Consider the following 57,671-nt stretch of genomic DNA (forward strand, 5'->3'; position numbering starts at 1 on the left):
TGTGAATTTATTGACACTCAATTTCACTTTTTATTGTTTGTAATTATATATTCTGTTTTTCAGGTATTCATTACTTTACTTACTTTGTCATATCCAATTTGTTCTATATAAGTTTCCCTTATCACGTTGGCCGATATTCGTTTCTCTTTGCTCGTTGCTCGTTGCTCTAGCAGCTTTTTATTTATTCGGGTATCATTTGCGCAACTTTGATTATCAGTTGCTATTTATGACCACGTTAAGTGCTAAGGAAAATATTCAAGCCATTGTTAAGGCTATTAAAGCTGAAGAAGCTAAGCTTCGTCAAAAGCACCCGTTATTAGCCCATCAAAATACTATCGGGATGGCTATTTTATTATTATCACTCAGTGCGTTAATTGGGGTTGGTGCGCTTTATTACTTTGCTATTATCCCCGCGTGGTTATGTATTATTTTAGCTGCTATTGCTGCGTCAATTTCCCACGAGCTTGAACACGACCTGATCCATAAACAGTATTTTAGTAACCAGCCTTTTCTACATAACTTTATGATGCTAACAGTGTGGCTAATGCGCCCAAATACTATTAGCCCATGGTATCGCCGTAAAATGCATTTACATCATCATAAAGTGTCGGGTACTGAGCAAGACTTAGAAGAGCGCTTAGTGGGTAATGGCATTAAAAAGCCATTGTTACGGGCGTTGGTAATTGTTGATGGCTTACTCGGCTTGTTGATTAACGCTAAACGTTTTAGTAAGGAAATCAAAGGGTTTAGCTTTTTTAAGGTATTTAACGCAGGGTTTCCGGTTACCACAGCGTACTTTGCTATTTTATATAGCGTAATTGTGTTCCATTTAGTTGATTTATTTACCCCACTTGCGGCTAATTCGCCGGCGTTGTTGCTGGACATTATGGCGGTGTTTGAGTTTTTAATGGTGGTGTTGATTGTGCCTAATATTGTGCGTTCAAGTTCATTAAATTTTGTGACTTCATCAATGCATTACTATGGCGGCGTTAATAACATGCTGGAGCAAACGCATGTTTTAACGAGTCGCTTGTTCGCACCGTTTAACTTGTTTTGTTTTAACTTTGGCCATACCCATACGATCCACCATTTTGTGCCGAATCAACCGTTTTATTTACGCCAAATGATCAGCAAGAAAGTACTTGAGGTAATGAAAAAACACGGTGTTCGCTTTAACGATTTTGCTAGCATCAAACAAGCAAATCGCTATCAAGCTTCTTAATATCAAGATACAAATTACTAATTGACCTCAAGTTAAGTTAAGGTTTTAAAGTCGTTATCTAACTCAATATTTAGGTAACGACTATGAACCTTAATCAAATCACTTTACCTGTCTGTGACATCGAAAAAGCAAATCAATTTTACCTGGCCATGGGCTTTACACAAATTGTAAAAACGGATCATTACTCACGCTTTGAGTGCCCTAATAAAGCTACATTTTCTTTATTATTAACTGATGATGTGTTTAGTAATGGTGCGGTTATATATTTTGAAAGCGCAGAACTAGAAAAGTGGGTCGCCTCCTTAAAAGCTAAGGGCTTTGAGTTTGAATCAGTGATCACCGTGCAGCGTTATTTATGGCGAGAAGCGGTGTTAAAAGACCCATCAGGCAATAAAATTAAACTTTATTGGGCGGGGTGTAATCGGCTGAATCCATCATGGCGAGTTGAAGTTACAGATTGATCGTATTCTTGCTATGTCGGGTATAAAGATATTTTGTAGAAGAGTCTGTTATGTTTGATAGTAGCCAAGTGTCTAGAATTATCGAGATGGCATGGGAAGATCGCACGCCATTTGAAGCCATTGAAAACCTTTATGGTTTAAATCATTCCCAGTTAGTTAGTTTTATGCGCGACAATATCTCATCGGGTTCGTTTAAAGTCTGGCGCAAGCGCCATGCTGGCCGTACAACAAAACATTTAAAATTACGCAATCCCGCTATTATGCGCAGCCACTGTAAAACCCAGTATAAAAACCGTTAATGACCTAAACGTTTGTTGAAAATACAAGGGAAGTTGGCGTAAAGTGATACCACTTTAGTTAGTTAAAATTCTATGTAGGGATCTTAAATGCAAATTACCGGACGTTGTCATTGTGGTGAGGTTACTTACCATGCTGAAGTTGATGAAAATAAAGTAATAAATTGTCATTGTACTGATTGCCAAATTATCGCAAGTTCCCCATTTCGCACTGTGGTTATATCACATCCTAACGCGGTTACGTTTACTGCAGCTGCGCCGAAAGAATATATAAAAACAGCCGAAAGTGGTAATAAGCGTGCACAGGGATTTTGTGGTAATTGCGGCACCTCTTTGTATGCAACGTCAGTCGGTGATGGCGATAAAATTTATGGCCTACGTATTGGGGCTATTGAGCAGCGTGAGCAACTTATTCCTAAAGCACAAATTTGGTGTCGTTCAAGCCCATCTTGGTTAAAAGAGCTAAACACTATAACTGGCTTTGATACTGTGCCTTAAGCGTCTAATTTCGTAATGTATATTACTACTATGCGCGCTCTAACAATTTTGCAAAAGATAAATTAGCGCGCATTGCTACGTTTATATCTGCTTTAATAGCCAGTGAATTGATCACGGCATTTATGTGTGCTGCTTCAAATTGCGAATCAAGACATGTAACTAAATGGGCTTGAAGCAGAGCTTGAAAATTATCTTCCACTGCCAATGCCCCCAGCTTTATTGCCAAGTAACAGTGATGAGAAAGCCTGCTTTGGGCGCTGTTTATTTTAGTCGTGGATAGGTGTTCAATTTCTTGCTCAACCAATGCTGTACGATTTGGCTGTCTTTGCAAACATATTTGTTTTAGCACGTTTAGGCTATTTAACGACCGAGGGACACCAATGTAGGTAACCATATAAGAAAATGCACTATTAAGCTCATCAATGGTATGTCCTTTATCTAAGGCTTCGTTCAACAAGTTTTTTAGACGATATAACTCCCCCATTGCTGCAAGTGCGGCAATAGCTGCAACAAACGGGTATTTTGTGTGGTTATTTACTTTAAGCATAATGTCTCTTTAAAAATTAAATTGTTAAAAAGCAAAAATATCGCAGTAGGTAAGCTTTACCTTAGGCTGCTTAATTTGCTGTTTAAAATAGTGCGTAGAGAAGTGAATTATTTGGGTTTTTATAGTGATAACCTGTCAGCGCATTAATATGCCTGAGCGAATATTTATTATTACTGATAATGGCTAAATGTGTTTGTTAAAACCAATGTGTTTTTTGCCTAAAACAACAGATCGTGATTGTTTTTAATATTTATGAGTGTGCTTAGTGCTAAGCTTTGATTAAAGTATGATGAGATCAAATTAAAACGCGATGACTAGTAAACAGACCTTAACCGAATCCGTGTTAGCAATTGCTACACACGATGGTATTTTTAACACTCAGATAGATGCGCTTAAATTAGTACGTCGCAGCAATGTGTCTGAGCCTATGCCATGTGTTTATGGGCTTGGTTTAGGCATAACTGTGCAAGGTGGCAAGCGTGTTACCTTGGGCGAAGATATTTATGATTATGCAGAAGGACAAACATTAGTTGCCTCTGTTGATGTGCCAGTTGTAAGCCATATTACTTCAGCGTCTATACAACGCCCTTTTTTAGGGTTGCACTTATGTATCGACAGTAAAGTTTTAGGTCAAGCAGTTGCTAATATGGATTTTTCATCTCAAGATTGTGTAGCTCGTCAATGCGCTATGTCGGTAGTCGATGCTGATGAGGGTCTTTTAGATGCTATAAATAGGCTGATTAAATTATTAAACGAGCCTAAGCTGCTTTTGCAACTAGCCCCTTTAATCCAAGAGGAGATTGTTTTTCGGTTATTACAAAGCCCACATAGTTATCAATTAAGGCAAATAGTAACCGCAGGATCCGCTAGTCAAAAAATAGCTAAAATTTTATATTGGTTAAAACAAAATTATAAAGATGATTTTTCGATAGTTGACTTAGCTGCTGAGGCGCATATGAGTGAATCAACGTTTCGCCAGCACTTTCGAGAAGTGACTAAACTCAGCCCTTTGCAATATATCAAGAATTTACGTTTACAAGAGGCGAGGCAATTAATGCTGAATCAGCGCCTTGATGCGAATACGGCTGCTTTGCAAGTGGGCTATGAAAGCGCCTCACAATTTAGCCGAGAGTACACCCGATTTTTTGGTCGTCCTCCTCTTAAAGATATAAATGCATTGCGTTTAAGCAATGCATTTATTTAGGCATGTAGTTAGGTATTGCTGTCACTTCTCATGGTGATATTACGTCCACCTAAATAACCAAATACGGCGCACAATGCACTCGCAAAAGCACATAACCATAAGGTGGTTGTCCAATTGCCAAAGTAGCTATGTAATGAGCCTGCGATAATCGGCCCAGAGGCGGCAAGTAAATAGCCCAAGCACTGTGCCATGCCTGAAAGTGATGTAGCCTGACGGGTGTCATGAGTACGTAAGCTAATAAACGATAAACCTAAAATAAAGCAGGCGCCTGAGCAAAATCCTAAGGTGACTGCCCACAAAGAGGCAAACTCAGGTAAATAGAGCAGCCCAAGTGAGCATGTTGCGGCTATTAGTGCTAACAAGCTGGTTAAAATACGTTGATCTTTAAGCTTTGCCAGCAGTGGTATTAAGATAATGCCAGGCACTGCAGACGCTACTTGAAAGGCACCTTGTAGCGCACCCGCATGCTGAGCTGTATGGCCACCTTCAAGCAAAATGCTCGGCAACCAACTAATCATAATATAGGTAAAAAATGAATTTAATCCCAGCAGTAAGGTAATCTGCCACGCAAGCGCCTCGTGCCATACTTTGTTGGTGTTGACACTCGCCAGTAGATCTTTTGTTGGCTTAGTATGAAGTTTTAACTGTGGTAGCCAAATAACAATACTCACTAGGGTAAGTAAGCCATAACAAGCAAGGGCTAATTGCCAGCCGATACTTTTATATTCAGCCAGCGGAATAATAAGCGCGGCATAACTACCACCAAAAATTCCCATCGCTAGTACGTAAGTAGAGGTCATCACTGCCACTTTATGCGGGAAGTCGCGTTTAATTAAGCTCGGTAACAGTACGTTACCAATTGCGATACCGATGCCAATGACTGCTGTACCTAAGTAAAGCATTGGCATAGAGTCAATTAGCCGCGAAGCCAAGCCCAAACCAATCAGAATAAGCGCAATAAACAGTGATATTTCTAAGCCTTGTTTTTTAGCAAGACTTGCCGCCATCGGGCTGGCTAAAGCAAAGGCAATTAACGGCAGTGTTGTGAGCATACCGGCTTGCGAAGGGCTTAAGTTAAAGGTCAAAATTATTTGCTCAAGCACAGGAGCAATCCCTGTAACCGGTGCGCGTAAGTTAGCGGCAATAAAGATAATGCCTAAAATTAAAATAGCAGAAGAAAAAGCAGTTCTTTTAATGGCAGTCGAGTTCAAAACTAAAATCATCAATAAGAAAGAGGGAGCGCAATTATAACTCAGCACTCGTAACGTAGATATTAAATGGGACGAATAGATGCTCATTAAAAAATAATTAACCCCACTTTTTAAAGTCATCCGTTAATAGCCTTAGTGAACCTCATTTGATAGACAACAAGGTGATTTTATGAATAACAAAATTAGTAACACCCAATCAATTAATTTGCGTTTAACTGTGCTGAGCCTTGCGGTTATAGTTGGTTTAACTGGCTGTGAGCAAAGTGCGCCACGTGAGATTGATGAACAACAAAGCCAAGCAAACAACGCGGCGCAAAGCAAACAAAACGATGAACAGCAATTAGAGTTACAAGTGCAAAAAAGGCAGAGTAAAAATGCCATAAGTTTTGCAGCAATGCCGCAAGGAATGGTACATGAAAGTGTTGCTATGCATCGCCCAGGATTACAGCTACAGCTAATGCCGCCAGCCCCTATTGATGACATGGCATTTGAGTCAGAGCAAGATCGTGAAAATTATTTAAAATCCCAGCAAAACCCAGTAAAACAAGTTGGTACTGAACCGGTTTCAACCTTTTCAATTGATGTTGATACGGGCAGTTACAGCAATACTCGGCGTATGCTCAATATGGGGAAATTACCACCTAATGACGCAGTACGTGAAGAAGCTTTTATTAATTATTTTGACTACGGTTACAGTGCACCCAATAGCATAGCTACACCTTTTAATGTTCATACCGAGATGGCAACAGCTCCTTGGAATGAGCATCGGCAACTATTAAAAATTGGCATTAAAGGTTTTGAGATTGAAAAAGCCGATTTAAAAGCGGCGAATTTAGTGTTTTTACTGGATGTATCTGGCTCTATGAATGCACCAAATAAGTTACCCTTATTAAAAACCAGTTTAACCATGTTAACTAAACAGTTAGATGAAAATGATTCAGTTGCAATTGTCGTGTATGCCGGTGCCGCAGGCATGGTTTTGCCAGCAACGAAAGGCAATGAGCAACAAACTATCAGCGCCGCGTTAGATAAACTGGCAGCAGGCGGCTCAACTAATGGCGAGCAAGGTATTGAACTGGCTTATCAAATTGCGGCCGAAAATTTTAAAAAAGGAGGTATTAATCGGGTGATTTTAGCCACTGATGGCGACTTTAATGTGGGCACCCAATCAATCGATAAACTCAAAGAGCTGGTGGCATCTAAGCGCAAGACGGGGATTGCCTTAACTACTTTGGGATTTGGCCAAGGTAATTATAATGATGGCCTAATGGAGCAACTGGCAAATATAGGTAACGGCCAGCATGCTTACATAGATAACATAAACGAAGCACGCAAAGTACTGGTCGATGAACTCAGCAGTACCATGCAAATTATTGCCAAAGACGTAAAAATTCAAGTGGAATTCAATCCACAGCAGGTGGCTGAATATCGTTTAATTGGTTATCAAAATCGCGTACTCGCTAATGAAGATTTTAATAACGATAAGGTCGATGCCGCAGAGTTAGGGGCAGGGCATAGCGTGACTGCGCTGTATGAAATAACCTTAGCCAACGCAGCTCATAAACAAATTTATGAGCTGCGTTACCAATCTAAAGAAGACAAAAAACTGGCTACCAGCAATGAACTCGCCTTTGTAAAAGTGCGTTATAAACAGCCTGACGCTGAGCAAAGTAAGTTGATCACTCAAGCTGTTGCAACACCTAAAGGTGAACTGCCTTTATCGCAAGCCAGCCAAGACTTTAAATTTGCCGCCGCAGTGGCTGGTTTTGCGCAGTTATTAAAAGGTGCAAAATATATCGGAGACTGGCAGTATGAAGATTGCGCTAAATTGGCAACCGCTAACAAAGGCATAGACACATTTGGCTATCGTAGTGAGTTTGTGCAACTCGTTAATAATGCTGCGGCACTGTGATACCAATCAACTTAAATATTTAGTCATTCTAGCGCGCTAAATAAAGCGCTAACTGTGTTATAAATTTCTCAAATAGAACAACTATATGTCAAAGTTTATGCCTTGTTATCACTCTATTTATATGTCGCTATAAATGACTAATAACTTAACACGATTGGTATGATTTAAGTAAAGGATGTTATGACAGAACTAGCTGATGAGCAATTAATGTTGAGTTATGGACAAGGTGATGTACAGGCTTTTACCCAGCTGTACCTACGCCATAAAAATAGCTTATATCGTTATTTTTTACGCCAGTGCGCAAACCCGCAAGTGGCTGAAGAGCTTTATCAAGAAGTCTGGAATAAGCTGATAAAAGCGCGCTCACAGTATCAAGTGAGCGCTAAGTTTACCACTTGGTTGTATCGTATTGCGCACAATGAATTGATTGATCATTACCGCCGCACTGGTACGCAAAACAAATGGCTAGACGGTGATAATCAAGACATTGAAATTGCCGAATTTGCTGATCATAACAGTCGACCAGATGCTGAAAAGCTCGAGCAGGCTCAGCAAGCAGCGCAGTTAAAAGTGTGCCTAGCACAATTGCCACGTGAGCAAAAAGAGGCGTTTTTACTTAAACACGAAGCTGATTTTACCCTCAAAGAAATTGCCGAACTAGCGGTAGAAACAACTGAAAATATCAAAAGCCGCATCCGTTACGCGCTAGCCAAGCTAAAGCAATGTATCAAGTATAAAATGGAGACTAACAATGAGCGATAAGTTAACCGATCATGATATTGCTTCACTTTATAAACGAGGTGCAACGGAGCAACCAAGCTTACAACTTGATGAGCAAATATTACAACATGCAGCTGAAGCCGCTAATGCTAACAAAGTAACCAATATTAATAAGCGCAAACGCTTTTACCAAACTTGGTATGGGCAATTATCTACTGCGGCATCACTGGTGTTAGTCGCGGTTTTATATATGCAAAATACTACTCAGTATCTTAAGCCGTCAGAGGCAATGAATGATCTACAAATTTTAGCCGATGAACAGACTGCTTTAGCACCTGCAGCCTTGTCTGAAATGATGCAAAGCGAAGTGCTAGAACAAAAGCAGCTAGAGCAATTAAAGCAAACTCAAAGGCTTCAACGCAGTACACAATCTTACATGGCAGGACGGCAATTTGAGTCGCAAAGCATGACCGCTAAAAGCGAAGTATTATTAGAGCTTGAAATTATCACCGCAGAGGTAGCAAATAAATTTAAACGTATAGATACACTTATTGCTGATGGTGAAACAACCGCCGCTAAAGCTCAGCTTGCTGAGTTATTAGTAGCGCACCCAGAACTCAAGGTGCACTTAACTGAGCAGTATAAACAGCTATTACAGTAAAAGGTAATCTAGTTATGTTCGCTATATAGCTATATTTTTTGTTTTATACTACCATGTTCGCTATATGGCGAGTTTCTGGTGGCTGCGATGAATAGAATAGAAATAGGAAAAGCGCTTGCTCAGGCGCGAAAAGAAAAACAACTAACACAACGAGAAGTGCAAAAATTGACGAACATTAATAAAAGCACACTATCTGAAATTGAAAACGGTAAATTTACAGGATCATTGGATATCCTTGAGCGTTATACTCATTATTTAGATTATGAGCTAGCTGTAGTACCAAGAACTTTGTCTAAATCACGGTTACCTCGTTGGGATGAATTAAACGATCTTTTTAGTGAGGATAGCTAGTGATGGCTTTTAACCTACCTGAAAAAGTACAAAAGTTGACAGTGTGTATAGATGACAAAGAGCTGGGTGTGCTAACTCATGATGCAATACACGATTATAAGCAAACGCAAAATGAGTTTAATCTATCATTAACTATGACTGAAAAAGGCATGGATGATAGTTATCGATCTGGTGCATTGCATCCTATTTTTGCGCAAAATTTGCCTGAAGGGCATAACCGTAGATACATTGCACAAAGGCTTGCTCGTTACGCCAAAGTTAACGACATGTACTTATTAGCTTTGCAAGGAAGTGATGGTATTGGCATGTTATCTTACCAAGGTGACTTTAAATTACCGCAAGTTGATAGCGTGTCACTTAACGATATTCTTACGTATTCGCATGCACAGCCTTTATTTCCGCAGTTATTAGAAAAATACTATCTCAGGAATACCTTGTCAGGAATGCAACCCAAAGTAAGTATTCCAAGTGTTGAGCGAACAGTTCATCAAAAAGATCTGATCGTAAAATCATTTGATGAAGAGTTTGAGCTGCTTACTGTTAATGAATATGTGTGCATGCAAGCAGCTAAATATTGCGGTCTAGCACCGCCAAATACGTATTTATCTGATAACCTTGAAACATTTGTGATTGAACGCTTTGATCGTGGTGAAAGTGGCACTCAGTTGCTAGGTTATGAAGACTTTACAACTTTGATGAAGCGCTCTTCAGATCCCGATGAAAAATATCGGGGAAGTTACGAAACCCTACTGAAAGCAACCTATTTGTACACGAATAATATGCTCGAAGTTGAAAAAATGTATAAGTACATCGTTTTCAGTTGTTTAATTGGTAACGGTGACGCCCATCTTAAAAATTTTGCGCTGCAGTACACGCCAGATATGAGCAATATTTTTGTTTCTCCACCTTTTGATATTACTCATACATTAATTTATCCAACCATCAATAATAAAATGGCACTTAATATTTGTAAGAGCAAAGAGTTTCCAGACTGTGATCACTTAATTAAGCTGGCTAATCAAGGTCATATCGTAATTAGGAATGCGCAAGAGATTGTTGAATCGTTAGCTCAAGGGGTTATAGAGTATGTTTCAAGGTCACAAGAAGTCTTGCTCTTAAGTGGTTTAAAAGAGTCGATTTTAGCTGGAGTTGATAAAGTGATGACTGCAACTTACAATTCAAAATCATATCGACATGATAAAAAGAAAAAGTTTGAGTAATAGCAGAAATCACTTAATTCAATATTTACCAAGCGTAACTTGCTGAGAACATTATATTACGTGGTCGCCCAGGAAAATAACGGTCGCCAGTAAAGCTGGTGTAATCGGCACGCTCTGCATAGGCGGTATCAAATAGATTGTTAATGCGCGCGGTTAGTTTCAATTGTTCAGTCAGTTGCCATGCTGCGCGTAAATTTAGTAAGTCATGGCCTGCGTAACTGTGTTGGTTTTCAGGATCGGTGAAATAGTCACTGACATGATGCCACTCAATAGCAATTAAGGTGTTATTGGTGACTTGCCAGTTAGCTTGTAGGTTGGCGATATTACGCGGTGCTGTGTCTATGTCGTTACCGTTAATGTTTACTTCAGATAAAACTTGGTCATAGTCGTATGTGTGTATTGCATGGCTTGCTGCTAGGGCAAGTTGAATCGACTGAGTAAGTTGATAATCCAGCTCCAGTTCAATACCACGGTGCTGAGTTTGCCCATCATTAATGGTAAAAAAGTCGCTGTCGCGAAAAATCACGTTTTGTTTATTCATCGCATACGCTGAGAATACATAATGCAGTTGTTGATATTGCCCTTTGAGGCCCACTTCTAGATTGTCTGCTGTTTCAGATTCGAGATCAGCCACTTGTTGTTCGCGCTGTAGCTGATAAAGTTCAGCCGCTTGCGGCGCACGGTAACCGCGAGATAGGTTTGCATATAAATAATTATCAGCACTTAATTGATAACTCAAGCCAAGTTTAGGCGATGTATTTGTAAAGGTATTCTTACTACTTGGCGGGCGCGAGTAACGACAACCGCCAAATCCACATTCGCTGCCATTCTCGTCAGTGCGACCAGCCAGCATATTATTGGTGTAGTCGTAATCAAGCTGCTCAAAGCGTGCGCCTAAACTGATAGCGAGTTGTTGCCATTGCCAATCAAGGCTAATAAAAGGGGCGAGTAGGGTGCTGGTTACATCGTAATCGTAATGCTTACCTTGTGGCACAGTTGCTACTAAAAATGCTGAACCTTGAGTTGGCTCGTCTTGATATTGCAAAAAATCTGCACGGGTGTATTCGCTGTCTAGCCCTAAATTAACAGTTAATTCGTTTGAATACGCATGCTGCCAAAGTGATTGCACGCCAACGCCATTTTGGCTGTTTTCTTCAAGCGGTGTGCCCGGTAAAAAATGCTTAAAGAAGGTCATACTTTGATTGCGCACATACGGGGTAATGGTTAGCGTATCTTTTGCTGTTTGCCATTGTGTTTTTGACCAAAGCCGAAATGAGCGGGCTTTTCTAAATGCATCAGGATCAAAGTTTTGCTGGGCTATTTCATCGTTTTTATAGCTTTCAAAGCCTTCAATAAATCCGGCAGTTTTTTGATCTAAGTGGGTATAGCTCAATCCTGTAGTGACGGATAGATCATCACTTGTATAGCGATGGCGCAGATTGAGCTTTTCTTGGTCTACGCTTTCGTCATCACGGTATCCGGTATCGCGAGTGATACTGGCATTAATACCAAATCCTTGATTGCCTAAATCTTTTCCGCTGCGCAGTTTGAACCGGTTGTAACCGTAAGAGCCTAAATCAACGCCGAGCAAATGTTCATCATAAGTGGTATCAGGGGTGATCACATTAATTACGCCATGCACAGCATTTGAGCCGTAAAGGGCAGAGCCTGGGCCTTTTAAAACTTCAATACGTTGCGCCATTTCGGTGTGCGCTTCAAACAATTCGTTAATATTGCAAAAGCCTGCCGCACGCAGGGGGATGCCATCTTCGGCTGTTAAAATACCGCCACAGGCGCCAGCGCCAGAAAGCACCGGAGAGCGCAGTGCGGGCAAATATTCTTGACCGTTACCATGTTGTACATTGGCACCTGCAACTTGCTTTAATACTTGCTCGATATGGGTCGGTGCGATTAAATCTAACTGCGCTTTAGTGATACTGCTTATTACTAAAGGTAGAGGAGCGGCGCGTACCTCAGCACGAGATGCTGTAGTGGTAATGCGTTCAATGTCGTTTTGCGCGGCGAAAGAATTAAAGGCTGTAGGTGTGATCAGCGCCAGACATAATAATCGAGAAAGCATGAAAGCCCTTTATCTAAAATATTTCAAAAGGGCAGGATATAACCTTTTTTAGGAATTCTAAAGCTTTAGCGATAAACGCTTGTTAGTTTAATGTAGAGCTGTTTAGTTATTTGATCGTGTTGTTTTAAAATTAACATAGCAGTGAGTAACATTAATAAGAAATATAAACTGCCACCACTGCTGCCGTCTTTATAATTAACATTGGCTATTTTGTCTTCTTTGACACGGGTTTTAAATGAACCAAGTTCAGCATCTAAGTTTGTGATCATGTCATCAACAGCTAAGTTAAAACTGCCTTGCGACTGCTCGTTTAAGGTTTCATCAATACCGACGGCTGTACTGCGTTGCTCTACTTTGTTAACTCCCGGAGCTCGAAACAGCATTTTTCTACTTTTCACATCGAAAACAGCTGTATCAACAAAAGTTTGTACGGTGTTTTCGTTGCCAGGAATAACGTATAACCCCACAATTGTTAAATATAAGAATGCAGCATTATTTTCGAGAGTTTGTGATACTTGGTCATATGATACCAGCGCAATAATATCAACGTCATATAATCTAGATACTTGCTCAAGAGTGGTAAATCCTTGACCTCCTTTTAAATAACTACTAGGAATAACTTCAATACGATCAATGTAGTCATATTGCATAAACTGTTTTTTTACTTTCTCAAGCAAGGCAATTTCGTCGTTACTGCGAATGCCAGAGTCATATTGGTTAGGAATAAATGCGATACCTACAGTTGCGGGTAAGTTAAGCGTTGGTATGCTTGGTTGATGAGCCTGACGGCTTTGTTCATCAGGGTATAGAAAATCCACGAGACTACTTGAGCGAGTTTTTTGATTCGTATTTTGGCTGAGCATACTACTGCAGCCAGCTAACGAAGTAATTACAATCACCAAAACCAATTGTAGAGTTTTCATATTATTCCTTTTTATAATTAAGTGATCCGATGAGTTTGAACCTGAAACGATGAAAAAGTTCTCGCTGTGCTATTTTAAGATAATGTTAGTTAGTACATTAGATTGCTTAATAAACTCCTCATCGTGGCTCACCAATATAAAGCTGCCAGTAAAATCAGCCAGATTTTGCGCAAGATGTTGCTTGTTAGCCAAGTCCAAGTGGTTATCGGGTTCATCGAGTAACAATAAAGAGTGCTGCGCATTTTGCGCCGCTATAAGCATGGCTAATTGCATTTTCTCGCCGCCGCTTAATTGGCTAATTGGCCGATAAATATTCTCTCCCTTAAAGCCAATATTCGCAAGCAAATGGCGTACTGTTTGTTGTTTTAGCTGACAGTGTTTTTCTAATGCATTGCATAAAGTGTCTGTTGCTCCTAAAAAAGAGCTGTGTTGATCTATATAAAGCACTTTACTATTTAATTGAAGCGCTGTTGATACTGGTGAATTTGCCGAGTCATTAATCATCCGGAGTAATGTTGACTTACCGCTGCCATTGGATCCTTTTAGGTGTAACTTATCACCACTAAAAATTTGCAGGGTGATTGCTTTATTAGCGCTTGAAAATGGCAAAGTAAGTTTTTCAATAAATAGTAGGCGTTTATTGCTAGTCGGTTGCGTAAACTTTACTGTTTTAGCTTTACTATTTGGTAACTGCTGTTGAAGTGTTTGGCGTTTTTCGGTTAGGGCTTCGCGTTTGACAGAGGCTAGCCGTTCAGAAGCGCCTTTACTTGCTTGGGCACTGTTTTTCTTAAAGTCTAACATCACTTTTGGTTGGCTGGTGGTGTTACGTTTTTTATTACCTTGTGCTGCTCTTTGTTGGGCTTTTTCACGATTAAGCTGGGTTTGCTGAAGGTGTTTTTGTCGCTCCTTGTCAAGATTATTAATTTGCTTTGTAAGCGAAGTTTGTTGTCGTGTTTTTTGCTCATTGAAATGCTCATAATTCCCCGTTTCATAATGAACACCTTGACTGCTAAGCTCAATAATAGCATCGCATTGATTAAGTAATTGGCGGTCATGACTTACTACAATTACTTGCCCTTTAAACGCATGTAATTGGTCAATTAGCCATTGCTTTGCTGATTGGTCTAAATGGTTACTTGGCTCATCTAAAATCAGTAAATCAGGCTTTGTTTGCAACGCGCAAAATAGCATCAAACGCCGCTGTTGACCGCCGCTTAAATGCTTAATTGGCTGGTTTAATGAGGTATCAATAGCAAGGGCTAAAAGTTGTTGTTTGTAATATTGCTCGCATAACCAATCATCATCGATTAGGTTAAAGTCAGCCTCATGGCAGCTTCCTTGTTCAATACGATTAAGGGCGGCTAACTTTTTATCAACTCCTAATAGTTGTGCAATCGTGGATGACGATGTTTGAAGGTGCTGCTCACTTAATTGTTGCTGTGAAATAAGCACGCGAGTACCACTAAATTCAACATGTCCCGAACTAGGTTGTTGTTGGTTTGCCAATATACTCAACAATATTGATTTACCGCTGCCATTAGCACCAATGATCGCGGTGAGCTTTTCATTTATTGAAAAACTAAGTTGTTTAAATTGAGTTTGGCCATCTGGGTGTTGATAGCTTAAATTGTGGATGTGTAATGTATGCATAATGCCTCTGGAGTGTTCAGGGCATGGCGCGCAAAGCAATTAAAATTAACTAGGTATCGTTAAGTCGATAGCAAGATATATGACGAATTTTGCGCCCACTAACCCTGTAAATTCAAAAAATAAAACGAATTTCAACAGGTGTTAGTTATTCATTAATGCGCAAACTCCAGTAAGGTCAGTGAGTTAATAATATACGAATATGTTGTGAGCTGTCAGCCAGTTTTTATTATTTATTGTTTTACAGCATTTTATTTTCTTTAATATAGCTAACTAATTGTTTGTTAAAACACAAAACTGTAAGCACTCACTATCTTTACAAAGTTTACAATTCATTTCATCTTTCATTCAGGCTGACTTGTTAGGCTTTAGTTATTCACACAGATTATGCTAGGAAGTAGCTATGAATAAATTAATCCCCCTGTCTTTGGCTGTACTTGGTTTGAGCCTATTACCGTTTGCAGCAAATGCTAAGCACGAGCGCGAACATGATCGTTATGAACATCGCCATGAGCATCATCATGAGCATAAAAAGCACAGTAAAAAGTACCATAAAAAATATTATAAAAAACACCATAAGTCAGCAGATTATAAAAAGTTGCCGCCGGGTTTATACAAGAAAGTAGGCTACGGGCATGGCTTACCGCCGGGTTGGTATAAAAAATATCATCGTGGCGATCGCCTTGATAGAGATATTTACCGCCGTGGTCGAGTTGTTGAGCGTCATGACCGAAAGGGGATAATTTTACTGGAAGTTGATGATCAGCTAATTCATTTAGTGCATGACACTCGAGAGATTCTCTCTATTGTTACTCGTCACTAAATTTTTACCAAGTCACAACTTGATGTCGGTTATTTAATTTACTTCATAACGAGTTCATGAATTATTGCTATTCTTTAAATGAACTAAATAGGGAGTAAAATATGAAAGCACTTCTATCTACTGCTTTGCTTGGCTTAGTACTTTGCAGCGGCGCAGCTTTTGCAAAAAATGATAACCATGACAAAGACAAAAATAAAGGTAAAGGGAGTTTACCGCCAGGATTACAAAAAAAAGTTGATAATGGTGGTCAATTGCCTCCTGGTTGGCAAAAAAAGTACCACAAAGGTGACAGATTAGATTACGATATCCATCGCCATGGTCGAGTAGTAAAACCGATAGACCGTGATGGTCGTATTACGATTGAAATAGACGATACCATCATTCATATGGTGCATGATACTCGCGAAATTTTGTCAATTTTAAGTCGTTATTAATAAAGGGTTATTGAATGCTAATTGTGCTGGTAAGTATATTAAGTGTGTTATTAGTTGTGACACTTTTACCTATGTCTTTCAGCCAGCATTATTTAATTCGTAGTTGCGACTTTGTTCGTTTACAGGTTTTTTATCTTGCATTGGCTGGGTTGCTTTTAGGTGTTTATTTTGCATTAAGTGGACTATCGCCTTTGGTTGTATCGTCGCTAATCATGGCAACTGTAATTTTGCTTATTCAAGGTAAATGGATATATCCTTATACTTGGCTTGCTAAAAAAGAAGTGGCGCAAAGTCCCGCAGGCAGTGGGCATAGTATTCGTATTATGTCGGCTAATGTGTTGATGTCGAACACTCGCTACCAAGACTTAATAGATTTAGTCCATGAACACCAGCCAGATTTACTTATTACGCTTGAGTCAGATACTAAATGGCAACAGCAACTTGCAGCCATTGAAGAAGATTATCCATACAAAATATTTTGCCCGAAAGATAATCGCTACGGCATGCATTTATACAGTAAATATAAGATAAAAAAACAACAAGTATGTGAGCTTGTAGAAAACGATATTCCCTCAATTCACGTTCTATTTGAGACTGCAGAAGGTCTTGAAGTACAAGGTCATTTTATTCATCCTGCTCCTCCAAGTCCTACTGAAGAAGATACCTCTAGGCCACGAGATACCGAACTTATTTTGCTTGCTAAGGCTTTAAAGAACAACAAACGTCCAACAATTGTTGCCGGCGATTTAAATGACGTTGCTTGGTCAAGAAGTACCCGTTTATTTATGGAAATCAGTGACTTTTTAGATCCACGCAAAGGCCGAGGTTTTTTTAATACCTTTCATGCTGGGTATTTCTTTATGCGCTGGCCGCTTGACCACTTATTCCATAGCCATGGCTTTACTGTTAAACGTATAAAACGGCTAGAAAAATATGGCTCGGACCATTTTGCTCTTTTAACTGAGTTAGTGCACAAACCTGGTAATAGTAACCAGCAACTAGATGACGACATGGACATTCAAAAGGCGGTTAATGAATTGCAAATGGAGAATACTTCTAGCCGAGAAGTGCCTACCTTTAATGATGAAGTAAGTAAAATATAGCGAATAACAGTTATTGTACACTTAACTTATTTAGTCATAAAAAAAAGGGCCAATTAAGGCCCTTTAGAGTATTTTTTATTAGGAGTAGTTAGCTATTAATCATAATCGCTTTAATATTAACAAACTCTCTCATACCAAAACCGCCGTGCTCACGACCATAACCACTGTCTTTAACACCACCAAATGGTAAGTTTGGCTGGGCCAGCCCATAACCATTTATGTTAACCATACCGGTATCAAAATGCTTTTTAGCAAGCTCAATGGCTTTCTTTTCATCTTTACAAAGTATGCCGCCACCTAGACCATAGCGAGAGTCGTTGGCAATGCGCATCGCATCTTCGTTATCTTTGGCTTTGATTAGTGAAGCGACCGGGCCAAATAATTCATCGTCATAGGCCTGCATGCCGGGAGAGAGATTCTCAAGTAATGTGGCTGGATAGAAATAACCCGTTCGCTTAGGTATTTCGCCACCAGTCACAATAGACGCACCAGCCTCAACTGATTGCATTACTTGTTTATGAATTTTGTCTCTTAAATCCTCGCGTGCCATTGGGCCAAGATCGGTGTTTTCATCCATAGGATCGCCAACTATTAAGGCGTTAAATTGCTCTGTTATGCCTTTTTTAAACTCATCGTATAAGGCTTCAACAACCACAAAACGTTTTGCAGATACACAAGTCTGACCATTATTGATCATCCGTCCTTGCAGGCAGGTTTTAATTGCCAGCTCTAAATCTGCATCATCAAGTACTAAGTAAGCGTCGTTACTACCAAGCTCTAGGACAGTCTTCTTCACGTGTTTACCTGCTTGCTCAGCCACTTTTTTACCAGTGCCATCACTGCCAGTAAAGGTAACACCACGGATTGCTTTATGGCTAATAAGCTCGCTGGCTGTTTTACCGTCAATCAGTAAATTTTTAAATACATGACTAGGGAAACCTGCATCGGAGAACATTTCTTCAATTTTTTCAGCCATACCAAACACGTTACTAGCATGTTTAAGTACTGCCGTATTACCAGCCATAATGTTAGTCACGGCATAACGAATTACTTGGTAGAGAGGAAAGTTCCAAGGTTGTATGCCTAGTAACACACCTGTCGGTTGATATGTAATTATAGCGCGACCGTTTTCCATAGGGCGTTCTTCATCCGCTAATATCGTTTGGCCATGTTCGGCGCTGTAACGACATATAGCTGCACAAAGCTCTACTTCTTGTAGACCTTGATTGTATAATTTGCCCATTTCTTGAGTCATCAATGTTGCTAGTGACTCTTTTTGTTGCTCGAATACATGTGCAAGTTTGTTTAAATACTTAGCACGATCGGTCAATGAAATATGGCGCCACTCTAAGAAAGCCTCATGACTTTTATCTATCTCATTTTTTGCTTGCTCTAGGTTAAGCAATGTATAGTCTGCAATAGTTTGTTCAGTGGCAGGATTAATTGTCGTTACTGTGTTAGTCATTTTCATCTCCTTACAAATAATATTGAGTAAAGGAGTGCAAAGCTAACGCCAACTCTGCGCTAAACTATTTAATTATTTTAAGTTGTTGCTATAAAACAGCTTTTAATTTTTTCATTATTATTTTTACTCAGCTATTATTTTTGTATCGGTAAAAAGTTCTGGTGGCTGAAAAAGTTACAAGGAGTATGTTGTGGCGTTATCTTTTTTTAATACGCATTTAGCGCTTATTCAAGCGCCGATGGCGGGTGTGCAAGATTTTCGTTTAGCTGCTGCGGTGAGTAACGCAGGTGGTTTAGGATCATTACCCTGTGCAATGCTCTCAAAACAACAGTTAGTGAGCGAGCTTGATAAACTGACTCAAGCGACCAGTAATCCCTATAACCTTAACTTTTTTTGTCATACGGTCGGTGATTACACCAGCCAACAAAAGCAGCAATGGCATAATTTGCTAGCGCCTTATTTTGATGAGTATGGTATTGATGCTGAAAGCTTAACTGCAGGGGCTTCTCGTCAACCTATTAGTCAATCGGTTGTTGATATTATTGCCCCTTATAAACCCGCGGTGGTAAGTTTTCACTTTGGTTTACCTGAGCAAACGATTATGGCGCAAATCAAAAGCTGGGGCACTAAAGTGATTTCAACCGCTACCACTTTAGATGAAGCTATTTGGCTGAGTGAAAATGGCGCTGATGCTATTATTGCGCAGGGTTTAGAAGCAGGTGGCCATCGAGGACATTTTTTATCAATGGATTTGGCTTTGCAGAAATCTACCGCAGTATTAGTCGAGCAATGCGTGGCTGAACTAAATGTACCCATCATTGCGGCAGGTGGTATTGCAACCACTGAAGATGTACAGCAGATGTATGCGCTAGGCGCCGAGTTGGTGCAAGTAGGAAGTGCCTACTTATTGGCTCAAGAGGCAACTACTTCAGCGCTGCACCGCGACGCTATTTTACAGCAGTCAGCGAATAGCACGGCGCTGACAACGGTGTTTTCTGGGCGCGCTGCCCGAGGGATTGAAAACCGCATTATGCGTGAACTTGGCGCCATGCCGCAGCAAGCTCCTGCATTCCCATTTGCCAGTATTGCGCTAAGTGCATTGCGATCTAAATCAGAAGCACAAGGCAAAAGTGATTTTTCGCCGTTATGGTGCGGGCAAAAATACATTGCAAGAGAGGGGATTAGTGCTGCTGAAATCACTGAACTGTTAGCACCAGCCAATGCATAATTTAGCGATGTTGCCGTTAGGAGATAGTTATCATGCATTGGCTAATGATTTGCTTGTTAAATGTGAGCAGCAATTTGCAGTGAAAACATTTTCTCGCGGTGAGGTGATCTTACAACAAGGCGATAAGCAGCAGTATGGTTACTTAATTTTAGAAGGCGTACTCGCTGCATTGCACACTACTGAAAGTGGCGGGCAAAAATGCAAAGAATATTATTTTAAGGACGAGTTTGCTCTTTTATTTGCTAACTGGCTTACCAATACTCCTGGGCTTTATCAGTTGCAAGTGGTTAAATCAGCGCGATTAATTGCCATTCCGTTAGCTGTATTTGAGCAGCCCGATTGGCAACAACTAAAACAACATTTATTGACCCAACAATTAGTGTTTAAAGAAGCTAAAGAGGCTTTTTTATTATTAAATACACCAGAGCAGCGCTATCGCTATTTATTAGCGCAAAAACCACACTGGATTGCGCAATTGACGCTAACCGAAGTGGCGATGTATATCGGCATTTCTGCTATTTCTTTATCACGAATTCGTCAGCGCCTTAACTTAAGTTAAGGCGCTGCAAGGCTAGGTTAAATTAGACTGCTGTTTTTTTCAGGAGTCACTATGTTTTTAGTTTCACAATGCTTAGTCGCTATCGCTACTTTATTAGATTTAGCGTCATTTCAATTTAAATCTCGAAAATTAATATTGCTGTGCTTATTCAGCTCTGTGCTTTTAACCGCTACACACTTTTTTTTGCTGGATAAAATAAGTGCTAGTTTATTAATGTTGATAGCGGCAGTTCGTTATTTTTATTGTATTTTTAATCGTAGTCAGTGGGCAATGTTGGGTTTTATGTTGTTAAGCACTGTGGCTGTTATATTAACTTGGCAGGGTTGGTTAAGTGGTTTAGCATTGCTAGCAACATTAATACAGACGGTTGCTTCTTTCCAACCGCGAGATATGTTGTTGCGACTATTTATGGTGTTCGGCACTGCATTGTGGATAAGCCATAATCTACTGGTGGGTTCACCGATGGCAGTATTGATGGAGTGCTTGTTTTTGCTCAGTAATTTAGTCGGATTATGGCGTTTTTACTTCTGGTCGAAAGAAGCTAACAGAGCAGATTAACTTCTTTACAGGGCTGTGATCCTAAAGTTGCTTAGCTATCTGTTTTAATAAGTAGGTTTCGCGAATGATTGATAGCCCTTGCTTATCGCTGTTTGCCAGCGTTCGCTCATTATGAGCAATGGCATCATAAATATTAACCCATTTAGCAACCATGCCATTTTGTTGCTCATAATGTTCTAGTTGCGCTTGCCCTAATTGCTCATCGATACTACAAAAATAGCAGTAAGACTTTATATGGATCACTGCATAATCATCTTTATACCAAGGGCGGTATTCTTCATAAAGGCCAAACTCACCGAGTACTTTGATGTTTTGTGCGCCAGTTTCTTCTTGTAGCTCGCGGATTAATCCTTGCTCTATGCTTTCACCTTCATCAATGCCGCCGCCAGGCAAGCTGAAATCTTCATAGCGGGCAGTGTACATTAATAAAATATCAGTGCCTTTTAAGGCAATAGCACGGCTCGTTAGGCGAGTAAATTGACGTGGCTCGCTGGCACTCACACTGGGATGAACGGTGCTTTTAAGTAAGCGCATCAGAATGTTCCTTAAAATTTAATTTAAAAATTATATCTCAAAAAAGATCTAAATCTATTTAGATAGCGTAAATTTCCAGTTAAGCATCGATTTTGTAGAATAAGGCAGTTAAGATGTGGGGCTGGGCAATGATAATAAGCATAGGGATTTATCATGTTAAACATACTGTTAGTTGATGATGATAGCGAGTTTAGTGATGTCGTTTGTCATATCGTAGAGTTTTTAGGACATAACATTAATACTGCTGCTAATTTAGCAGAGGCTGAGCAGTGGTTTGTAAATAATACCTTTGACCATGTATTGTTAGACTTTATGCTGCCTGATGGAAGTGGTTTACACTTGGTTGAGCACCTTAAAAGTATTGGTCAAAAACCAAAAATAACCCTTATTTCAGGTCATCCTTCAGTCAAAGGTAAGTTGGCTGAAATGTGTGAGCCTAACGTTGGTCATCTAGTTAAGCCCTTGCAGCGCGAAGATATTGAGCGCCTTCTCAACCCTAAAAAAACCACGGCTAAGAAAAAAGCCGAGCCAAGTATTAAAAAGCATTTTGGCACCTTAATAGGTGAATCGCCGCAAATGCAGCATTTGTATACCATGATTGAGCGCGTTGCTAACACCAACGCCAACGTAATGTTAATGGGTGAAAGTGGTGCTGGTAAAGAAGTTGTCGCACAAGCGATTCACAATGCTAGCGCATGTACAGGACCTTTGGTGGCTACTAACTGCGGTGCGTTATCGAAAGAACTTATTGGTAGCGAATTATTTGGCCATGAGAAAGGGGCTTTTACTGGTGCTATTGCCCGTAAAGACGGTGTATTTGAGCAAGCAACCGGCGGAACATTATTTCTAGACGAAGTGACTGAAATGCCAATAGATATGCAGCCTAATCTATTGCGCGTGTTAGAAACTAAAAAAGTAACCCGAGTAGGTGGCAGTAAAGAAAGTGCGGTAGATTGCCGAGTGATTTCTGCGACTAACCGTTCATTAGAAGATTTAGCGCAAAATAATGTTATTCGTGAAGATATCTACTTTCGGTTAGCGGTATTTCCTATTGATATTCCACCACTGCGTGAAAGAAAAGAAGATATTGCCTTATTAGCCAATGCTTTTTTAAATCAATTAAATGAAGAAAACAATACCGACTTTCAATGGCAAACTGCACAATTAAAGTTACTTGAAAGCTATGATTGGCCAGGCAATGTTCGAGAACTGCGCCACGGCATTCATCGTGCTTTTATTATGAGTGATCCAAAAGGTAAAGCGATTACTTTGCCAGATAACTTAGAGTCACCATTTTCACGAGTGAATAAGCAAACTCAAGCAAATCAAGTGACTGCAGGGCAAACTATTGAAGAAGTTGAAAAAGAGCTGATCCACGCTACGTTGGATAAAGTACAAGGTAATAAAACGCTTGCAGCGCAAATGCTAGGTATAAGTACTAAAACTTTATACAACCGTCTAAATGCCTATGGTGGTATTGGCGAATATAGCTAAATTAAACTCAAGTAATCAATAAAGGGGTAGCATGGCTAATAACGATAAAATCAATAAGTTGATTCATGATGCACGCGGACCACTGAATCGTATATCGATGAATGCAGAATTGATTAAATTAGTGCTAGAAAATGATATGCCAAAAGAAAAAGCATTGGCAGCACTTGATAAAATAATAAGTAATTGCCAGCAATGCAGTGACAGCTTAGAACAAATATCGAATCTCGGCGTCGTTGAATAAGATAATATAAAAGGATTATAAATGAAGCTGCAAAAGCAACAAGGTAAGGTCAAGGTAACCTGGGCCAGTTTTATCGCGGTGCTGCTGTGTATTGTGGTGGGGAATGCGATTTTGGCAATGAATACCATTCAAAGCCTGACTCAAACCCAACAGCGTTTAGATGATACTAATATGTTAAACACCGCGATTGAGAAGCTTCATCTTTCAATTGTGCAGGCAGAATCAGGACAACGTGGTTACTTATTAACGGGCGATAAAGATTATTTAGCACCCTACAACGACGCTATTATGCAGCTCAACTCACAAGCTACACTGGTTAAAAATTTACGTACTGAAATTGCAGGCCAAGCAGATAAAGTAGCGCGATTACTATTTTTGGTTGATGATAAAGTTGCGGTATTAACCAGAACCGTTGATTTAGCATTAGCAGATAAAGAACGCCGTGCTCATTATTTACTAGAGACGCATCAAGGCCGTAAGCTTTACGAGCAAATTAGAGAGCTCGCTGATGAAATTCAAGATGCGGAGTCTGCTTTTAAAGCTGTGCAGTTTCGAAAGTTAGGGCAAATTAAAAAAGAAGCCAAACTCACTTTTGCAATTACTGCCGTAACCAGTGCTTTATTGATCCTTGGTATGTTTATGCTCACGCGTATTAACTTACATACAGCGGCAAAATATCAGCAGGAACTTGAATATCAAAACGAAACACTGGCTAGTAAAGTGACCGAGCGTACACAAGAGCTGACCTTGTACTCTGATGAACTAAGTCGCAGTAACCGTGAGCTTGAAGAGTTTGCCTTTGTAGCGAGTCATGATTTGCAAGAGCCACTGCGCAAAATTCAAGCATTTAGTGATCGCTTAGAAACCATGTTTAAAGACGAATTGGGTGAAAAAGGCATTGATTATATCGCGCGTATGAAAAATGCAGCGCAAAGAATGTCTAATTTAATTAATGACTTGTTAGAGTTTTCGCGAGTGACAACACGTGGTAAAGACTTTGCCGATACGGATTTAAAGCAAGTACTTGATGATGTGCTAAGCGATTTAGAAATTGCGATTAAAGAGTCAAATGCGCAGGTCAACGTGGGCGAAATGCCAGTAATACAAGCAGATCTGAGCCAAATGCAGCAGCTATTTTTGAATTTGATTTCAAATGCGGTGAAATTTAGACGTCCAGATGTGGCACCAATTATCACTATTGAGTATCAGCATCAGACTGAATTTAATGATGATTATAATACAGAGCTGGAATGGCAAATCATTACAGTTAAAGATAACGGTATTGGTTTTGCGCCAGAATATACCGACAAAATTTTTGTTCCGTTTCAACGTCTGCATGGGCGTTCGCAATATAAAGGCACTGGGATTGGTTTATCCGTGTGCCGACGTATTGTAGAGCGTCACGGCGGTACGATAGCGGCACAAAGTGAAACCGGTGAGGGAGCAACCTTCATCATAAAACTACCTGTGGAAAGCGAGCTTTTCACATTGCAAGGAGAGGCTTAAATGCCATTTTCTAAAGTAAAGCCAATCACCATTTTAATGGCTGATGATGATGAAGATGATCGTTTATTAACGCAAGACGCACTCGCTGAAAGCCGTGTATTAAACGAGTTATACTTTGTTGAAGATGGTGTGGAGCTTTTGGAGTACCTAGAGCGTAAAGGTAAGTTTGAAGACAAAAACTCATCGCCACGACCTGGGTTGATTTTATTGGATTTGAATATGCCACGCATGGATGGACGCGAAGCGTTGCAAGCGATTAAAGGCAATTCAAACTTAAAAGGTATTCCTGTAGTTATTTTAACCACGTCTAAGCAAGAGGAAGACATGGTTAAGGGTTACGATTTAGGCGCGGCTTCATACATTACTAAACCAGTTACGTTTGATGGCTTAGTTGAACTAATGAAAACGTTAGGTAAGTACTGGGTGGAGTTTGTAGAGTTACCTAGTACGTTTAATGACTAAATAAAAAACTGGAGACGCTATGTTAGATAAGGCAACCAGACTGTTACTTGTTGAAGACGATGAAGATGATTATATTTTAACCTGTGATTATCTAGAGCAGCTGAGTTCGCATACATTTGATATAGAGTGGATCAGTGATCCCAAGCAGGCAGTTAAGGTGCTGAGTAAAAATCATCATGATATTTGCCTGCTTGATTACCGCTTAGGGGCTTCAGACGGCTTAGCAGTATTAAAACAAGCTGTAGAAAATGGTTTTAATGGCCCTATCATTATGCTCACCGGGCAATCAAACGACGCCCTTGATTTAGCCGCTTTGGATGCAGGAGCTGTTGATTACCTCGTAAAAAGTGAAATGAGCTCAAGTCGCTTTGCCCGCTCTATTCGCTACGCATTAGCCCGACGCGATGTTGAAGATGAACGCCTTGAACGACTTAAAGCAGAGGCTGAGAATCGTTCTAAAGACCGCTTTTTAGCACATTTAAGCCATGAGCTACGCACCCCGTTATCGTCAATCTTGGGCTATACCGAGTTGCTTATGCAAAGTGAATTTAACAATCATGCCAATAATGAGTTAGGGGTTATTTATCGTAATGGTAAGCATCTACTTAGCTTGTTAAATGATGTTCTCGATTTATCAAAAATAGCTGCCGATAAACTGGAGCTCAGCTGCAGTGATGTCAACCTTGATAGTTTAATGGCTGATGTGTTTACCTTAATGCGAGTATCTGCGCTGGATAAAGGGCTGTCGCTGCGTTTTGAGTCATTACAACCTTTGCCTCTTGTAATTAGTATTGATGCGACACGGTTTCGGCAAATTTTAATTAATATCATCAATAATGCGATTAAGTTCACCGAGCAAGGCGATATCATTGTTCACGCATGGACAAAAGTTATTGATGGCCGTGAAATGCTGTTTTTTAGTATTAAAGATTCTGGAATGGGTATTGCCCCTGAGAAACAAGCACTTATATTCAAACCATTTGAACAAATAGCCGATGTAGAATCGCGCTCAGTTGGCGGCGCGGGGTTAGGTTTAGCTATTTGCTCTGAATTGTTGAGTCGTATGCAGGGCGGGATCACATTAGAGTCTGCTATTGGTCATGGATCTGAATTTACTATTTCAGTGTATCCGGGCAATATTCAATATGTAGAGCGCAGTGTATTGAAGCTCGATTTGACACCTAATATGCAGCAAAAAATGGCCCCTTGTAAAGTCAGTGGCCGAGTATTGGTGGTTGATGATTTACGAGATTTACGGGTGTTAGTTGGGCATATGATCTCTTCTGCTGGTGCAAAGGTTGATTATGCTGAACACGGTAAGCAAGCACTTGATAAAGTAACTAAAGCACAACAGCAAGGTGATCCGTACGACATTATATTTTTAGATATTCATATGCCGGTGATGGGGGGCAAAGAAACTACGATTGAACTTAGAAAAATGGGTTTTAAGGGTGCGGTAATCGCGCTTACTGCTGCCACGATGAAAGGTATACATAGCGAGTTATTGGCGCTGGGCTTTAACGATGTGATAGGCAAACCTGTTGATTCAAGCTTACTTTATCAGTGCTTAACTAATTACTCTATGGCGGCTAATAAGCCCGTTGATAAATTAGCGCAACCAGCGCGAGTAAAAAGTTGTGCGCGTTTTTTATTGGTTGAAGATGATGCAGATGCGGCGCAAATCACCCAGTTATTACTGGAAAGTTTAGGGGTTGAAACCGTTGTTGCAACTAGTTATGAGCATACTTTAGCAATTCTAAAAAATGACTCTCAATTTGATAAAGTGTTATTAGATATGCATTTGCCTGATGGCAGTGGCTTGGATTTAGCTCGTTATACAAAGCAGTATTATCCAGATTTAAAGCGAGTAATCGTCAGTGGTATACAGCCAGAACCGAAGCAAATTGAACTCCTTGAGATAGAGCAAGTATTACTTAAACCGATTAATTTAGCATTACTAACCCAACTTATTGAGGGTTAGTAATAATTGATTGACGGACGATCAGTTCTGGCTCAAATAATGTTTGTAACGGTAATTCACCCTTACCGTAAACTTTGCTTAAAATCCACTTTGCTGCCATTTTTCCTATATCATTAATTGGGTAGTTAATAGTCGTTAGTGGCGGGTAAATATGACGGGTAAAAAATACGTTGTCATAACCCATGATCGACAATTGTTCGGGAAGCTTAATGCTATATTCTCGGGCTGTGGCCATTGCACCAATGGCCATTTCATCATTAGCACAAATTAAAGCTGTAAAAGCGTGGTTACTTTCATGGAATAACTTAAAACCTGCCGAGCCGCTGGTTTCCATAAAATCGCCTTGATAAAGCAATTGTTCATTAAATTCTAAGTCAAATTCAGCGAGAGCCTGTTTATGGCCGGTTAAGCGATCCTGAGCATCTTTTTTCCAAAGTGGCCCGCTAATGTAAGCTATGTCACGATGGCCTTGCTCAAGGACATACTTGGTTGCTAAATATCCACCTTTGATATTATTTAAAACGATACACCGATCGGCAAGCTCTGGGATCAAACGGTTGATCAGTACAAAGGGGGTGCTGCCTTTACTCAGTTCTATCAAGTAGTCGTCGCTGATGGCTTCAACATGTAAAATCAAGCCATCACAATTGCGACTAATTAAAAACTCAATCCCTTGCTGTTCACGATCGGCATCACTGTGGCCTGCGGTAATAATGACGTGTTTACCTTGATTACGAAACGCATTTTCAATGTCGCTCATCATCGGTCCATAAAATGGCCCGTGTAGCTCAGAAACGAGCAAGCCTACGCTATTCGAGCAATTAGATGCGAGAGATTGTGCTATGGAATTAGGCCGGTAACCAAGCTGTGTCATCGCAACGGTTACCTTTTTTCGCGTTGCATCACTGACATTAGTATTATTATTCATTACCCTTGAAACGGTCGCTAATGAGACCCCAGCAAGTTTTGACACCTCATAAATGGTCGCCATGATATTCCTTGTTAAGTACTACTTCTTTGGGCTAAATCAGCGTTTATTTTCTCTAAGGTATTATTATCAAGAATATACCTTTTCATGATCAACGCGACAAGTACACTACCAATTGCAGGAAACAGTGTAAACGAGGTTAAAATACCGACTTTAGTTGCTTCATTAAGCTCAGTGTTAGCTTGATAGCCATAGTAAGCCAGTAACCAACCAGCAATAGCTCCGCCCAGTGCCAGGCCTAGTTTAATAAAGAACACCACGCTTGCATAGACCAAGCCAGTTAGCCGATGGCCATTTTGCCATTGTCCGTAGTCAATTGCATCTGCCATTTTTGCCCATAACAATGGAGTTGCCATTTGGGTGAAAAAACACCATAAAAAATAGACTGCAAACGCGAGCACTAATTGGTCGTCAGATAAGAAAAATGCAAAACAGCTTATGGCCGCAGAGATGTATTGGAGATATATATATGCTGCTTTTTTGTCAACCCGTTTACTCAGTGGTTGTGCGCAGGCGCAGCCAAGAATATTACCGATCATTCCCAAGGTAACAAATTGCGTAACTAAGTCGGCTTCACCAAGAACATATTTTACGTAATAAATTGCTAAAGTCGTACGCAGCACCATACTCGTGAGCAGCATAATGGCAGCACCACAGAGTATTTTAAAAGGACCGTTTTGCCACAACGTTGCCATTTGTGCTTTGAGGCTAAGGGTTTGTTGCTGTGGTGCAACCACGCGTTCTTTAGTAAAGCGAAAGCAGAACAAAAATAATATCACACCGAAACAGCTCATCAGTATCATAGTAAGCTGATAGCCAAGAGCATTATCGCCTTTACCAAACCAGCTTACTAATGGCAATGTGCAAGCACTGACGAGTAAGCCACCGAGCATACCAAATACAAAACGATAAGATTGAATGGATACGCGTTCACTCGGATCGTGACTTAGTACTCCACCCAAAGCTGAATAAGGAATATTAATTGCGGTATAAACCAGCATTAATAGCGTATAGGTGACAAACGCGTAGATGACTTTTCCTGTCGCGTTTAAATCTGGTGTGGTAAAAGTAATTACACTAACCAGCCCAAACGGGATCGCGAGCCACAATAGGTAAGGCCGATAACTACCATATTTGGTTCGGGTTGCATCGGTGAGCGCCCCCATTAACGGATCGGTGATTGCATCAATAACTCGCACCACTAGGAACAGAGTACCAACGATGGCCGGAGAAATACCAAATATATCGGTATAGAAAAAAGTTAAAAATAGCATCACGGTTTGAAAAATGATGTTACTTGCAGTATCACCTAAGCCATAGGCTATTTTTTCTTTTCTAGTTAGCATAATTGGCACTCATGTTGTTATTATTTTTTGCGCTGTGTGAGCAATGCGCGATATTGTATTGCGCTCTCTTTTAGTATGCGTTGCTGGTTTTCATAATCAACATAAACGAGACCAAAGCGTTTTTCATAGCCGTATGCCCATTCAAAGTTATCCATTAAGCTCCATGCAAAATAGCCTTGTATATCAACTCCTTGCTCAACTGCGTCATGCACTGCATTGAGGTGGGTATGATAATAACTAACACGCTCTGTATCGAGTACTTGGCCATCTCGTAGTGTATCTGCCATGGCCGCACCATTTTCAGTTACATAAACTTTAGGTAGTTGGTATAGCTCATTTAATGATACTAACAACTCAGTTAAACCTTGTGGATAGACTTCCCAGCCCATGTCAGTCACAGCTATGTTGTCGATTTGTGCTTCGGCAAACCAGTTATCATCAGTGTTTTTGTAGTGTATGCGGGTATAGTAATTAACGCCAATAAAGTCGATTTTTTGACTTATTATCGCCATATCATCAGCAGCTATATGGGGTTGCACTTCACTACTGAGGCTATTTAAAAGCGCCGGATACAGACCTTCTAAAACTGCTTTGATATACCACTGATTGTGATATTGATCGGCTAATAATGCTGCTTGTGTATCGTTTTCTGTCAGTGGATAAGCTGGGCTGAAGTTAAGAACAATACCAGCTTCTATATTAGGGCAATTGGCGCGCAGTACTTGCATGGCAAGACCATGGGCTAACAATAAATGATGAGCCGCCTGACGACCTGCTTGTTGGCTTTTAATACCGGGGGCATGTACACCCACTTCATAGCCTAAATAGGCACTGCAAAAAGGTTCATTTAAAGTCGCATAAGAGTCAACTAAACCTGTCAACTGCTTGGTAACTAAATCAGTATAGTGAGCAAATGCATAGGCGGTGTCACGGTTTAACCAGCCACCGTTATCTTCCAAGTGCTGGGGTAGATCCCAGTGATATAAGGTGACATAGGTCTTGATATTGCGTGCTTTTAAAGCCGTTAATAAATCACGATAAAAGCCAATGCCTTGCTGATTAATACTGCCATCTTGATGCAATACGCGCGGCCATGAAATTGATAATCGGTACGCATCAACGGCTAAGTCAGCAATCATTGCGATATCTTGTTGCCATAGTTCAACATGGTTACAGGCTGTATCGCCATTGCTATTGTCGGTGATAGCTCCTGGCTGGTCACAAAAAGTATCCCAAATAGATGTCAGGCGGGCGCTGCGAGCTCCCTCAATTTGAAATGAGGCTGTGGCTACACCAAAGGTAAACTGAGGTTTAAGTAGCGCAGAGCTAGGCGGTAGAGAAATAGTTTTAAACACGATTAGGTGCATCCTTTAACATTCAGTTTTGGCAATTACTTTTACATTAAGCACAGCATAGTCATTAAAAATGGAAGCGCTTACAGAATGTTTGTAAATAAATTGCTAATTTCGATTTATATGATATAAATGTAAGCGCTTACATTTTATGTTGCAACTATTATTTGCTTTTTTAAGTAGTGAAAAAGTACTTAAATAAGCGTAACTAACTGATAATTAAAATAATTAGAGAGTTTAATATGGCAAACGTCACACACAATTTGGCAACGAATGAACATAGCCTACAACCAATGGGCAAACAAACGTTTGCTTTAACGTCGTTGACCACCTTATTTTTTATGTGGGGGTTTATTACGTGTCTGAACGATATTCTGATCCCCTATTTAAAAGGGATGTTTTCACTCAATTATACCCAAGCGATGCTAATCCAATTTTGTTTCTTTGGGGCTTATTTTGTGATGTCGATACCTGCTGGTAAGTTGGTGAGTAAAATAGGTTATCAATTTGGTATTGTGGTGGGCTTAGTGGTGGCCGCGGTTGGTTGTGCATTATTCTATCCCGCAGCCGTAGCGCATGTTTATGAGCTGTTTTTATTGGCGCTATTTGTACTGGCTTCGGGGATTACCATCTTACAAGTGTCAGCCAATCCATACGTAAGCGTACTTGGCGCTGCAAAAACAGCGTCGTCGCGTTTAACCATGACCCAAGCATTTAATTCGTTAGGTACTACGGTTGCGCCAATCTTTGGTGGCTGGCTTATTCTAACTGAAGTCAGCCAAGCAACCGCAGAGCAAGTTAAACTTCCTTATTTAATGCTTTCAGCAAGCTTACTGGTACTTGCGGGGATTTTTGCTTTTTTAAAATTACCTAAACTTGGCAAAGCAGCAGATGCTGAGAGTGAAAATCAATATGTTGAGAACTTTATTGATTTAGGTAGTGTTTGGCAGTATCGCCATTTAATTTTAGGAGCCATTGGCATTTTTGTTTATGTCGGTGCTGAAGTCGCAATCGGCAGTTTTTTAGTGGGCTTTTTAACCTTAGACCATATTGCGGGTTTTACTGAACAGCAAGCAGCACATTATATTAGTTATTACTTCGCGGGCGCCATGATAGGACGCTTTATTGGTGCTGCCATCATGCAAAAACTCAATGCAGGTAAGGTATTGGCATGTCATGCATTACTTGCCGTGGTACTGGTGTTAATGGCGATGACAGGACAAGGGGCATTAGCAATGTGGGCTATTTTGTTGGTCGGACTATGTAACTCAATTATGTTCCCAACCATCTTCAGTTTAGCCCTACAAGGCCTTGGCAAATATACCTCTCAGGGTTCAGGTATTTTATGCTTAGCCATTGTCGGTGGTGCAATTATTCCATTATTACAAGGCGTCCTAGCTGACAATTTTGGTGTGCAATTAGCACTATTACTGCCGATCGGCTGCTATTTATATATTACTTACTTTGCGCTATTTGGCTCAAAAGTAACAACTTCAACTCGTCATTGATAACTAGGTGGACAACATGACAATAACAAAACCACGTACTCTTTTGGTAATGATGATTGCAGCAATGGCGATGAATGGCTGTTCGCAATCAGAACAAACAGCAGCGACCAATGAGATTTGGCCGATGATCAAAAGCGGTGTTAAAGACGATGCCAATATGGAGCAAAAAATTGCTGACTTGCTCGGCTCAATGAGCTTAGAGCAAAAAGTAGCCCAGATGATCCAACCTGAAATTCGCGATATTACAGTGGAAGATATGCGTCAATATGGTTTTGGTTCTTACCTTAATGGCGGTGGGGCTTTTCCTAATAATAATAAACATGCCACGGCTGCTGATTGGATTGAACTAGCCGAAAAAATGTACCAAGCATCAGTAGATGATTCCCTTGATGGTAGCCGTATCCCAACTATGTGGGGAACCGATGCAGTTCATGGTCATAATAATGTTATTGGTGCGACGTTATTTCCGCACAATATCGGTTTAGGTGCGGCTAACAATCCACAGTTGATTGAAAAAATTGCTGCAGCGACCGCCCAAGAAGTGATGGTAACCGGTATTGATTGGGTGTTTGCACCTACCGTTGCTGTGGTACGAGATGACCGCTGGGGCCGTACTTATGAAGGGTATTCAGAAGATCCACAAATTGTTAGAGATTACTCAGCCGCAATAGTAAAAGGCTTACAAGGCGCAGTTGATCAAGACTTTTTATCAGATAAACGGGTGATCAGTACGGTTAAGCATTTTATTGGTGATGGTGGTACACAAGGCGGTGATGACCAAGGTAATAATATTACCAGCGAAGCAGAGTTATTTACCATTCATGCGCAAGGTTATGTGGGAGGCTTAGGTGCTGGAGCACAAACAGTTATGGCGTCGTTTAATAGCTGGCATGGCGAAAAAATCCATGGCAGTAAATATCTCTTAACTGATGTGCTAAAAGGCAAAATGGGTTTTGATGGCTTTGTTGTGGGTGATTGGAATGGTCATGGACAAATTCCTGGTTGTACCAATGGAAACTGTGCACAAGCCGCTAATGCCGGCCTTGATGTATACATGGTGCCTACTGATGCATGGAAGCCACTTTATGAAAACCTTATCGCACAAGTTAACAATGGCACAATTGCGCAATCACGAATTGATGATGCGGTAACGCGTATTCTGAGAGTAAAAATGCGTGCGGGTTTATTTGATAAACCAAGTCCTGCAAATCGTCCACTTTCAGGAAAAACAGAGGTCATTGGTAGTGCTGAACATCGTAAAATCGCAAAACAAGCAGTTCGCGAATCTTTAGTACTCCTAAAAAACAAACAACAGTTACTGCCGCTTTCGCCAAAAGCAAATGTGTTAGTAGCCGGTCTAGGTGCTGATAATATCGGTATGCAATCTGGCGGTTGGAGCATTACTTGGCAAGGTACGGGGAATCAAAATAGCGATTTCCCAGGTGGCACGTCGATTTTGGATGGTATTGAACACACTGTTAAGCAAGCGGGCGGGCAAGTTCAGTATGACTTAAACGGTGAGTTCAATACATCTCCAGATGTCGCTATTGTAGTATTTGGTGAGCAACCTTACGCAGAAGGCAATGGGGATTTAGATAATCTTGAATATCAGCGGGGTAATAAAACGGATTTAGCGCTACTGCGAAAATTCAAGCAAGCCGGTATTCCCGTTGTATCGTTATTTATTAGCGGCCGCCCAATGTGGGTAAACGCAGAGCTTAATGCCAGTGATGCGTTTGTTGCGACGTGGTTGCCAGGTAGCGAAGGGGATGCAATTAGCGATGTGTTATTTGCAAATGTAGATGGCTCAGTAAATCATGATTTTAAAGGCAAGCTGTCGTTTTCTTGGCCGAATAACCCAGTTGATAACGAAAATCGTGGTGATAAAGATTATTCGCCATTATTACCGTATGGTTTTGGCTTAACTTATTCAGATAAAAACACCTTACAAGATGATCTTGTTGAACAAATGGGAACGTCACAACAGCTTGATGATTTAGTCTTGTTTGAGCGCGCGGTTAAAGCGCCATGGAGTCTGCATTTACAAAGTGGTGAGCAGCAAAAAGTGATGGCAAGTAGTCGCGAATCAATCGGAGCTGTTAGCGTTAAAACCTTTGATAAAGACGTTCAAGAAGATGCGCGTGCAATTACCTTCAGCGGCGATGAACTAGCAGCAGTGCGTTTAAGTGCGGCATTCCCATCTGATTTACGTTCGTTTGTTGAAAAAGCAGGGCAGTTACAAATGCAAATTAAGGTTGAGCAAAGTGCCGATGCCCCGCTTTGGCTTGGTATGCAATGTGGTGATGATTGCCAAGGTAAATTGGATATTGCTAAGCAGCTAAATGCAACCAATGAATGGCAGACTTTAAGCATTGATTTACGGTGTTTTTCACAGCAAGGTGTTAATTTAGGGCAAGTATTCTCACCTTGGCAGTTAAGTACAGCTGCGCCATGGCAGGTATCGATTGCGAAACTCAACATCACCAGCGAGCATGTATCTACTGAGGTTATTTCATGCCAGTAATGCCTTTGTTAGGCTTAACACCACTGACATCGATCTAGATAAATAGCAATACGAAATTAATTGCCAATAAACGTCATAAAAAGTAGTCTAGGCTGCTTTTTATTGAATAGGAAAGATCGAAATGAAACCAGTGAATCCATCAAAAGTCATTTGTATTGGTCGTAACTATGCTGCGCATATTGCTGAGCTTGGTAATCAAGAGGCTGACGAAATGGTGGTGTTTTTAAAGCCGCCAAGCGCGATAACAAATACCTTAATATGTACTCATAAGGATGAGCAATTACATTTTGAGACTGAAATTTGTTTTCAAGTTAACAATGGCTGTTTAGCTGCTGTGGCGGTGGGACTGGATTTAACTAAGCGAGATTTACAGAGTAAATTAAAAGCCAGCGGTTTACCGTGGGAACGCGCGAAAGCCTTTGATGGCTCTGCATTGTTTAGTGAGTTTGTACAAATAGACGAACAAGCTATTGAGCATTTAAGCTTAACCTTACTGATAGATAATAAGGTGCGACAACAAGGCGGCGTTGAGTTAATGCTTTATAAACCCACGGTTATTTCAGCCCAAGTTAGTGAGTTTATGACTTTAATTGATGGCGATATTATTATGACTGGCACACCTGCAGGAGTAGGAGCTGTGAACGCAGGAAGTACATTTATTGCTCAGTTACACTTGGGCTCAGACTTATTGGTTCAGCAAGAGTGGTTGGCTGAGTAAGTTTTAATATCTGTTGTTGATATTGTTGATCAAAATCCGCAAAGGTATTTTCAAGCAATACACGCTGTGTTTGCTGGTACTTTGCAGACGGCAGTATGCTATTTGTTAGCACTCGATTTATTTTTTTTAAGGCATTATTAGCAAAATTATTAGGGGCATTGGTTGAGCAGCCAATCGCACCTAAAACCAGCTTATCGGCGTGATCGGCAATAGGTAAGGTTACTACATTATCAAATTCGCTGAAGCGGTTGTAGTAATCGGCTAAAAAAGGATAGTCGATAGTGTAATCAATATACCCATGATTGAGCCGATTGATCACCGAGCTGCTTTCGTTTTCACTGTTCCAACTTAATGATGTATGTTGGTCGCTTTTAGTATTTCGAGCGATGGTATTTAACTCTGGAGTAAATTTACGCGCAGCGGATTGGCCAAAAATAAATTTATTATCTGTCAGTAGTTTAACTAAATTTATCGGTGAACTGTGTTGTTGGCTAATTACTTTCGCTGTTTTAGCTGAGGCAATGATAGCAAATGGTGGGTACACCGTTGTTGGCACCGAATAGATCACTCGCGGGGTGTTAACTTTACGGTGGATCATACAAGGGTAACATGCTTGTTGACCTTCATCGAGGTACTTGCCTATACGTTTTTGCGGCAACATTTCGCGGGTATGCTCTATATCGGGTAACTCAATGATGAGCTGTTCGACTAAGTAATCACATAAGCCTCCATCTGGAGTTTGCGCTGTTTTAGCCAGATGAAAAGGCGCCGCATCACTTTGGAGCCAAGTTATGTGAGTTACTTCATCGGTATTATTAGCAAGTACATAGGTGCTTGAAAAAAAAGAGAATAATGTAACGAAGTAATAGACAATACGCATAGCTATATTTACTTTATCCGCTAACAATTTAAATCGAGTATACAATAACTAATATTTTGCGCTACTAAAGGATGGTAAATTATTGCATTAAGTTAATTTTTTAATGCTTTAGTGGCGTTTTTTTGATTCACTATTTGTGAGTAGGTTGTTTTTCAAGTGTTTTAATCTGGTGGAAAGCCCAAGCATTGATAATGATTGGGCTTTATTGATTAAAATGGCATTGGGTATTGCTTAAATACATTACCAATATCAGTTAAAGCTTGTTCGCTTAATTCGATGTTGAACGCGGCAATGTCATCTTTTAGTTGTACTAAGCTGGTTGCACCAATAATTGAAGAAGTAACACCATCAACTTGGTCACACCATGCAAGCGCTAATTGTGCTGGGGTTATTTGGTATTGCTGGGCAATTTCAACATAGTGGCTGATTGCTTGTTGCGATTGTGCTGTGTCACGGAATAAACCATTACGCTGCACCAGTGTCCAGCGGCTACCATCGGGACGTGCGCCATTTAAATATTTTCCACTTAACATACCGCCTGCTAAGGGTGACCAAGGTAAATAAGCAATATCTTCGTGAATACATTGCTCTATTAGATAAGGCCAATCTTTAGCGTGTAATAAACTAAATTCATTTTGAATAGAGACCATGCGCGGTAAATTGTGTTGTTCACTTAATCGTAAAAATTGGCTAATACCCCATGGCGTGTCGTCAGAGAGACCACAATGTTTAATTTTACCAGCTTTAACACAGTCGTTTAAACCTTCAAGAATATCGAGCATACCCGCTGTGTGTTGCTCTGTATTGGCGTCACTAAAACGGATCATACCTGGCCATTGTTTGCTAAAGTGCGGTGATTGACGATTCGGCCAATGTAGTTGGTATAAATCAATTACATCGGTTTGTAGGCGTTTTAATGACTCGTCAACTGCATGAACGACTGCTTGACGAGTAATATCGCCGCCATCGCGTATCCAAGCTAGGCCATTGCCAGCAATTTTAGTGGCGAGCACAATATCGTCTCGCTTACTTGGATTACGCGCTAACCAATTACCGATAATTTGCTCTGTTTTTCCGTACGTATCTGGAGTGGGAGGGATGGCATACATTTCTGCAGTATCAATGAAGTTTACGCCATGCTCTAAGGCATAAGCAATTTGCTCATCAGCATCTGCTTGATTATTTTGTACGCCCCACGTCATGCTGCCTAAGCATACACGAGACACATTGAGACCACTGCTACCAAGTGGGTTGTAACGCATAATGATTCCTTACTTTTATGATTCTCGGCTGTACTTATGTAATGCAGCCAATAATGGCTCACTTAATTGTGCTTTCTTACCCGTTTTAAAATTAAACATCACCACTTGCGATGACCCTAATGTAGTCAAGGCATTTTGCGCTTGGCTAAATACTCTGTAGTGCATCATAAAACGGTCTTTTTGAATATCACTGATGGTAACGCCTACCAACACTGTATCAGGAAATGTGACAGGGCGTTTATAACGCGCGTTATTTTCACTGATCACAGGACCAATACCTGTTGTTTGTAAATCTTCGAGTAAATTTATTTGATTAAAAAAATCAATTCGAGCAGTTTCAAAATAACGAAAATACACCACATTATTGACATGTTGTAAGGCATCCATTTCTCCCCAAGCAACATTAATTGCTGTATGGATAGGATGTTGTTCTATGAATGATTGCATATTCGACAGCTCTTTAAAGTAAAAACGTAGATTAGCAATTGGTGCTGTTTAGCTCAAGATAATTAGGAAAACAGTGAAAATGTGCTAGTTTTAGTAGTTCACGGTTACGTAAATGAATACTTTAATCTGATTTAAAGGAGCTAATTATGAATACAGTGACAGCAAAAATAATGAAACGCTTAGCGCTACTGGTGGTGATCTGTTTGGCATTAGTTTGTTATGCGATGGGCAATGCTTCTGGGATGGTGATACTAATCGTAGTTGGTTTTATTTTAGAAGGTGCTTTTTGGTTATTCGGTGCGAGGTTATTTAATCGTAAAAAATCTTCACAGCAAGAATCATCGAGCTGATGACTTGCTAATAAATCAAACTTAATGAATAATAACTGTTCATTTGTACAGTGCTTGGTTTGAGGAATGAAAAAGTTTATTCATATTGACATGGATTGCTTTTACGCAGCGGTCGAAATGCGCGATAACCCCGCGCTTGCTAATGTACCTTTGGCAATTGGTGGCAATAGTCGCCGTGGAGTGCTCTCTACAGCAAATTACATCGCCCGCGAATACGGTGTGCGATCTGCGATGTCTAACTACCGTGCTAAACAATTATGCCCAGATTTAGTGATTGTACCAGGGCGTATGCAAGTTTATAAACAAGCCTCTTCGCAAATTCGTGCTGTATTTAAGCACTATACCGATCTTATAGAGCCTCTTTCTTTAGATGAAGCTTACCTTGATGTGACTGACAGTAATGCATGCCATGGTAGTGCGACCTTAATGGCAGAGCAGATCCGCGCCGATATTTTTGCAGCCACCGGTTTAACTGCTTCGGCTGGAATTGCGCCGATAAAATTTATTGCCAAAATTGCCAGTGATGAAAATAAACCGAATGGTCAATTTGTAGTATTGCCTGAGCAAGTGGATGACTTTTTAGCGCAATTACCTTTGGGTAAAATACCCGGGGTCGGTAAGGTTACCCTTGAAAAACTCAATTTAAAAGGCTTATACACCGGTGCTGATGTGCGCGCTAAAGGGGTTAATTGGATGCAGCAACACGTTGGTAACTTTGGGGTCTCGCTGTATCAAAAATGTGCCGGTTTACATATTGGTAAAGTATCCACAGAACGTACCCGTAAATCGCTCAGTGTTGAGCATACCTACGAATATAATAAAACCAGCTTACAAGCGTGTTTAGATCAATTGCCAATATTATTGGCTGAGCTTCAACGTCGATTAACAAAGCAGCAATTAGAGCAACGTATAAATAAACTCAGTGTCAAAGTGAAGTTTGCTAATTTTGTGGTTACATCGGCCGATCAAACTTGCCACCGACTTGATGAAACTATCTTGGCTGAGCTGCTGAGCAAAGCATATCAACGTGGCTTGCAGCAGCCAGTGCGGTTACTCGGTGTAGGGGTCGGTGTTAAAAATGAACCGCAGCAACATGTACAGCTGAGTATATTAGACTAAGATACTGCGCGCTATTTGCTTCAATCAACGATAAGTGGGCAGTGAGTAACTGCTTTATTTTACACTGTAACTCCAAGTTGCCAGCGTTATGTTAGCTCGTCGTACATTGCTGGCAATAGCTATTTAAATCAATGATAATAAGCTCCTACGTTTTTTGACAACAGGACCTTTTTTTATGGCATATCCTCACGCAGTTGCAGCCCCGCAATTAGATAACGCAAAACATGATGCGCTTATTATTATTGCCGATAATTTTTCTGAGTTAGACGATCCGAATCTAAGCCAAGCTATTAAAGCGCAAATGGCGGTTGATGCACGTATTGGTAAGCAAGTCACGCTGCTTGTTGTTGATTCTAAACGGGTGATTTTAGCGCCGACAGGTCCATTAAATCGTGATTATGACGATGTACGTCGTTATTTTGATGCAGCTAAATTGGCTATTAATGAAGCTAAAGCATCAGGCAGTACAAAACCTGCTATTTACTTACCACAAGCAAGCCAAGATAGCCGTTATCAGTATGCCTTAGAAGTTGCTTATCTTGGTGCTTGCCAAGCGTTGTGGCAGCCGCTTGAGGCGCGCGAGTTTCATGGCGAAAGCATTGAACCGATCACTCAAATAGCCTTGTTTGGTGCTAATGAGCAAACAATTAAAGCAGTGAATGCCATTGCCGCAGGGCAGTATGCTGCTCGTGATTTATGTGGCACTGAGCCTGAGCGTATGGCGCCACCACGTTTTGCTGATTACTGTGTGGATTTATTTAAAGGCAGCAAGGTCAATGTTGCAGTGATTGCAGATATTGCCACGATTGATAAAGAGTACCCGATGATGAGTACCGTAGCTCGCGCTTCATATGCGGTTGAGCGTCATCACCCTCGGGTTGTAAAACTTGAATATGTACCAGAGGGCGAAGTAACACGTACCTTAATGTTTGTCGGTAAAGGCTTAGTATATGACACCGGTGGTGCCGATTTGAAAGTGGGCGGGCATATGGCCGGTATGAGCCGTGATAAAGGCGGCGCAGCCTCTGTTGCTGGTTTTATGAAATCAGTGGCAGACTTTCAACCACAAGGCGTTAAAGTTATTGCATACTTAGCGGTAGTTCGTAACTCAATTGGTTCTGATTGTTTTGTACCAGATGAAATTATTACTAGCCGTGAGGGCGTACGTGTTCGCATCGGTAATACGGATGCAGAAGGGCGCTTAGCTATGGGGGATTTACTCAGCGAGATGAAAGATTTAGCAAAAGGAGAAGTTAATCCTGAAATCTTTACGGTCGCAACCTTAACCGGACATGCAGCTCGTGCAATGGGACCTTACAGTGCATACGTTGAAAATGGCCCTGCACGTGCGGCTAATATTTCTCGTAAGCTGGCTGACAGTGGTGACTTATGGGCTGATGGTGCAGAAGTTTCTCGCAGCCGTCGCGAAGACTATGATTTTATTAAACCGCGTACTTTAGCTGATGACGTATTATCAAGTAACAATGCAGCATCAGCAGTTACCGCACGTGGTCATCAGTTCCCTATGGCATTTTTAGCTATTGTTGGTGGCCTTGATAAGCATGGTTGTGAGTCAGCACAGCCTTTACCTTATGTGCATATGGATATTGCCGGTAGTGGTGTTGAAGGTGGTGATTGGCAGCACGGTAAACCAACTGCAGCAGGCCTAAGCAGTTTATTTGCTCGTTACTGCTTATAATAAGCAGTATTAAATACAACAGCCCCGTTATATAAAATGACGGGGCTTTTTTGTAATTTGTTTTTGTTAATTAATCTAATTTAAAGCGATTAACCACATCAGTTAGCTGTTGGCTACTGTGTTTAAGATTATCGCTCGCACCAGAAAGTTGTGATGTATTGGCCAGAGACTGTTCGGTTGATTGCGATAGTTCATTAATTCGCAAATTGACTTCATCCGCAGCACTTGATTGTTGCTCAGTCGCACGGGCTATTTGACCATTCATATCGGTGATCACTGACACCAGACGTTCAATTTCAGTTAATGAGGTATTGGCAGATCCGGCTTGTTGTACTGTGCTGGTGGATAATTGTTGGCTAGCTGTTACCGCCTCTACGGCCGCCTTTGCGCCTTTTTGTAATTTGGCTATCATCGCCTGAATTTCGTCTGTACTCTTGCCTGTGCGACTTGCAAGAGTGCGTACTTCATCAGCTACAACGGCAAACCCCCGGCCTTGTTCGCCAGCACGTGCCGCTTCGATTGCAGCATTGAGTGCCAGTAAATTGGTTTGCTCCGCAATACCGCGTATCACGTCTAGTACCGATCCTATATTATTACTTTCTTGAGCTAAATCAGCGGTAACTTGACTCACAATCTCAATATTTTTGGACAGTGTTTCTATGGCTTGGATTGTTTTAGCAACGACTTCTTTACCTTCAGATGCATTCACCGCGGCTTGGTTAGCGGCTTGTTCAGCCGCTTCGGCATTGCGACTTACATCATGAATTTGGTGGGTCATTTGCTCCATTGCTGCAGCGACTTGCGTTGAGCTATCGTTTTGCAGTTCAATAAAAGAATGATTGGTTTTACTCGCATCATCCACTGTTTGGGCATGCTGGTTAACATCATTGGCATTATTTGCCACTTGTTTAAGTGACTCACGCATTTTGGTAGTAAATAAATTAAAGTGGCGAGATAACCGTGATACCTCATCATTACCATTTTCATCTAAGGTTTGGGTTAAATCCCCTTCACCTTGAGAGATACTTTTCATCATATTTGCAGCAAGCCGAGTTGGTAATAAAATACTTCTGGCGATTAAGTAACTTAAACTAATTAATAGCAAAATAATCACTGCGGCATTGAGAATAACTAAATTCCGTAAGCTGGCAAAAGCCTCATCAATAGTATCAATATAGACACCTGAACCGACTATCCATTGCCATGGGGTAAAACCTTTCACATAGGCTATTTTATCAACTGGCTGATCTTTGCCTGGTTTAGGCCATTTGTAAGGGATAAAACCTTCACCACTTTGCTTAACTATTTTAACCATTTCAACAAATAACGGTACGCCATCGGGGTCTTTACTGTTGCTGAGTGATTTACCGTTTAACTCTGGTTTAAAAGGGTGCATAACCATGGCTGGCTGAAAATCATTGATCCAGAAGTAATTGTCATTGTCATAGCGAATACTAGCTATCGTAGTTAGTGCACCTTGTTGGGCTTGTTGCTCGGTGAGTTCGCCGCTTTGTTGTAATGAATGATAATGGGTAATAACACTATAAGCAGCTTCAACCAGATTTTTTGTTTTCGTATATTGGCCTGCTTTGAGTGAACTATATTGCTGAGTTAAACTGGTAATACTTAAAAAAAGTAAACCAACAACGACCAAACTTACCAAGATAGCTAAGCGCTGAAAAATAGTAAAACGGCGTAGGTACGACATAAAAAATCCTTTAGAAGTGCTCGCAGTAGGCGCGCATATATTAAGCGTAGTAAATATTACTTTAAAATCTAGTTAACTGTCCCTTGTTTTGGTCTAAATTATTTTAAATAAATAGGATTATCATTAAGTCAAAAAAAAGGCCGATTTTTCAATCAGCCTTTAGTCTAACTTGGGGAGTCAATACTGACTTACTCTACATCAAAATGACGATTAAAGAAGTTAGTGATTGTTTGATGCAAGTGAGTTTGCACTTGTTTACCCCGTAAGCTGTGCTTGGAACCTGGGTAAGTCATCATTTCAAATTGCTTTTCGTTATCTTGCAATTGTTTGAATAACTTAGTGGCATGGGTAAACAATACGTTATCGTCGGCCATACCATGGTAGATCATTAATGGCCCTTTCAAGCCATCTGCGTATGGAAATACCGCACTGTCTGCATAGCCTTTGGCATTTGTATCAGGATGTCCTAAATAACGCTCGGTATAGTGAGTATCATACAGTGCCCAATCAGTCACTGGCGCTCCAGATACGCCTGCTTGAAAATAATCACCAGCTTTAAACATGGTCATTAATGCCATATAGCCACCGTAACTGTGACCATAAATACCAATGCGTTGTGGGTCAACATAATCAAGCGTACGTAAAAATTCGACGCCTTTTATTTGATCAGCCACTTCAACCACACCTAAATGTTTGTAAATGGCATCTTCAAACTTTTTACCACGATTATACGAACCACGATTATCTAATTGGAATACCACATAACCTTGCTGTGCCATATATTGGAAATATAAGTTTTTGCTGCGCCAACTATTGGTTACGCGTTGTGCATGTGGGCCGCCATAGACATTGACAAGAACAGGGTGCTTTTTACCATCATTTACCGTTGCAGGTTTAAATAAACGATAGTGCATCACTTGACCATCATCAGCAGTCAAAGTGCCATATTCAGGCTCAGCTAGATCAGCAAGATAAGGTGTCAGTGGATGGTTTTCATCAAGTTTATTTTGCTCTAACCAAGTAACAAATTCACCGTTTACTTTACGCAGTGCCGCTGAGTTTGGTTTGTTAACCGATGAACTGTTATCAATAAAAGTTTTACTGTCTTTTGCCATTACCACATTGTGATAAGCACCTTGCTCCGTGATACGTTTAATATCGCCCTTTTTAAACAGTGGAACACTGTATAGCTGGCTTTCCAAAGGCGTGTCTTTGCGTCCGGCAAAGTAGACAATGCCTTTTTTCTCATCAATACCTTTTAAGCTATCAACCACCCAGTCACCATCGGTGATCTGACGCACTAACTTACCATTGGTACGATATAGATATAAATGCTTAAAGCCATTGCGCTCAGAGGCCCAAACAAAATGTTTTTTATCTTTCAAAAACTGTAGATCAAAATGTAAGTTGATCCAGCTATCACTAGTTTCTGTTAAGGCTACTTTTTGCTCTGTAGTTTCGCTGTTATAAAAGCGCAATTCTAAGTTGTGCTGTGAGCGGTTTTGCCACTGATACGATAGCGTTTTATCATCTTCTAACCATTTTGCACGGGCAATGTAAATGTCTTCATCTTTACCTAAATCAACCCAATCAGTTTTTTGATTATCAAGCTTAACCACACCAAGTTGAATTTTTACATTATTAGTGCCGGTAAATGGGTAGCGTTGGTTAAACAGTTTCACTTCATCAGCGTAAATTTCATTGCGGATAGCTTCTTTAACTGGGCTTTCGTCAATGCGAGTGAAGGCTATTTTTGATTCATCACCAGACCACCAATAACCTGTCATTCGGCCCATTTCTTCTTGCGCGACAAACTCCGCCATGGCGTTTTTGATCACACCGCCGCCATCTTTACTCAGCTGAATTTCTTTACCTGATTTAAGATTTAGCGCATAAAGATTTTGTTCACGGACAAACGAGACAAAGTTTCCTTTTGGTGAAAAGCGTGCGTCGGTTTCAAATGCCTCAGTATCGGTCAGTTTACGGCTTTTTCCTGCTCCTAGCTCGTAATAATAGAGGTCACCATTAAGTGGAAATAACAAGGCTTTACCGTCTTTAGACCATTTGTATTCTAAAATACCTTTACCAAAAATACGTTGGCGCTCACGGCGTGCTTTTTCTTCGTCAGAGAGGTTTTCAGGGCCTGAAAAAAGTTTGGCAGAGTCGACTAAAATACGATTTTTGTTATCTTTTAAATTATATTCCCACAAATCATAACGGTTGTAATCGTCGCTTTTACCTTGCAGGTAGGTAACTCGGCTACCGTCTGGTGAAAACTTAAGCTGTACAGGTGCTTTACCCGCTAAACTTGGATCATCAAAAATACGTTCTAAAGTAAGAGGCTTCGCTTGCACTGTGATGGCTGTTGCCACCAAAGGTAGCAAGTATGAGAGGTGTTTAATTTTTTTTAACACGTGTTTACCTTCGCTCGAATAAAAACTGCAACGATGGTAAAGCCAAGCGTGGGCAACTGCAACTAAATGCTATAAAGTAGCGAAAATGTAATGCACTTAATTTGTAAGGAATAAAAATGACCGTTGAATTCTCTTTAGCTCCAGAACTTGTACGTGATTGTATTGAACTGGCCGATTGGCCATTATGCAAAGTGTTACTTATGAATGATAGTCAATACCCGTGGTTTATTTTAGTGCCTCGTAAAGCGAATTTAAAAGAGAGCATTGATCTAAGCGAGTCTGAACAGGTATTGCTAATGCAAGAGTCAGCGAAGTTAAGTCGGCTACTCAAAGAGGTACTTAACCCAGATAAACTTAATGTCGCAGCGCTTGGTAACATGGTTCCACAGTTACATATTCATCATATTGCTCGCTATAAAACCGATGTCGCATGGCCTGCGCCAGTATGGGGTAAATATCCCGCAGTGCCTTATAGTGAAGAGCAATTGGCACGTTTAAAAACACATTTTTAATCGTGGTTGAGTGTTTACATAATAGAGTTTGATCACAGTATTATGATTTTTCGTTGGGTAAAAATAGACTATGCTTAGGGTCACTAAATCGTGGCTGTTTATTACACTCAGTATATAGGGATTGCAAACTAACTGATGAAAGCTTTTGTATTGTTTACCTTGCTAAGTGTATTTTCGCATCACAGTGCTGCAAATACATTTTACTTTGTTGGTACCACCTTTCCGTCGGTACTTGAAAAAAATGAACAAGGTCAAATAGAAGGCTTAGGCGCCGACATCGCAGGTGAAATTTGCCTGCGTTTAGGTTGCCAAATTAAAATTGATATTTTGCCTTTTAAACGGGCGCTAAAAATGGTTGAGCTTGGTAAGGCTGATGCATTTATAGGTCCTTATAAGTCGGCTATTAGAGAGCGGTATATGGTTTATAGTGAGGCTGCTTTCTATCAAGACCCGCTGGTTTTTTATGTCAAAAATAGTAATGAATTTCAGTGGCATAATAATTTAGAGACATTAAAAGAGTTATCGATAGGGTTAACCCGAGGTTGGAACTATAGTGACGATTTTGAGCGATATAAAAGTCAGTTAGAAATTTCTGAAGTGGGCACTGTTGAAGCCAGTTTTTTGCAATTAATTCATGACCGTGTCGATATTATAGTGACTCATCCAAGAGCCGCACAGCCCGTTATTAAGCAGTTAAGTTTAGCCAATCAAGTGAAACAGTTACAGCCGCCATTAATTGTTAATAAAGGCTACTTTGGTTTTTCAAAAAAACGTAATTTAAATGAGTTTATTACCTTATTCGATAAAGAATTAAATAATATGATTGCTAATGGTGAAGTAAAAAAAATGAGTGAAAAATATGGTTTAGCATTCCCGTAATAGCAATATTGAATTAAAAAAGGCGTTTTAGGTGAGCCCCTAAAACGCCTTTTTAGTATTAATTATATTACTCTAAACCTAACTCTTTCTTACCTTGTTTAAAGGTGACATCTACAGGGATATTAGCTTGGCTTAGTTTTTCTAAATCTTTAGCAAGTTCCACTTTGATATCACCATGTGTGGCAATCAGTTGATCAACTTTCTCATAATCACCATCACCTTGTAAGGTTAAGATCAAACCAGATAGCTTGGCCATTGCTTGGCCCATTTTTTCCATATTTACGCTGTAAAGGCCTTGCTCATTTTTAGAGAATGCACCTTCTTCTGCGAAAAAGTTAAAGCGGATCATATTTGCTTTACCATGGGCACTTGATGCGCCAAAACGCACTGAGCGGAAAATACCGGCCATAAAAGTGATGTAATAATCTTCAAGTGTTCCCTCTGTGATCTCACCTTTTTTGAGTAACTGCTCAACCATGTACAAGCCTAAGATATCGGCTTTGCCTTCTTCTAAAGCACTGGCATGTTCTTGTAAAGACTGACGAACAGTGCCTTTATCTGTGATAGTATTTTTTATCCCTAAACCATGAGCGACTTCGTGGAACATGGTATTGGCAAAAAATGCATCGAAAGTAATGTGTTTACGTTGCTCAGGAACAATTAACTGCTCAGCGATTGGCACCAATATTTTATCAAACTTAGCGCGCATAGCATTTTTCAGTTGTAAACGGCGAGTGCCTTTTTCAAGTTGTACTTGTTCGTCATTTGGTAAGTTAATGGCAATAGTTTTACTGCCAGCATTAGAATGACCTGCGTAGTAAACAACATCATATGCATTTAAGTCCGCATCAGAGCCAGGCACTTCTTGTTTGTATTTGGCATCAACAGGGAGGCCTTTTTGTAGCTCTGGTAAAAATGCTGCAAATTTAGCAAGGCGCTCTGACCATGCTAAATCTTTCACTAAGACATACGATTCAAAGGCTGCGCGAGAGCCGAACAATTGATCTTCATAGGTTTCGATTGGACCAATAACGATATCGATGGGGTTGTTCTTCATGTCCATCCAAGCAAAGTCTGATGCTTGATAATCATCGTTTTGTAGTGCATCTGCACGTAAGTTCAGGTAACTAGCAAACTCTTTATCATCGGCAAGCTTGCTCGCCTCACGTAATAAGTTAGCTGCTTTTTCAAGCGCTTTAGCATATTCAACCGAATAGGCAACGCTATACAGCTTGCCTTGTTCATCTCGCTTAATGACTGAATACAGACCATTTTTATCTGCTACGTCAGCCTTGTTTAGCTCTTCTTTAGAGATATCGGCTGGATAAAATTGAGCTCCGGCTGTTTTATCTTCATAGCCTGACAAAAAGACTTGATCGCCATTTAATCTATCCCATGGTCCATAGTTAATATCGGCAAATTTTTGTACTTTAGGATCATTGATTTTGGCTAAAAATGCCGCTTTATCTTCACCAAATGCTTGGCGCCAGAATAGATCATCCATAATTTTAGACGCATCAATAAGTTTTGCTATTAACGCTTTTTGGTTGTCGCTTAAATGTGATAAATCAGTGGTTAAACTAAAATCGGTATAGATATCAAGGCGACTAGTGTCAGCGTTAATAAGTTGTGGGCCGCTATCTTGTACTTGCTTTGTAGGGGCTGCAGCAGCATTTGACGCTTTAGGTGCGCTGGCTTGATCTGAACATGCACTAAGAAAAACGGCACCGGTAAGAATAAGTGCTTGGCTAATTTTATTGAGAGTCATTATATTGCCTGTTAAAAAGTAAGTTTAATTATAGATACCCTTGAGAGGGTATTTCGCTTCCTTGTTATGCCAGCATTAAAGCAAATCTTATGCGCAAATAGCAAGTTTCCTGTGTTGTGATGGTCTAAGCGAAGGGATATAAACTGTAGTAGAAAAATAAACTAACATAATTTCTATAATTTCCTTAACTTTAGCGGTAACTTAGACAATACTGTATCTATAAGAAATAAACATTCCATGGTTTGGATGTATTAAAAAATCAATACAAAAGGATGGCACATTTATGTCAACAGAAAACGCACTACTGACCATTTTGGTTGATCGTATTAATAATGACACGTTAGTTTTACCAACCTTGCCTGAGGTTGCGGTTCGTGTACGTCAAGCTGCCGATAATCCAGATGTAAATTTAGCGCAAATGGCTGATGTGATCTCTCATGATCCGGCATTAGCAGCACGGATGATAAAAGTCGCAAATAGTGCTTTTATGGGGCGCACAGTTAAAGTTTCTAATATAAATCAAGCGGTAACGAGAATTGGTCTGCGTCAGATCAAAAATATCGCAACAGCAATGGCGATGGAGCAACTATTTGTTTCAAATAATGAGCTGATCAAAGGTTATATGGATAAGGCGTGGCAGAAAACTTTAAAAGTAGCATGTCACTCAATTACTGTGATGGAGTTTTTCCTTAAGAAAAACAAGCAGACCTCATTGAATCGTGACACCATTACACTCGCATCATTGGTTTATAACATTGGTGTATTGCCTATTTTGACGGAAGCGGAACGTCACCCAGAAGTATTTGCCAATCCAAGCTTTTTAGCGCATGCGATTCAAAAGCTTAGCGGTAAAGTAGGGGGAGCCATCATGCGCGCTTGGGAGTTTACTGATGAATTTGTTGAAGTAGCAGAAAGCTGGGCCAATCCTAACTATCGTCCAGAACATATTAGCTATGTTGATTTCATTCGTATCGGTGCGATTATGGAAGGTATTTTACAAGTATCTGATAAGTCAGCGGCATTACAAACTTACATTGATAAAGGTGTGATCCCATCACTGGATATTTTCTCAAGTGATGAATACAACGATATGCTCGATGATGTGAAATCAGTATTTAATTAAGCTAAGTCGTCAGTTAAAAAAAGCGCCAAGAAGGCGCTTTTTTAGTATTTAAAACTTAGTCAAAATTTAGGCTAAATCTTCAACGTCACCTAAACCAGCCGTAAGTTCTTCTAGCATTAGCTTAATTTCTTCAGAAGCGAGAATAAAGTCAGCATCAAGTTTGACTAACATATCTTCTTTAGGGATGTCGGCGTTTTCTTCTTTTAATGTTTCAGAGTAGCTTAAGCGCTTAATAGAGCCATCATTTTGCAGCATGAACTTCAGGCGCTCTTGCCAATCTAGTGCAAGTTTAGTTACGCGTTTACCGCTTTCAAGGTGCGATTTAACTTCATCACAAGCTAAATCATGGCCTTTAAGCTTAACTTGAGCTCCGCTATCATCTGCTTCTTCAAGCTCTGCGTCAGAGCCTATAGCAAAGCCTTCAGGTGTACTGAAGTTAGTTAACCAATCCGTTAAAAACACATCTAAGTCATAGTTTGCAAATGCAGGAACTACCGGCAATGTACCCAATGATTTGCGAAGTAGTGCCAGTAACTCTTCTGCTTTATTAAAACTACCACTGTTAACGACTACCCAGCCATTTTCTTGGTCAATAAAGGCAAACTGTAAACTCGATTTTTTAAAGGCTTGCGGTAATAAGCTATGGAGGATATTTTCTTTGAGCTCGTCTTTTTCTTTTTTCTTAACAGGGCGATTTTCTTCGGCTTCGATAAGTTCTATTTTTTCAGCAACCATGTCGTTGATAACGGATGCAGGAAGTACTTTTTCTTCACGTTTAGCACAAACCAAAATACTCTTTTGCGAGAAATGAGAAAGGGTATCACCATGTTTACCAAAGGCTTTGGTCCAGCCAAATGTACTTAAATCTTGACTACCGCAAGGGCGAAATAAATCTTGCTCTAAGGCTTTCTCAAAGTCTTCTTGGGTGTACGACACGTCTTGCTTAAAGCGGTAACAAATAAGGTTACTAAACCACATAGGGAGATTGATCCATTCGGTAAATTTGCCCAATCATAACAATAAAAAGCTGATGCGCAAATGACTGATTGGCCAAACGTTTAGCAATTAAGCAAAGTGTTAGGCAAACAGTCTCGGCGCATTAGTTATTAAATATAGACAAAGGTTTTGGCATGTCTTTAGGAAAACTAATATGATAATGCAAGCCGTTCCCCGGTGAGCTTGTCGCATCGATTTCGCCGCTCAAGGTTTGCTTGACCAAATTGAAAGTAATGTGTGTGCCCAGACCACTGCCGCCTTGATCGCGTTTAGTCGTAAAAAATGGGTCAAATAGTTTTTCAAGTTGCTGTTCGGTAACGCCATTACCATTATCTTTAAAGTCGATAATTACTTGGTCATCTTCATCTTTAATAGCAATGTCTATAATGCCATTGCTGATACCATCAAAGCCGTGGATCAATGAATTCATAATCAAGTTGGTAAATATTTGACTGATAGCACCAGCAGGTAGATTTAAGGTTAAGTCTACCGGGCAATCTAAATTTATATGATGGCTGGTATTTTTTATCTTAGGGTGTAACGAACGAATAATTTCACCAAGGTATTCTTTTAGGTTGATGGTGCGCACGGCTTCACTGGCTTGATCAACCGCAATTTGCTTAAAGCTGGCAACCAGCTCTGAAGCACGGTCTAGGTTAGTGGTTAATAGGCTAGTACTTTGTTTGGCATCATTGATAAACTCTTCAAGTGCTTTAGGCGAGAGTGTTTTATCTTTGTAAGCATTTTCAATTTGTATTAGGCGCTCTTGCAAAAAGGATGAGGCTGTAACTCCAATACCGACCGGGGTATTTATATCGTGGGTAATACCGGCGACTAAACCACCTAAAGCAGCCATTTTTTCTGAGCTGACTAAACGCTCTTGCGCCATATTGAGTTCATCAACATAGCGTTGCATTTCAGTTTGTTTGGTGAGCAGCTCTTGTTCAGTATGGCGACGCAAATCAACTTCTTCGGTGAGCGTTAGTTTTTGTTTTTCCAACTCGTATTTTTGTTGCTGTAAATCCATCATAGCTTGACTTAAATTTGATGTTTTACGTGCCACTTCTTGTTCAAGTTGTAGATTTTGCTGATCGAGCTTTTCGTTACTTATTATTAATGCTTTTTGAGTTTGTTCAAGCTCTTTGCGGTATTGCACAACTTTATCGATCAACTTATTGAATGATTGCTCCATTACTTTTAATTCGTTGTGCTCAGTTGTTTCAATTTCGATATGTTGACCTTCGAGGTCATCTAATTGAAGATCTTCAATTTGCTCTGTTAGTTGTGCTAGAGGTTCTGTGAGTAGTTTTCTAAATGCCATTAAGAATAAGATGATTAAAAATGTAGTTTTGATCATCGCATTGCCAATTAAAAAATAAATTGAGATCATAATGCGACTAAATACCACTTCTCGGCTCGAAAATAGCGTGACATCACCAACTTGGGTGGCGCGGCCAGAAAATTCAAAGATCAATGGAAAGGTATAACCGAATAAGCCAGATGGAGTATCTTCGATAATGGCTTCTTCTTGTACTAATTGTTGGCTGTATAGCTCGCGAATATCGAGTGAGCGACCTAATTGTGAGATTATTTCGCCGCTATCGTCACGCACAATAATACCTTCAATCATTGGAATTGCTAATAAGCCTTCTGCTGTGGTGATGGTTTGTTTAGTGTTTAGCTCCCAAATAGCACGGGTTAAACTACGACTAAATGTTTTTTGTAAGGTCGTCAGTTCGTCACGTATATAATCTTTCGTGTTTACATATTCTGCAATAACTTGCCCGCACGTGACTACAAAAGTTAATAAAAAGTAGACGGATAACACGCTGGTAAGTAGCTTTTTTGATAGGCTTTTTTGTAGCATCGGTGGCCTATAGCTCCTTTATTTTTTTCACAAAGCTTAATTAATACCCTAGCAACGAGTACACTCAGTACTAAAGTTAGCTAATAAATGTTTAAAAATAAATAAAATAATCTTATTTAACAGTACAAACATTGTTAATTTTCTTTTTTCAGCAAAAACTTAAGCTTATCGCTGTTAAATTTTTGTGTTATAAAATCACAACAGTATTATAACATTATTATTTACTGAGTGATTTGTTGTCTACTCAGTAATCTATTATACGTATTTTAGTTGTCTATATTATGAATTTTTCCGTACTGGTGTGTGATGATTCAACAGTAGCACGCAAACAAGTTATACGCTGTTTAAATGAGTGTATCGCAGCAGATATTATGCAAGCAAAAAATGGCCGTGAAGCGTTGGAGTTAATGCATATACATAACTTCGATTTACTGTGTCTTGACTTAACTATGCCCGAAGTCGATGGAGTACAAGTTCTTGAGAGTATTAAAGCACAAAAGATTGAATGCTTTGTGCTGGTTATCTCGGCAGATATTCAACTTGAAATGAAACAACGTGTCGCTAAGTTGGGAGCTATAGCCTTCGTTGATAAGCCGATAGATAAAACAAGATTAAATGAAATACTGCATAAATTCGGCATTCATTAGATTTCTTTATAATCAAAAAGCATAATTTATCTTTTTATTTGGGGTTGACAGAATAGGCCTGTTTAAGGCAGTCTAAGGGCTATGAAAACAAATAATCACGCATTGACCATTATTATTACAACCACCATTCTTACTGGATAGTGGCATAGGTCGGTGCAACAAATTTAAAGGCCTGTGTTCACAACGAACACAGGCCTTTTTTCGTTTTATGGGATGAGGAAACATAAAAAATGCGAGTATTAAAATTTGGTGGGTCGTCACTTGCTGACTTTGCCTGCCTACAACAGGTAGCACAGTTAGTTAAAGCACAATTAAAAGACGAAATGTTATTGGTGCTATCCGCTCCAGGTGGCATGACCGATTCATTGGTTGCACTGGCAAGCGCTGCTGAACAAGGACTTGATTATGATACACAGTGGCACGCATTAATTGAGCGTTGCCAAAGCTTAAAAGCAGCCGTAGAAGCTGAATATGGTAGTGTTCAAAACTGGCCTGATTTAAACGAACTGCAAAATAAGCTAGCGGGTGTCAAACTCATCCAATGTTGTCCAGATCAAGTGCGTGCTTATGTTATTAGTTTTGGTGAGCGCATCAGTGTATCACTGATGCAGTGTTTATTAAGCTCACATAACGCCCACTACCTCGAAGCAACCGATTGCATTGTATCAACTAATGGTCATATTGATGCGGAAGCTGATCTAGTGGCGAGTAAAATTCGTTTTCAAACGGCTTTAAAAGCTAATCCTGCGACTATTTATATTATGCCTGGCTTTACAGCTAGCAACGAACAAGGCCAGCTAACTACACTGGGACGTAATGGCTCAGATTATTCAGCCGCAATTGCAGCAGCGTGTTTAGAAGCGCAAGTATGTCAAATTTGGACTGACGTTGATGGTGTGTACAGTGCTGATCCGCGTTATATCAAAAAAGCCACTAAAGTTGATTTTTTATCATATAAAGAAGCGATGGAGCTTTCTTACTTTGGTGCCAAAGTTCTCCATCCTAAAACAATTCTACCGTGCGCTAAAGCTGGCGTGCCGTGTGAAATTAAAAATACCCATAATCCGGATGCACAAGGATCACTGATCAGTAATGATAATGTGTCATCGGAGCCGGTAAAAGCGTTATCTAGTTTACAAAATCTTGCGATGCTAACGGTTTCAGGCCCCGGCATGAAAGGTAAAGTAGGCATGGCATCAAAAGTTTTTAATGCCCTTGCTCACGATAATGTTTCGATTGTACTGATCACTCAATCGTCATGTGAATTTAGTATCAGCTTCTGTGTCCATGAATCAGATTTGCCATTGGCTCTTGAGGCATTGCAAACTGCGTTTGAGCTTGAATCACAGGCGGGACTAATTGAACCTGTACAAGTGCAGCGTAATTTAGCAATCGTTACTTTAGTGGGTGATAATATGCGCGCTCATAAAGGCTTAGCTGCTAAATTTTTCGCATCACTCGCCCAAGCACAAGTTAACATTGTCGCTATTGCCCAGGATTCAACTGAAAGTGCAATTTCAGCAGTGATTGACGGCGAGCTGTGTAATGATGCTGTAAAAGTGTGTCACGAAAATTTCTTCACTCATATCCCATCAATTGATGTATTTTTATTAGGCTGTGGTTTAGTTGGCCAAGAACTTATTAAGCAGTTAGAGCGTCAGCAAGCATGGCTTGAAAAACGTAATATCAAACTAAACTTATATGGTGTTGCTAATTCACGTCAATTACATCTTGATAGCGAAGGAATTGCTTTTGACGATTGGCAGCAAAAGTTGGCAGCATCAGAACAACCGTTTGACCTCAAACTGGTTGAACAATTTGTTAGGCAAAATCATTTAATCAATCCAGTGCTGGTTGATTGTACGTCTTCAGATGCTTTAGCGGCTCAGTATGTAGACTTTTTGAATGCCGGTTTCCACGTTGTGGCTGCAAATAAAAAAGCCAATACAAGTTCATATGCTTATTACCAAGATTTAATTACAGCAACGCAAAAAAATAATCGTAAGTTTTTATACGAAACAAATGTCGGTGCAGGTCTTCCAGTAATCGATAACTTACAGTCACTGTTTGGTGCTGGCGATGAGTTACTTGAATTTAGCGGAATTTTATCCGGTTCATTGTCATATATGTTTGGCGCATTGCAAGATGGTTTATCACTGTCTGAGGCAACCATTAAAGCCAAAGAAAGTGGTTTTACTGAGCCAGATCCACGTGATGATTTATCGGGCACTGATGTCGCGCGTAAGTTATTAATTATTGCCCGCGAAGCAGGTATGAAATTAGAGTTGAGCGATATCGAAGTTGAATCAGTGCTTCCTCCGGGTTTTGCCCAAGGTGATAACGTTGACGAATTTATGGCTAAATTGCCAAGTTTAGATGCTGCGTTTAATGACCGTATTCAAAGTGCCGCAAGTGAAGGCAAAGTGTTGCGTTATGTCGGTACTATCAAACAAGGCCACTGCAAAGTAGGTATTGAAGCGGTAGATGAAAAGCATGCTCTGGCTGTTATTCGTGATGGCGAAAATGCCTTAGCAATTTTGAGTGCATACTATCAACCACGTCCATTTGTTATTCGTGGTTATGGTGCCGGCTCAGCAGTGACTGCGGCCGGGGTATTTGCTGACATTTTAAAAACGTTATCGCGCTAGGAGAGTATAATGATCGAAGTATATGCTCCAGCCTCAATCGGTAATTTTGCAGTTGGTTTTGATGCCTTAGGTGCTGCGCTTGCTCCTATTGATGGCACGTTATTAGGTGATGTTGTTGCGGTAAGTCCTAGCGAGCTTGACGAATTTATATGCTCTGGCGATTACGCAGATAAACTACCAAGCGATGCCAGTGAAAATTTAGCGTATCAGTGTTTAGTGCATTTTCGTGAACATGTAGCGCCAACAATGCCAAGCGTTAAACTGGAATTAAAAAAGAACTTACCAATTGGCTCGGGTCTTGGTTCAAGTGCTTGCTCTGTAGTAGCCACATTTGCGGCGCTGGATCAGTTTGCAGGTACTGCACTGAGCCAAGTGCAGTTAATTGAATTAATGGCTGATTTTGAAGCGATTGTTAGTGGCGGTCGTCATTACGACAATATCACTCCGTGTTACTTGGGTGGTTTGCAGCTTACTGGTGATTTAATTCCAAATAAATCAATTGCTTTACCGGTTGATGAGCGTTGGTATTACGTAGCGGCTTTTCCTGGTTTTTCACTTAATACCGCTAAAGCGCGTTCAGTGTTACCAAAACAGCTAAGTATGCATGCGAGCGTTGAATTTGCGCAGCGCTTATCAGCGTTTAGTACTTTATTGTTAACTAGCCGATTTGATGAAGCACTCTCTATCATGAGTGATGAAATAGCGGAGCCGCATCGTGCGCCACTGATCAACGGTTTTAGTGAAGCTAAAGCGGCGCTGCCAGAGTTTGGTGCTGAGATTGTCAGTATCTCAGGTGCTGGTCCTACATTATTTACCGTGTGCAAAACGCTTGAAGCTGCACAGCAATGCGCACAGTGGCTTGAACAAAACTATATTAATGAGCAAGGCTTCTGCCACATTTGTAAACTCGATAACGCCGGCACGCGTCAGCTATAAGAATTTAAGGAACTAATAATGCAATTACATAATTTAAAAGATGATTCTCAAAAAGTGTCGTTTGTTGAAGCGGTTAAAACAGGTTTAGGACGTAATCAAGGAGTATTTTTCCCTGAATCGCTCGCGCCTTTAGCTGATGTTGATAGTTTACTCGATATGGACTTTGTTACTCGTAGCAGTAAGATTTTATCGCATTTGATTGGTGATGAATTACCTGCTGATACGGTTGCACAAATGGTGCAAAATGCCTTTAACTTTCCTGTTAAATTAGTTGAAGTTGAAGACAATATTTATTGTTTAGAGTTGTTCCATGGGCCAACGCTTGCATTCAAAGACTTTGGCGGTCGCTTTATGGCTGAGTGCTTGGCACAATTTAGCCAAGGTGAAAAAACCACAATACTCACAGCAACCTCAGGGGACACTGGGGCAGCTGTTGCGCATGCGTTCTATAACAAGCCAAATATTGATGTGGTTATCCTGTATCCAAAAGGTAAAATCTCATTAGCACAGCAAAAATTGTTTACTACTTTGGGTAATAATATCCATTGCTACGCTGTAGATGGTAGCTTTGATGATTGCCAAGCGATGGTTAAAAATGCCTTTTTAGATGATGAAGTTAAATCTCGCTTAGGTTTAAAT

At 40.3% G+C, this 57,671-nt stretch carries 52 protein-coding genes (1 of these 52 running past the window's edge); 34 read left to right on the top strand and 18 right to left on the bottom strand.

The genetic code is table 11. The annotated features are described in order from the left end of the window. Nucleotides 1-226: 226 nt before the first annotated feature. From H5201_RS07855 to H5201_RS07870, 4 genes are all read left to right on the top strand, one after another. On the top strand, nt 227-1,222 hold the full coding sequence (locus tag H5201_RS07855) for a fatty acid desaturase (protein WP_149981415.1): 996 nt from the start codon (nt 227-229) through the stop codon (nt 1,220-1,222). A gap of 83 nt (nt 1,223-1,305) precedes the next feature. Then, nucleotides 1,306-1,683: a VOC family protein gene (locus H5201_RS07860; RefSeq protein WP_182718282.1), complete on the top strand. Its 378-nt coding sequence runs from the start codon at nt 1,306-1,308 to the stop codon at nt 1,681-1,683. Between the two features lie 50 nt (nt 1,684-1,733). Continuing rightward, nucleotides 1,734-1,982 carry a TIGR03643 family protein gene (locus H5201_RS07865; protein ID WP_145241233.1) on the top strand — a complete coding sequence of 83 codons (249 nt, stop codon included), beginning with the start codon at nt 1,734-1,736 and terminating at the stop codon, nt 1,980-1,982. An 87-nt stretch (nt 1,983-2,069) separates the two neighbouring features. After that, nucleotides 2,070-2,477: a GFA family protein gene (locus H5201_RS07870; RefSeq protein ID WP_182718283.1), complete on the top strand. Its 408-nt coding sequence runs from the start codon at nt 2,070-2,072 to the stop codon at nt 2,475-2,477. Between the two features lie 28 nt (nt 2,478-2,505). Here H5201_RS07870 and H5201_RS07875 read toward each other — a convergent pair whose 3' ends face one another. Beyond that, nucleotides 2,506-3,024, bottom strand: coding sequence for a carboxymuconolactone decarboxylase family protein (locus H5201_RS07875; RefSeq protein ID WP_182718284.1), 519 nt, complete (start codon nt 3,022-3,024; stop codon nt 2,506-2,508). Between the two features lie 310 nt (nt 3,025-3,334). On the opposite strand from H5201_RS07875, the gene H5201_RS07880 reads away from it, so the two are divergent. Further along, on the top strand, nt 3,335-4,228 hold the full coding sequence (locus H5201_RS07880) for an AraC family transcriptional regulator (protein ID WP_145241227.1): 894 nt from the start codon (nt 3,335-3,337) through the stop codon (nt 4,226-4,228). Nucleotides 4,229-4,236: 8 nt separating this feature from the next. On the opposite strand, the gene H5201_RS07885 is transcribed toward H5201_RS07880, so the two are convergent. After that, on the bottom strand, nt 4,237-5,451 hold the full coding sequence (locus H5201_RS07885) for an MFS transporter (RefSeq protein WP_182739805.1): 1,215 nt from the start codon (nt 5,449-5,451) through the stop codon (nt 4,237-4,239). A 157-nt stretch (nt 5,452-5,608) separates the two neighbouring features. Between H5201_RS07885 and H5201_RS07890 the strand changes: the two genes are divergently transcribed. The 5 genes from H5201_RS07890 (at nt 5,609) to H5201_RS07910 (ending at nt 10,303) form a co-directional block, all read left to right on the top strand. Next, complete coding sequence (locus H5201_RS07890) at nt 5,609-7,351, top strand: VWA domain-containing protein (RefSeq protein WP_182784150.1); 1,743 nt, start codon at nt 5,609-5,611, stop codon at nt 7,349-7,351. A 180-nt stretch (nt 7,352-7,531) separates the two neighbouring features. Beyond that, nucleotides 7,532-8,113 (top strand): sigma-70 family RNA polymerase sigma factor, encoded by a 582-nt coding sequence (locus H5201_RS07895; protein ID WP_145241223.1) that lies wholly within the window; start codon nt 7,532-7,534, stop codon nt 8,111-8,113. Then, a complete protein-coding gene (locus tag H5201_RS07900; protein ID WP_182784152.1) occupies nt 8,103-8,732 on the top strand; it encodes a hypothetical protein in 630 nt (209 codons plus the stop codon). Before H5201_RS07895 ends, H5201_RS07900 begins: the two co-directional genes overlap by 11 nt. A gap of 87 nt (nt 8,733-8,819) precedes the next feature. Further along, nucleotides 8,820-9,083, top strand: a complete 264-nt coding sequence (locus H5201_RS07905) for a helix-turn-helix domain-containing protein (RefSeq protein WP_145241219.1) — start codon at nt 8,820-8,822, stop codon at nt 9,081-9,083. Between the two features lie 2 nt (nt 9,084-9,085). Further along, a complete protein-coding gene (locus H5201_RS07910) occupies nt 9,086-10,303 on the top strand; it encodes a type II toxin-antitoxin system HipA family toxin (RefSeq protein WP_182739796.1) in 1,218 nt (405 codons plus the stop codon). 25 nt (nt 10,304-10,328) lie between these two features. Here the strand turns inward: H5201_RS07910 and H5201_RS07915 are convergent, their stop codons facing one another. From H5201_RS07915 to H5201_RS07925, 3 genes are all read right to left on the bottom strand, one after another. Continuing rightward, nucleotides 10,329-12,383: a TonB-dependent receptor gene (locus H5201_RS07915; RefSeq protein WP_182784154.1), complete on the bottom strand. Its 2,055-nt coding sequence runs from the start codon at nt 12,381-12,383 to the stop codon at nt 10,329-10,331. A 65-nt stretch (nt 12,384-12,448) separates the two neighbouring features. Continuing rightward, nucleotides 12,449-13,306 (bottom strand): rhombotarget lipoprotein, encoded by an 858-nt coding sequence (gene rhlP / locus H5201_RS07920; protein ID WP_182784156.1) that lies wholly within the window; start codon nt 13,304-13,306, stop codon nt 12,449-12,451. 69 nt (nt 13,307-13,375) lie between these two features. Continuing rightward, nucleotides 13,376-14,956, bottom strand: a complete 1,581-nt coding sequence (locus H5201_RS07925) for an ATP-binding cassette domain-containing protein (RefSeq protein WP_182761530.1) — start codon at nt 14,954-14,956, stop codon at nt 13,376-13,378. A gap of 400 nt (nt 14,957-15,356) precedes the next feature. On the opposite strand from H5201_RS07925, the gene H5201_RS07930 reads away from it, so the two are divergent. The 3 genes from H5201_RS07930 (at nt 15,357) to H5201_RS07940 (ending at nt 17,313) form a co-directional block, all read left to right on the top strand. Then, entirely contained in the window at nt 15,357-15,776 is a 420-nt protein-coding gene (locus tag H5201_RS07930) for a hypothetical protein (RefSeq protein WP_145241209.1), read from the top strand. 101 nt (nt 15,777-15,877) lie between these two features. Then, a complete protein-coding gene (locus tag H5201_RS07935) occupies nt 15,878-16,210 on the top strand; it encodes a hypothetical protein (RefSeq protein ID WP_182739792.1) in 333 nt (110 codons plus the stop codon). A 14-nt stretch (nt 16,211-16,224) separates the two neighbouring features. Then, entirely contained in the window at nt 16,225-17,313 is a 1,089-nt protein-coding gene (locus tag H5201_RS07940; protein ID WP_182718292.1) for an endonuclease/exonuclease/phosphatase family protein, read from the top strand. Nucleotides 17,314-17,401: 88 nt separating this feature from the next. Here H5201_RS07940 and H5201_RS07945 read toward each other — a convergent pair whose 3' ends face one another. After that, nucleotides 17,402-18,778: an NAD-dependent succinate-semialdehyde dehydrogenase gene (locus H5201_RS07945; RefSeq protein ID WP_182784158.1), complete on the bottom strand. Its 1,377-nt coding sequence runs from the start codon at nt 18,776-18,778 to the stop codon at nt 17,402-17,404. 190 nt (nt 18,779-18,968) lie between these two features. On the opposite strand from H5201_RS07945, the gene H5201_RS07950 reads away from it, so the two are divergent. From H5201_RS07950 to H5201_RS07960, 3 genes are read left to right on the top strand one after another with little or no spacing between them, the layout of a single operon-like run. After that, entirely contained in the window at nt 18,969-20,006 is a 1,038-nt protein-coding gene (locus H5201_RS07950) for a nitronate monooxygenase family protein (protein ID WP_182784160.1), read from the top strand. Next, on the top strand, nt 19,999-20,565 hold the full coding sequence (locus H5201_RS07955; RefSeq protein ID WP_149981224.1) for a Crp/Fnr family transcriptional regulator: 567 nt from the start codon (nt 19,999-20,001) through the stop codon (nt 20,563-20,565). The genes H5201_RS07950 and H5201_RS07955 overlap by 8 nt, the downstream gene beginning before the upstream one ends. Nucleotides 20,566-20,616: 51 nt before the next feature. After that, nucleotides 20,617-21,123, top strand: a complete 507-nt coding sequence (locus H5201_RS07960) for a YgjV family protein (RefSeq protein ID WP_182784162.1) — start codon at nt 20,617-20,619, stop codon at nt 21,121-21,123. Between the two features lie 21 nt (nt 21,124-21,144). Here H5201_RS07960 and H5201_RS07965 read toward each other — a convergent pair whose 3' ends face one another. Then, the gene (locus tag H5201_RS07965) at nt 21,145-21,657 is read right to left on the bottom strand and encodes an NUDIX hydrolase (RefSeq protein WP_182784164.1); all 513 of its coding nucleotides are present in this window, start codon (nt 21,655-21,657) and stop codon (nt 21,145-21,147) included. A 153-nt stretch (nt 21,658-21,810) separates the two neighbouring features. On the opposite strand from H5201_RS07965, the gene H5201_RS07970 reads away from it, so the two are divergent. From H5201_RS07970 to H5201_RS07990, 5 genes are read left to right on the top strand one after another with little or no spacing between them, the layout of a single operon-like run. After that, nucleotides 21,811-23,151, top strand: a complete 1,341-nt coding sequence (locus tag H5201_RS07970; protein WP_145241198.1) for a sigma-54 dependent transcriptional regulator — start codon at nt 21,811-21,813, stop codon at nt 23,149-23,151. Nucleotides 23,152-23,182: 31 nt separating this feature from the next. After that, a complete protein-coding gene (locus H5201_RS07975) occupies nt 23,183-23,392 on the top strand; it encodes a histidine kinase (RefSeq protein ID WP_145241196.1) in 210 nt (69 codons plus the stop codon). 21 nt (nt 23,393-23,413) lie between these two features. Further along, on the top strand, nt 23,414-24,898 hold the full coding sequence (locus H5201_RS07980; protein ID WP_149981220.1) for an ATP-binding protein: 1,485 nt from the start codon (nt 23,414-23,416) through the stop codon (nt 24,896-24,898). Continuing rightward, nucleotides 24,899-25,360 carry a response regulator gene (locus H5201_RS07985; RefSeq protein WP_145241192.1) on the top strand — a complete coding sequence of 154 codons (462 nt, stop codon included), beginning with the start codon at nt 24,899-24,901 and terminating at the stop codon, nt 25,358-25,360. It begins immediately after the preceding gene. Between the two features lie 19 nt (nt 25,361-25,379). Continuing rightward, complete coding sequence (locus H5201_RS07990; protein WP_182718296.1) at nt 25,380-27,341, top strand: hybrid sensor histidine kinase/response regulator; 1,962 nt, start codon at nt 25,380-25,382, stop codon at nt 27,339-27,341. On the opposite strand, the gene H5201_RS07995 is transcribed toward H5201_RS07990, so the two are convergent. Genes H5201_RS07995 through H5201_RS08005 form a run of 3 tightly spaced genes read right to left on the bottom strand, consistent with a single transcriptional unit; the run spans nt 27,328 to nt 31,030 of the window. Next, the gene (locus tag H5201_RS07995; protein WP_182718297.1) at nt 27,328-28,332 is read right to left on the bottom strand and encodes a LacI family DNA-binding transcriptional regulator; all 1,005 of its coding nucleotides are present in this window, start codon (nt 28,330-28,332) and stop codon (nt 27,328-27,330) included. The genes H5201_RS07990 and H5201_RS07995 overlap by 14 nt on opposite strands. An 11-nt stretch (nt 28,333-28,343) precedes the next feature. Continuing rightward, complete coding sequence (locus tag H5201_RS08000; RefSeq protein ID WP_182784166.1) at nt 28,344-29,675, bottom strand: glycoside-pentoside-hexuronide (GPH):cation symporter; 1,332 nt, start codon at nt 29,673-29,675, stop codon at nt 28,344-28,346. 20 nt (nt 29,676-29,695) lie between these two features. Then, nucleotides 29,696-31,030 (bottom strand): GH1 family beta-glucosidase, encoded by a 1,335-nt coding sequence (locus tag H5201_RS08005; RefSeq protein WP_310736934.1) that lies wholly within the window; start codon nt 31,028-31,030, stop codon nt 29,696-29,698. Nucleotides 31,031-31,320: 290 nt separating this feature from the next. Between H5201_RS08005 and H5201_RS08010 the strand changes: the two genes are divergently transcribed. From H5201_RS08010 to H5201_RS08020, 3 genes are all read left to right on the top strand, one after another. Beyond that, complete coding sequence (locus tag H5201_RS08010; protein ID WP_259398498.1) at nt 31,321-32,535, top strand: sugar MFS transporter; 1,215 nt, start codon at nt 31,321-31,323, stop codon at nt 32,533-32,535. 16 nt (nt 32,536-32,551) lie between these two features. Next, nucleotides 32,552-35,059, top strand: a complete 2,508-nt coding sequence (locus H5201_RS08015; protein WP_182784170.1) for an exo 1,3/1,4-beta-D-glucan glucohydrolase — start codon at nt 32,552-32,554, stop codon at nt 35,057-35,059. 121 nt (nt 35,060-35,180) lie between these two features. After that, a complete protein-coding gene (locus H5201_RS08020) occupies nt 35,181-35,777 on the top strand; it encodes a fumarylacetoacetate hydrolase family protein (RefSeq protein ID WP_182784172.1) in 597 nt (198 codons plus the stop codon). On the opposite strand, the gene H5201_RS08025 is transcribed toward H5201_RS08020, so the two are convergent. The 3 genes from H5201_RS08025 to H5201_RS08035 form a co-directional block, all read right to left on the bottom strand. Beyond that, nucleotides 35,716-36,657 carry an ABC transporter substrate-binding protein gene (locus H5201_RS08025; protein WP_182761539.1) on the bottom strand — a complete coding sequence of 314 codons (942 nt, stop codon included), beginning with the start codon at nt 36,655-36,657 and terminating at the stop codon, nt 35,716-35,718. The two genes, H5201_RS08020 and H5201_RS08025, sit on opposite strands and share 62 nt — an antisense overlap. A gap of 209 nt (nt 36,658-36,866) precedes the next feature. Next, nucleotides 36,867-37,919 carry an aldo/keto reductase gene (locus tag H5201_RS08030; RefSeq protein ID WP_149981211.1) on the bottom strand — a complete coding sequence of 351 codons (1,053 nt, stop codon included), beginning with the start codon at nt 37,917-37,919 and terminating at the stop codon, nt 36,867-36,869. 15 nt (nt 37,920-37,934) lie between these two features. After that, the gene (locus H5201_RS08035; RefSeq protein ID WP_182718304.1) at nt 37,935-38,366 is read right to left on the bottom strand and encodes a thioesterase family protein; all 432 of its coding nucleotides are present in this window, start codon (nt 38,364-38,366) and stop codon (nt 37,935-37,937) included. Nucleotides 38,367-38,512: 146 nt separating this feature from the next. Here H5201_RS08035 and H5201_RS08040 point away from each other — a divergent pair, with 146 nt between their 5' ends. The 3 genes from H5201_RS08040 (at nt 38,513) to H5201_RS08050 (ending at nt 41,534) form a co-directional block, all read left to right on the top strand. Beyond that, on the top strand, nt 38,513-38,716 hold the full coding sequence (locus H5201_RS08040) for a hypothetical protein (RefSeq protein WP_259398497.1): 204 nt from the start codon (nt 38,513-38,515) through the stop codon (nt 38,714-38,716). A 66-nt stretch (nt 38,717-38,782) separates the two neighbouring features. Further along, a complete protein-coding gene (dinB, locus tag H5201_RS08045; protein ID WP_182718305.1) occupies nt 38,783-39,835 on the top strand; it encodes a DNA polymerase IV in 1,053 nt (350 codons plus the stop codon). A gap of 175 nt (nt 39,836-40,010) precedes the next feature. Continuing rightward, nucleotides 40,011-41,534, top strand: a complete 1,524-nt coding sequence (locus tag H5201_RS08050) for a leucyl aminopeptidase family protein (RefSeq protein ID WP_182718306.1) — start codon at nt 40,011-40,013, stop codon at nt 41,532-41,534. A 70-nt stretch (nt 41,535-41,604) separates the two neighbouring features. Here H5201_RS08050 and H5201_RS08055 read toward each other — a convergent pair whose 3' ends face one another. Both H5201_RS08055 and H5201_RS08060 read right to left on the bottom strand, forming a co-directional pair. Continuing rightward, nucleotides 41,605-43,242: a methyl-accepting chemotaxis protein gene (locus tag H5201_RS08055; RefSeq protein WP_182718307.1), complete on the bottom strand. Its 1,638-nt coding sequence runs from the start codon at nt 43,240-43,242 to the stop codon at nt 41,605-41,607. A 188-nt stretch (nt 43,243-43,430) separates the two neighbouring features. Further along, a complete protein-coding gene (locus H5201_RS08060) occupies nt 43,431-45,656 on the bottom strand; it encodes a S9 family peptidase (RefSeq protein ID WP_182718308.1) in 2,226 nt (741 codons plus the stop codon). Nucleotides 45,657-45,772: 116 nt separating this feature from the next. Between H5201_RS08060 and H5201_RS08065 the strand changes: the two genes are divergently transcribed. Together H5201_RS08065 and H5201_RS08070 are read left to right on the top strand one after the other, a co-directional pair. Next, complete coding sequence (locus tag H5201_RS08065; protein ID WP_182718309.1) at nt 45,773-46,168, top strand: HIT domain-containing protein; 396 nt, start codon at nt 45,773-45,775, stop codon at nt 46,166-46,168. Between the two features lie 135 nt (nt 46,169-46,303). Further along, nucleotides 46,304-47,047, top strand: coding sequence for an ABC transporter substrate-binding protein (locus H5201_RS08070; RefSeq protein WP_182784174.1), 744 nt, complete (start codon nt 46,304-46,306; stop codon nt 47,045-47,047). A gap of 67 nt (nt 47,048-47,114) precedes the next feature. Here H5201_RS08070 and H5201_RS08075 read toward each other — a convergent pair whose 3' ends face one another. Further along, nucleotides 47,115-48,815 carry a dipeptidyl-peptidase 3 family protein gene (locus H5201_RS08075; RefSeq protein ID WP_182739785.1) on the bottom strand — a complete coding sequence of 567 codons (1,701 nt, stop codon included), beginning with the start codon at nt 48,813-48,815 and terminating at the stop codon, nt 47,115-47,117. Nucleotides 48,816-49,098: 283 nt separating this feature from the next. Between H5201_RS08075 and H5201_RS08080 the strand changes: the two genes are divergently transcribed. Then, entirely contained in the window at nt 49,099-49,938 is an 840-nt protein-coding gene (locus H5201_RS08080; RefSeq protein ID WP_149981203.1) for an HDOD domain-containing protein, read from the top strand. A 66-nt stretch (nt 49,939-50,004) separates the two neighbouring features. Here the strand turns inward: H5201_RS08080 and rdgC are convergent, their stop codons facing one another. Both rdgC and H5201_RS08090 read right to left on the bottom strand, forming a co-directional pair. After that, nucleotides 50,005-50,916: a recombination-associated protein RdgC gene (rdgC, locus tag H5201_RS08085; protein WP_145241151.1), complete on the bottom strand. Its 912-nt coding sequence runs from the start codon at nt 50,914-50,916 to the stop codon at nt 50,005-50,007. A 121-nt stretch (nt 50,917-51,037) separates the two neighbouring features. After that, entirely contained in the window at nt 51,038-52,801 is a 1,764-nt protein-coding gene (locus H5201_RS08090; RefSeq protein ID WP_182761542.1) for a HAMP domain-containing sensor histidine kinase, read from the bottom strand. A 281-nt stretch (nt 52,802-53,082) separates the two neighbouring features. On the opposite strand from H5201_RS08090, the gene H5201_RS08095 reads away from it, so the two are divergent. The 4 genes from H5201_RS08095 to thrC form a co-directional block, all read left to right on the top strand. Next, nucleotides 53,083-53,448, top strand: a complete 366-nt coding sequence (locus tag H5201_RS08095; RefSeq protein ID WP_179959161.1) for a response regulator — start codon at nt 53,083-53,085, stop codon at nt 53,446-53,448. Nucleotides 53,449-53,678: 230 nt separating this feature from the next. After that, nucleotides 53,679-56,096, top strand: a complete 2,418-nt coding sequence (gene thrA / locus H5201_RS08100) for a bifunctional aspartate kinase/homoserine dehydrogenase I (protein WP_182761543.1) — start codon at nt 53,679-53,681, stop codon at nt 56,094-56,096. Between the two features lie 9 nt (nt 56,097-56,105). Next, entirely contained in the window at nt 56,106-57,032 is a 927-nt protein-coding gene (gene thrB / locus H5201_RS08105) for a homoserine kinase (RefSeq protein ID WP_182718313.1), read from the top strand. Between the two features lie 18 nt (nt 57,033-57,050). Continuing rightward, nucleotides 57,051-57,671, top strand: the 5' portion of a protein-coding gene (gene thrC, locus H5201_RS08110) for a threonine synthase (protein WP_182718314.1). Its footprint extends 663 nt past the window's final position; the window shows 621 of its 1,284 coding nt (coding positions 1-621); the start codon lies at nt 57,051-57,053; its stop codon lies off the right edge, out of view.

The organism is Pseudoalteromonas sp. SG43-6 (genome assembly GCF_014164365.1).
Taxonomy (GTDB): Bacteria; Pseudomonadota; Gammaproteobacteria; order Enterobacterales; family Alteromonadaceae; genus Pseudoalteromonas; species Pseudoalteromonas rhizosphaerae.

Coding starts and splice junctions, on each gene's coding strand:
- H5201_RS07885 (WP_182739805.1), bottom strand. CDS start 5,451: ATGATTTTAGTTTTGAACTCGACTGCCATTAAAAGAACTGCTTTTTCT.
- H5201_RS07980 (WP_149981220.1), top strand. CDS start 23,414: ATGAAGCTGCAAAAGCAACAAGGTAAGGTCAAGGTAACCTGGGCCAGT.
- H5201_RS07880 (WP_145241227.1), top strand. CDS start 3,335: ATGACTAGTAAACAGACCTTAACCGAATCCGTGTTAGCAATTGCTACA.
- H5201_RS08090 (WP_182761542.1), bottom strand. CDS start 52,801: ATGCTACAAAAAAGCCTATCAAAAAAGCTACTTACCAGCGTGTTATCC.
- rhlP (WP_182784156.1), bottom strand. CDS start 13,306: ATGAAAACTCTACAATTGGTTTTGGTGATTGTAATTACTTCGTTAGCT.
- H5201_RS08050 (WP_182718306.1), top strand. CDS start 40,011: ATGGCATATCCTCACGCAGTTGCAGCCCCGCAATTAGATAACGCAAAA.
- H5201_RS08010 (WP_259398498.1), top strand. CDS start 31,321: ATGGGCAAACAAACGTTTGCTTTAACGTCGTTGACCACCTTATTTTTT.
- H5201_RS08000 (WP_182784166.1), bottom strand. CDS start 29,675: ATGCTAACTAGAAAAGAAAAAATAGCCTATGGCTTAGGTGATACTGCA.
- dinB (WP_182718305.1), top strand. CDS start 38,783: ATGAAAAAGTTTATTCATATTGACATGGATTGCTTTTACGCAGCGGTC.
- H5201_RS07890 (WP_182784150.1), top strand. CDS start 5,609: ATGAATAACAAAATTAGTAACACCCAATCAATTAATTTGCGTTTAACT.
- H5201_RS08055 (WP_182718307.1), bottom strand. CDS start 43,242: ATGTCGTACCTACGCCGTTTTACTATTTTTCAGCGCTTAGCTATCTTG.
- H5201_RS08070 (WP_182784174.1), top strand. CDS start 46,304: ATGAAAGCTTTTGTATTGTTTACCTTGCTAAGTGTATTTTCGCATCAC.
- H5201_RS08015 (WP_182784170.1), top strand. CDS start 32,552: ATGACAATAACAAAACCACGTACTCTTTTGGTAATGATGATTGCAGCA.
- H5201_RS07865 (WP_145241233.1), top strand. CDS start 1,734: ATGTTTGATAGTAGCCAAGTGTCTAGAATTATCGAGATGGCATGGGAA.
- H5201_RS08025 (WP_182761539.1), bottom strand. CDS start 36,657: ATGCGTATTGTCTATTACTTCGTTACATTATTCTCTTTTTTTTCAAGC.
- H5201_RS07995 (WP_182718297.1), bottom strand. CDS start 28,332: ATGGCGACCATTTATGAGGTGTCAAAACTTGCTGGGGTCTCATTAGCG.
- H5201_RS07965 (WP_182784164.1), bottom strand. CDS start 21,657: ATGCGCTTACTTAAAAGCACCGTTCATCCCAGTGTGAGTGCCAGCGAG.
- H5201_RS07910 (WP_182739796.1), top strand. CDS start 9,086: ATGGCTTTTAACCTACCTGAAAAAGTACAAAAGTTGACAGTGTGTATA.
- H5201_RS07855 (WP_149981415.1), top strand. CDS start 227: ATGACCACGTTAAGTGCTAAGGAAAATATTCAAGCCATTGTTAAGGCT.
- H5201_RS08095 (WP_179959161.1), top strand. CDS start 53,083: ATGAATTTTTCCGTACTGGTGTGTGATGATTCAACAGTAGCACGCAAA.
- H5201_RS07940 (WP_182718292.1), top strand. CDS start 16,225: ATGCTAATTGTGCTGGTAAGTATATTAAGTGTGTTATTAGTTGTGACA.
- H5201_RS07960 (WP_182784162.1), top strand. CDS start 20,617: ATGTTTTTAGTTTCACAATGCTTAGTCGCTATCGCTACTTTATTAGAT.
- H5201_RS07945 (WP_182784158.1), bottom strand. CDS start 18,778: ATGACTAACACAGTAACGACAATTAATCCTGCCACTGAACAAACTATT.
- H5201_RS07955 (WP_149981224.1), top strand. CDS start 19,999: ATGCATAATTTAGCGATGTTGCCGTTAGGAGATAGTTATCATGCATTG.
- H5201_RS08075 (WP_182739785.1), bottom strand. CDS start 48,815: ATGACTCTCAATAAAATTAGCCAAGCACTTATTCTTACCGGTGCCGTT.
- thrA (WP_182761543.1), top strand. CDS start 53,679: ATGCGAGTATTAAAATTTGGTGGGTCGTCACTTGCTGACTTTGCCTGC.
- H5201_RS07975 (WP_145241196.1), top strand. CDS start 23,183: ATGGCTAATAACGATAAAATCAATAAGTTGATTCATGATGCACGCGGA.
- H5201_RS07985 (WP_145241192.1), top strand. CDS start 24,899: ATGCCATTTTCTAAAGTAAAGCCAATCACCATTTTAATGGCTGATGAT.
- H5201_RS07935 (WP_182739792.1), top strand. CDS start 15,878: ATGAAAGCACTTCTATCTACTGCTTTGCTTGGCTTAGTACTTTGCAGC.
- H5201_RS07900 (WP_182784152.1), top strand. CDS start 8,103: ATGAGCGATAAGTTAACCGATCATGATATTGCTTCACTTTATAAACGA.
- H5201_RS07905 (WP_145241219.1), top strand. CDS start 8,820: ATGAATAGAATAGAAATAGGAAAAGCGCTTGCTCAGGCGCGAAAAGAA.
- H5201_RS08065 (WP_182718309.1), top strand. CDS start 45,773: ATGACCGTTGAATTCTCTTTAGCTCCAGAACTTGTACGTGATTGTATT.
- H5201_RS07930 (WP_145241209.1), top strand. CDS start 15,357: ATGAATAAATTAATCCCCCTGTCTTTGGCTGTACTTGGTTTGAGCCTA.
- rdgC (WP_145241151.1), bottom strand. CDS start 50,916: ATGTGGTTTAGTAACCTTATTTGTTACCGCTTTAAGCAAGACGTGTCG.
- H5201_RS07925 (WP_182761530.1), bottom strand. CDS start 14,956: ATGCATACATTACACATCCACAATTTAAGCTATCAACACCCAGATGGC.
- H5201_RS08035 (WP_182718304.1), bottom strand. CDS start 38,366: ATGCAATCATTCATAGAACAACATCCTATCCATACAGCAATTAATGTT.
- H5201_RS07970 (WP_145241198.1), top strand. CDS start 21,811: ATGTTAAACATACTGTTAGTTGATGATGATAGCGAGTTTAGTGATGTC.
- H5201_RS08040 (WP_259398497.1), top strand. CDS start 38,513: ATGAATACAGTGACAGCAAAAATAATGAAACGCTTAGCGCTACTGGTG.
- H5201_RS07895 (WP_145241223.1), top strand. CDS start 7,532: ATGACAGAACTAGCTGATGAGCAATTAATGTTGAGTTATGGACAAGGT.
- H5201_RS07870 (WP_182718283.1), top strand. CDS start 2,070: ATGCAAATTACCGGACGTTGTCATTGTGGTGAGGTTACTTACCATGCT.
- H5201_RS08030 (WP_149981211.1), bottom strand. CDS start 37,919: ATGCGTTACAACCCACTTGGTAGCAGTGGTCTCAATGTGTCTCGTGTA.
- H5201_RS07915 (WP_182784154.1), bottom strand. CDS start 12,383: ATGCTTTCTCGATTATTATGTCTGGCGCTGATCACACCTACAGCCTTT.
- H5201_RS07875 (WP_182718284.1), bottom strand. CDS start 3,024: ATGCTTAAAGTAAATAACCACACAAAATACCCGTTTGTTGCAGCTATT.
- thrB (WP_182718313.1), top strand. CDS start 56,106: ATGATCGAAGTATATGCTCCAGCCTCAATCGGTAATTTTGCAGTTGGT.
- H5201_RS08080 (WP_149981203.1), top strand. CDS start 49,099: ATGTCAACAGAAAACGCACTACTGACCATTTTGGTTGATCGTATTAAT.
- H5201_RS07990 (WP_182718296.1), top strand. CDS start 25,380: ATGTTAGATAAGGCAACCAGACTGTTACTTGTTGAAGACGATGAAGAT.
- H5201_RS07860 (WP_182718282.1), top strand. CDS start 1,306: ATGAACCTTAATCAAATCACTTTACCTGTCTGTGACATCGAAAAAGCA.
- H5201_RS08020 (WP_182784172.1), top strand. CDS start 35,181: ATGAAACCAGTGAATCCATCAAAAGTCATTTGTATTGGTCGTAACTAT.